This is a genomic window from Streptomyces sp. NPDC042002, from assembly GCF_055588305.1.
In genome coordinates this window covers 1-56929 of the sequence record NZ_JBVJCT010000043.1, presented here as the reverse complement: position 1 = coordinate 56929, position 56929 = coordinate 1, and the positions used below count along the sequence as shown (strand labels likewise).

General features: G+C 68.5%; 48 protein-coding genes and 8 pseudogenes (1 of these 56 cut by a window edge). 31 read left to right on the top strand and 25 right to left on the bottom strand.

What is annotated here, in order from left to right; translation table 11 throughout:
* The 11 genes and pseudogenes from ACZ6KY_RS36680 to ACZ6KY_RS36630 form a co-directional block, all read left to right on the top strand.
* A protein-coding gene (locus tag ACZ6KY_RS36680) for an FkbM family methyltransferase (protein WP_469314590.1) crosses the window boundary here: on the top strand, positions 1–281 show its 3' end. It extends 487 nt beyond the left edge of the window; 281 of the gene's 768 nt are visible here — the last part of the coding sequence; its start codon lies off the left edge, out of view; the stop codon is at positions 279–281.
* 3 nt (positions 282–284) lie between these two features.
* Positions 285–1499, top strand: coding sequence for a cytochrome P450 (locus ACZ6KY_RS36675; protein WP_469314589.1), 1215 nt, complete (start codon positions 285–287; stop codon positions 1497–1499).
* The gene (locus ACZ6KY_RS36670) at positions 1496–1738 is read left to right on the top strand and encodes a phosphopantetheine-binding protein (protein WP_469314588.1); all 243 of its coding nucleotides are present in this window, start codon (positions 1496–1498) and stop codon (positions 1736–1738) included. The genes ACZ6KY_RS36675 and ACZ6KY_RS36670 overlap by 4 nt, the downstream gene beginning before the upstream one ends.
* Positions 1735–3000: an ATP-grasp domain-containing protein gene (locus ACZ6KY_RS36665; RefSeq protein ID WP_469314587.1), complete on the top strand. Its 1266-nt coding sequence runs from the start codon at positions 1735–1737 to the stop codon at positions 2998–3000. Before ACZ6KY_RS36670 ends, ACZ6KY_RS36665 begins: the two co-directional genes overlap by 4 nt.
* A 28-nt stretch (positions 3001–3028) precedes the next feature.
* A complete protein-coding gene (locus ACZ6KY_RS36660) occupies positions 3029–4243 on the top strand; it encodes a cytochrome P450 (protein WP_469314586.1) in 1215 nt (404 codons plus the stop codon).
* 12 nt (positions 4244–4255) lie between these two features.
* Positions 4256–5788 (top strand): condensation domain-containing protein, encoded by a 1533-nt coding sequence (locus ACZ6KY_RS36655; protein ID WP_469314585.1) that lies wholly within the window; start codon positions 4256–4258, stop codon positions 5786–5788.
* 411 nt (positions 5789–6199) lie between these two features.
* The gene (locus ACZ6KY_RS36650; protein ID WP_469314584.1) at positions 6200–7087 is read left to right on the top strand and encodes a hypothetical protein; all 888 of its coding nucleotides are present in this window, start codon (positions 6200–6202) and stop codon (positions 7085–7087) included.
* Positions 7088–7090: 3 nt separating this feature from the next.
* Entirely contained in the window at positions 7091–7321 is a 231-nt protein-coding gene (locus ACZ6KY_RS36645) for an MbtH family protein (RefSeq protein ID WP_469314583.1), read from the top strand.
* Between the two features lie 82 nt (positions 7322–7403).
* Positions 7404–8780 carry a hypothetical protein gene (locus ACZ6KY_RS36640; RefSeq protein WP_469314582.1) on the top strand — a complete coding sequence of 459 codons (1377 nt, stop codon included), beginning with the start codon at positions 7404–7406 and terminating at the stop codon, positions 8778–8780.
* A gap of 65 nt (positions 8781–8845) precedes the next feature.
* The gene (locus tag ACZ6KY_RS36635; RefSeq protein WP_469314581.1) at positions 8846–11509 is read left to right on the top strand and encodes a non-ribosomal peptide synthetase; all 2664 of its coding nucleotides are present in this window, start codon (positions 8846–8848) and stop codon (positions 11507–11509) included.
* A 70-nt stretch (positions 11510–11579) separates the two neighbouring features.
* A pseudogene (locus ACZ6KY_RS36630) lies at positions 11580–11762 on the top strand (IS701 family transposase); the annotation flags it as partial.
* A 98-nt stretch (positions 11763–11860) separates the two neighbouring features.
* Here the strand turns inward: ACZ6KY_RS36630 and ACZ6KY_RS36625 are convergent.
* Positions 11861–11983: pseudogene (locus tag ACZ6KY_RS36625) on the bottom strand (DUF5958 family protein); the annotation flags it as partial.
* A 344-nt stretch (positions 11984–12327) separates the two neighbouring features.
* A complete protein-coding gene (locus tag ACZ6KY_RS36620; RefSeq protein WP_469314580.1) occupies positions 12328–12798 on the bottom strand; it encodes a DIP1984 family protein in 471 nt (156 codons plus the stop codon).
* A gap of 532 nt (positions 12799–13330) precedes the next feature.
* On the opposite strand from ACZ6KY_RS36620, the gene ACZ6KY_RS36615 reads away from it, so the two are divergent.
* Positions 13331–14122, top strand: a complete 792-nt coding sequence (locus ACZ6KY_RS36615) for an alpha/beta fold hydrolase (RefSeq protein ID WP_469314579.1) — start codon at positions 13331–13333, stop codon at positions 14120–14122.
* A gap of 422 nt (positions 14123–14544) precedes the next feature.
* A complete protein-coding gene (locus ACZ6KY_RS36610; RefSeq protein ID WP_469314578.1) occupies positions 14545–15693 on the top strand; it encodes a lactonase family protein in 1149 nt (382 codons plus the stop codon).
* 227 nt (positions 15694–15920) lie between these two features.
* On the opposite strand, the gene ACZ6KY_RS36605 is transcribed toward ACZ6KY_RS36610, so the two are convergent.
* Both ACZ6KY_RS36605 and ACZ6KY_RS36600 read right to left on the bottom strand, forming a co-directional pair.
* The gene (locus ACZ6KY_RS36605) at positions 15921–17126 is read right to left on the bottom strand and encodes a lactonase family protein (protein WP_469314577.1); all 1206 of its coding nucleotides are present in this window, start codon (positions 17124–17126) and stop codon (positions 15921–15923) included.
* Positions 17127–17564: 438 nt separating this feature from the next.
* A complete protein-coding gene (locus tag ACZ6KY_RS36600; protein ID WP_469314576.1) occupies positions 17565–17954 on the bottom strand; it encodes a hypothetical protein in 390 nt (129 codons plus the stop codon).
* A 248-nt stretch (positions 17955–18202) separates the two neighbouring features.
* Between ACZ6KY_RS36600 and ACZ6KY_RS36595 the strand changes: the two genes are divergently transcribed.
* Complete coding sequence (locus tag ACZ6KY_RS36595) at positions 18203–18439, top strand: DUF5302 domain-containing protein (RefSeq protein WP_469314575.1); 237 nt, start codon at positions 18203–18205, stop codon at positions 18437–18439.
* Positions 18440–19187: 748 nt separating this feature from the next.
* Positions 19188–19985: a DUF6461 domain-containing protein gene (locus ACZ6KY_RS36590; protein WP_469314574.1), complete on the top strand. Its 798-nt coding sequence runs from the start codon at positions 19188–19190 to the stop codon at positions 19983–19985.
* Positions 19986–20699: 714 nt separating this feature from the next.
* Here ACZ6KY_RS36590 and ACZ6KY_RS36585 read toward each other — a convergent pair.
* Positions 20700–22322 (bottom strand): glycoside hydrolase family 76 protein, encoded by a 1623-nt coding sequence (locus ACZ6KY_RS36585; protein ID WP_469314600.1) that lies wholly within the window; start codon positions 22320–22322, stop codon positions 20700–20702.
* 566 nt (positions 22323–22888) lie between these two features.
* Between ACZ6KY_RS36585 and ACZ6KY_RS36580 the strand changes: the two genes are divergently transcribed.
* Positions 22889–25789 (top strand): alpha-L-rhamnosidase-related protein, encoded by a 2901-nt coding sequence (locus tag ACZ6KY_RS36580; protein ID WP_469314573.1) that lies wholly within the window; start codon positions 22889–22891, stop codon positions 25787–25789.
* A gap of 47 nt (positions 25790–25836) precedes the next feature.
* Here ACZ6KY_RS36580 and ACZ6KY_RS36575 read toward each other — a convergent pair.
* Together ACZ6KY_RS36575 and ACZ6KY_RS36570 are read right to left on the bottom strand one after the other, a co-directional pair.
* A pseudogene (locus ACZ6KY_RS36575) lies at positions 25837–26087 on the bottom strand (hypothetical protein); the annotation flags it as partial.
* 342 nt (positions 26088–26429) lie between these two features.
* Positions 26430–27134 (bottom strand): SDR family oxidoreductase, encoded by a 705-nt coding sequence (locus ACZ6KY_RS36570; RefSeq protein WP_469314572.1) that lies wholly within the window; start codon positions 27132–27134, stop codon positions 26430–26432.
* Between the two features lie 80 nt (positions 27135–27214).
* Here ACZ6KY_RS36570 and ACZ6KY_RS36565 point away from each other — a divergent pair, with 80 nt between their 5' ends.
* Entirely contained in the window at positions 27215–27574 is a 360-nt protein-coding gene (locus ACZ6KY_RS36565) for a winged helix-turn-helix transcriptional regulator (protein ID WP_469314571.1), read from the top strand.
* A gap of 370 nt (positions 27575–27944) precedes the next feature.
* On the opposite strand, the gene ACZ6KY_RS36560 is transcribed toward ACZ6KY_RS36565, so the two are convergent.
* Complete coding sequence (locus ACZ6KY_RS36560; protein WP_469314599.1) at positions 27945–28673, bottom strand: DsbA family protein; 729 nt, start codon at positions 28671–28673, stop codon at positions 27945–27947.
* A 325-nt stretch (positions 28674–28998) separates the two neighbouring features.
* Here ACZ6KY_RS36560 and ACZ6KY_RS36555 point away from each other — a divergent pair, with 325 nt between their 5' ends.
* Together ACZ6KY_RS36555 and ACZ6KY_RS36550 are read left to right on the top strand one after the other, a co-directional pair.
* Positions 28999–30192: an NAD(P)/FAD-dependent oxidoreductase gene (locus tag ACZ6KY_RS36555; protein WP_469314570.1), complete on the top strand. Its 1194-nt coding sequence runs from the start codon at positions 28999–29001 to the stop codon at positions 30190–30192.
* Positions 30189–31106: an RNA polymerase sigma-70 factor gene (locus ACZ6KY_RS36550; protein WP_469314569.1), complete on the top strand. Its 918-nt coding sequence runs from the start codon at positions 30189–30191 to the stop codon at positions 31104–31106. The genes ACZ6KY_RS36555 and ACZ6KY_RS36550 overlap by 4 nt, the downstream gene beginning before the upstream one ends.
* A gap of 42 nt (positions 31107–31148) precedes the next feature.
* On the opposite strand, the gene ACZ6KY_RS36545 is transcribed toward ACZ6KY_RS36550, so the two are convergent.
* The 4 genes from ACZ6KY_RS36545 to ACZ6KY_RS36530 are packed head-to-tail and all read right to left on the bottom strand — an operon-like array spanning position 31149 to position 35429.
* The gene (locus ACZ6KY_RS36545) at positions 31149–32348 is read right to left on the bottom strand and encodes an ABC transporter ATP-binding protein (protein WP_469314568.1); all 1200 of its coding nucleotides are present in this window, start codon (positions 32346–32348) and stop codon (positions 31149–31151) included.
* A gap of 38 nt (positions 32349–32386) precedes the next feature.
* On the bottom strand, positions 32387–33220 hold the full coding sequence (locus ACZ6KY_RS36540) for a carbohydrate ABC transporter permease (protein ID WP_469314567.1): 834 nt from the start codon (positions 33218–33220) through the stop codon (positions 32387–32389).
* Positions 33220–34161 (bottom strand): carbohydrate ABC transporter permease, encoded by a 942-nt coding sequence (locus tag ACZ6KY_RS36535; RefSeq protein WP_469314566.1) that lies wholly within the window; start codon positions 34159–34161, stop codon positions 33220–33222. Before ACZ6KY_RS36535 ends, ACZ6KY_RS36540 begins: the two co-directional genes overlap by 1 nt.
* Positions 34158–35429 (bottom strand): ABC transporter substrate-binding protein, encoded by a 1272-nt coding sequence (locus tag ACZ6KY_RS36530; protein WP_469314565.1) that lies wholly within the window; start codon positions 35427–35429, stop codon positions 34158–34160. The genes ACZ6KY_RS36535 and ACZ6KY_RS36530 overlap by 4 nt, the downstream gene beginning before the upstream one ends.
* A gap of 640 nt (positions 35430–36069) precedes the next feature.
* Between ACZ6KY_RS36530 and ACZ6KY_RS36525 the strand changes: the two genes are divergently transcribed.
* On the top strand, positions 36070–36903 hold the full coding sequence (locus ACZ6KY_RS36525; RefSeq protein ID WP_469314564.1) for a serine hydrolase domain-containing protein: 834 nt from the start codon (positions 36070–36072) through the stop codon (positions 36901–36903).
* Here the strand turns inward: ACZ6KY_RS36525 and ACZ6KY_RS36520 are convergent.
* Positions 36822–37757: a hypothetical protein gene (locus tag ACZ6KY_RS36520; protein WP_469314563.1), complete on the bottom strand. Its 936-nt coding sequence runs from the start codon at positions 37755–37757 to the stop codon at positions 36822–36824. The genes ACZ6KY_RS36525 and ACZ6KY_RS36520 overlap by 82 nt on opposite strands.
* Between ACZ6KY_RS36520 and ACZ6KY_RS36515 the strand changes: the two genes are divergently transcribed.
* Positions 37747–37878: a hypothetical protein gene (locus tag ACZ6KY_RS36515; RefSeq protein WP_469314562.1), complete on the top strand. Its 132-nt coding sequence runs from the start codon at positions 37747–37749 to the stop codon at positions 37876–37878. The genes ACZ6KY_RS36520 and ACZ6KY_RS36515 overlap by 11 nt on opposite strands.
* A gap of 60 nt (positions 37879–37938) precedes the next feature.
* Here the strand turns inward: ACZ6KY_RS36515 and ACZ6KY_RS36510 are convergent, their stop codons facing one another.
* Positions 37939–38868, bottom strand: a complete 930-nt coding sequence (locus ACZ6KY_RS36510; protein ID WP_469314561.1) for an alpha/beta hydrolase — start codon at positions 38866–38868, stop codon at positions 37939–37941.
* 109 nt (positions 38869–38977) lie between these two features.
* Here ACZ6KY_RS36510 and ACZ6KY_RS36505 point away from each other — a divergent pair, with 109 nt between their 5' ends.
* The 4 genes and pseudogenes from ACZ6KY_RS36505 to ACZ6KY_RS36490 all read left to right on the top strand — a co-directional run.
* Positions 38978–39424, top strand: a complete 447-nt coding sequence (locus tag ACZ6KY_RS36505) for a MarR family winged helix-turn-helix transcriptional regulator (protein ID WP_469314560.1) — start codon at positions 38978–38980, stop codon at positions 39422–39424.
* A 277-nt stretch (positions 39425–39701) separates the two neighbouring features.
* Positions 39702–40594: pseudogene (locus ACZ6KY_RS36500) on the top strand (IS701 family transposase); the annotation flags it as partial.
* A gap of 448 nt (positions 40595–41042) precedes the next feature.
* On the top strand, positions 41043–41684 hold the full coding sequence (locus ACZ6KY_RS36495; RefSeq protein WP_469314559.1) for a hypothetical protein: 642 nt from the start codon (positions 41043–41045) through the stop codon (positions 41682–41684).
* Positions 41685–41801: 117 nt separating this feature from the next.
* A pseudogene (locus tag ACZ6KY_RS36490) lies at positions 41802–42521 on the top strand (YqjF family protein); the annotation flags it as partial.
* A 61-nt stretch (positions 42522–42582) separates the two neighbouring features.
* On the opposite strand, the gene ACZ6KY_RS36485 reads toward ACZ6KY_RS36490, so the two are convergent.
* The gene (locus tag ACZ6KY_RS36485) at positions 42583–43299 is read right to left on the bottom strand and encodes a DUF6215 domain-containing protein (protein WP_469314558.1); all 717 of its coding nucleotides are present in this window, start codon (positions 43297–43299) and stop codon (positions 42583–42585) included.
* A gap of 153 nt (positions 43300–43452) precedes the next feature.
* Here ACZ6KY_RS36485 and ACZ6KY_RS36480 point away from each other — a divergent pair, with 153 nt between their 5' ends.
* Positions 43453–43767 (top strand): hypothetical protein, encoded by a 315-nt coding sequence (locus ACZ6KY_RS36480; protein ID WP_469314557.1) that lies wholly within the window; start codon positions 43453–43455, stop codon positions 43765–43767.
* On the opposite strand, the gene ACZ6KY_RS36475 is transcribed toward ACZ6KY_RS36480, so the two are convergent.
* The 3 genes and pseudogenes from ACZ6KY_RS36475 to ACZ6KY_RS36465 form a co-directional block, all read right to left on the bottom strand.
* Positions 43746–44666, bottom strand: a complete 921-nt coding sequence (locus tag ACZ6KY_RS36475) for a zinc metalloprotease (protein WP_469314556.1) — start codon at positions 44664–44666, stop codon at positions 43746–43748. The genes ACZ6KY_RS36480 and ACZ6KY_RS36475 overlap by 22 nt on opposite strands.
* 182 nt (positions 44667–44848) lie before the next feature.
* Entirely contained in the window at positions 44849–45718 is an 870-nt protein-coding gene (locus ACZ6KY_RS36470; protein ID WP_469314555.1) for a hypothetical protein, read from the bottom strand.
* A gap of 512 nt (positions 45719–46230) precedes the next feature.
* Positions 46231–46317, bottom strand: a pseudogene (locus tag ACZ6KY_RS36465) (IS5/IS1182 family transposase); the annotation flags it as partial.
* 117 nt (positions 46318–46434) lie between these two features.
* Here ACZ6KY_RS36465 and ACZ6KY_RS36460 point away from each other — a divergent pair.
* Positions 46435–46569, top strand: coding sequence for a hypothetical protein (locus ACZ6KY_RS36460; RefSeq protein ID WP_469314554.1), 135 nt, complete (start codon positions 46435–46437; stop codon positions 46567–46569).
* A 415-nt stretch (positions 46570–46984) separates the two neighbouring features.
* On the opposite strand, the gene ACZ6KY_RS36455 is transcribed toward ACZ6KY_RS36460, so the two are convergent.
* Positions 46985–48967: a hypothetical protein gene (locus tag ACZ6KY_RS36455; RefSeq protein ID WP_469314553.1), complete on the bottom strand. Its 1983-nt coding sequence runs from the start codon at positions 48965–48967 to the stop codon at positions 46985–46987.
* Between the two features lie 437 nt (positions 48968–49404).
* Positions 49405–49854 (bottom strand): spore-associated protein, encoded by a 450-nt coding sequence (locus ACZ6KY_RS36450; RefSeq protein ID WP_469314552.1) that lies wholly within the window; start codon positions 49852–49854, stop codon positions 49405–49407.
* Positions 49855–50587: 733 nt separating this feature from the next.
* Here ACZ6KY_RS36450 and ACZ6KY_RS36445 point away from each other — a divergent pair.
* The 3 genes from ACZ6KY_RS36445 to ACZ6KY_RS36435 all read left to right on the top strand — a co-directional run bounded on the left by ACZ6KY_RS36445 (position 50588) and on the right by ACZ6KY_RS36435 (position 52948).
* Positions 50588–50953: a peptidoglycan-binding domain-containing protein gene (locus tag ACZ6KY_RS36445; RefSeq protein WP_469314551.1), complete on the top strand. Its 366-nt coding sequence runs from the start codon at positions 50588–50590 to the stop codon at positions 50951–50953.
* A 139-nt stretch (positions 50954–51092) separates the two neighbouring features.
* On the top strand, positions 51093–51806 hold the full coding sequence (locus tag ACZ6KY_RS36440) for an N-acetylmuramoyl-L-alanine amidase (protein WP_469314550.1): 714 nt from the start codon (positions 51093–51095) through the stop codon (positions 51804–51806).
* A gap of 125 nt (positions 51807–51931) precedes the next feature.
* Positions 51932–52948 (top strand): ArsR/SmtB family transcription factor, encoded by a 1017-nt coding sequence (locus tag ACZ6KY_RS36435; protein WP_469314549.1) that lies wholly within the window; start codon positions 51932–51934, stop codon positions 52946–52948.
* A 9-nt stretch (positions 52949–52957) separates the two neighbouring features.
* Here the strand turns inward: ACZ6KY_RS36435 and ACZ6KY_RS36430 are convergent.
* The 5 genes and pseudogenes from ACZ6KY_RS36430 to ACZ6KY_RS36410 form a co-directional block, all read right to left on the bottom strand.
* A pseudogene (locus tag ACZ6KY_RS36430) lies at positions 52958–53257 on the bottom strand (NUDIX hydrolase); the annotation flags it as partial.
* Positions 53258–53376: 119 nt separating this feature from the next.
* A complete protein-coding gene (locus ACZ6KY_RS36425; RefSeq protein WP_469314548.1) occupies positions 53377–54291 on the bottom strand; it encodes a PIG-L deacetylase family protein in 915 nt (304 codons plus the stop codon).
* Between the two features lie 207 nt (positions 54292–54498).
* Entirely contained in the window at positions 54499–54810 is a 312-nt protein-coding gene (locus ACZ6KY_RS36420; RefSeq protein WP_469314547.1) for a hypothetical protein, read from the bottom strand.
* Positions 54811–55626: 816 nt separating this feature from the next.
* Positions 55627–55698, bottom strand: a pseudogene (locus ACZ6KY_RS36415) (hypothetical protein); the annotation flags it as partial.
* The gene (locus tag ACZ6KY_RS36410; protein WP_469314546.1) at positions 55695–56006 is read right to left on the bottom strand and encodes a hypothetical protein; all 312 of its coding nucleotides are present in this window, start codon (positions 56004–56006) and stop codon (positions 55695–55697) included. The gene ACZ6KY_RS36410 and the pseudogene ACZ6KY_RS36415, both read right to left, overlap by 4 nt.
* Before the next feature lie 205 nt (positions 56007–56211).
* Here ACZ6KY_RS36410 and ACZ6KY_RS36405 point away from each other — a divergent pair, with 205 nt between their 5' ends.
* Positions 56212–56640: a hypothetical protein gene (locus tag ACZ6KY_RS36405; protein ID WP_469314545.1), complete on the top strand. Its 429-nt coding sequence runs from the start codon at positions 56212–56214 to the stop codon at positions 56638–56640.
* Positions 56641–56929: the final 289 nt, after the last annotated feature.

Below are 56929 nucleotides of genomic sequence, written 5' to 3'. Positions count from 1 at the left end.
TGCGAACCCTGTCCGAGGTGATCGCCGAGCGCGGCATCACCTCGATCGATCTCCTGAAGATCGACGTCGAGAAGAGCGAGCTGGAGGTGCTGCACGGCCTGGCGGACGAGGACTGGCCGAAGGTGCGCCAAGTCGTCGCCGAAGTCCACGACATCGACGGTGCGCTCGAAAGGTTCACCTCACTGCTGCGGAAGCACGGGTTCGCGGTCGCTCTCGAGCAGGACGCGCTGTTGGAAGGCACCGAAATCTACGAGGCCTTCGCTGTCCGGAAAGAAGTCTGAGCTGTGTCCGACATCATCGACGTCGCGGACCCCGGCCTTTACGAGTCCGGCGATCCGATCGCCGTTTGGGCACAACTGCGTGCCACGACACCTGTCGTCTGGACCGAGCACCCACCCGGCCCCGGATTCTGGTCCGTCATGTCGTACGAGCCAGCCCTCCAGGTCTACCGCAACACCACTGCTTTCACCTCCGAGCTGGGCATGCGCCTTGACTCCGACCCAGCCGCGGTCAAGGCGGCGGCCGGCAAGATGCTCATTGTCAGCGACCCACCCGTCCACCCTCGCCTGCGCAAGCTGATGAACTCCGCATTCGTGCCCCGGGTGGTGGCTACGCTCGAGGAATCCATGCGCCGGGTGATCGAGCCGCTGGTGGAGCAGGCGTTGGAGAAGGACAGCGTCGACTTCGTCGACGAGATCGCAGCAGTCCTGCCCGCGGCGATCATCTGCGACATCATGAACGTGCCGCAGGCGGAACGCTCGACGATGATCGAGCTGACCAGCCAGGCGTTCGGCGCATCCGTAGGAGCCTCCAGCGGGTGCCCCATGGACCAGCTGCGGAAAACCGAAGCCCACGCGGAGATCTTCCTCTACTACACGGATCTAGTGGAAGAGCGCCGACGCAACCCCGGGGACGATGTGGTCAGCGCGCTGATCCGGGGCGACATGGGCGGACGTGAGCTCACCAACGAGGAAGTCCTGCTCAATTGTGACGGACTCGTCACCGGAGCGAACGAGACGACCCGTCACGGCTCGTCCGCCGGGCTGATCGCGCTCATCGAGAACCCAGAGGAGTGGCAGCGTCTGAAGGCGGGCGAGGTCGACATCGAGTCCGCAGTCGACGAAGTGCTCCGCTACACCAGTCCCGCCCTGCACGTCATGCGCGTCGCCACGCAGGACGTGGAACTCGGCGGGCAGCACGTTCGTGCCGGCGAAGCCGTGGTGCTGTGGAACGCCTCGGCGAACCGGGACGAGAGCGTCTTCCCCGACCCGGACCGATTCGACCTCGGACGTACACCCAACCGGCACCTCACGTTCGGGATAGGGCCGCATTTCTGCCTGGGAGCGCCTCTGGCACGGGTCGAGCTGAAGGTGCTGCTGCAGGTGCTGGCGGAACGGGTGGGGCATATGGAGATCACCGGCCCGGTGGAGCGTATGAGGTCCAATTTCATGTGGGGTATCGACCGCCTGCCGGTTGCCCTGTCGAGGGAGACACGTTGACCGACGACATCGTCAGCCGCACCCGGGAACACGCGGTTACCGCATGGACGCAGATCCTGAACGGAACCGTCCCGGCGGAGACCGACAACTTCTTCCAGACGGGCGGCACCAGTCTGAAGGCGCTGCGCCTCTGCGCACGCCTCAGCAGCCTCCTCGGCCGCAAGGTGCCGGTGAAGATGCTGCTCAAGAACAGCACCTTCGGCGCATTCGTGAGCGCTCTGGAGTCCGCGGACACATGAAGAAGCTGATCGTCGTCTATGACAAAGGCGCGGTGGACCCACTCGAGGCTTACGCCGGGCTGTCCGCCATCGCGCGGCCTGTGTTCGCCGTGGCCTCGTCGGAACATGGTGAGCGGGCCCTCAAGGTGGTGGAGAGGCTGGGCGAGTCGGTGGTTCTCGGCTCCTCGGCGAGTCGGTCCGCGGATCGCTTGCGGACGTTCGCACCCGCGGGCATCGTGACGTTCAGCGAGGACATGGTGGAACCCACCGCCGAGCTCGCGAGGCATCTGGGTCTTTCCTACCATCAGGAACCGACCTTGGGATGCCTCAAGGACAAGCATCTGCAGCGGCTGCGCCTGCGCGAACACGGTGTGGACAAGACCGTGAACCGGCGCATTCGGACCCGCGCTGACTTCGCCGCGGCAATGACGGAATTCGACGCGCCGGTCATCCTGAAGCCGGCTCGAGGCGGGGCGAGTCGGGATACGCATGTGATCACTCACCCGGACCGGGGCGCGCAGCTCGTCGACGCGATCCTCGACAGGTATCTCCCGGCGGGGCTGGTCATCGAAGAACTGCTGGTCGGTCGTCAGATGCCCTCCGGGGTCGGGGACTACATCTCGATCGAGAGTGCCGTCGTGGACGGGCGCATCACCCATCTGGCGGTGACCGGCAAGTTCGCCCTCGCGGCGCCGTTCCGAGAGGTCGGACAGTTCTGGCCCGCCTTGCTGGACGAGGACGTCCGGCGCGCGTCATTGAACCTCGCGACCGCCGGCCTTACCGCGCTGGACGTGCGTCGGGGCGTGACGCATACCGAGATCAAATTGACACCCGACGGACCTCGCATCATCGAGATCAACGGTCGGATCGGCGGCCACATCCACGAGCTCGCGCGACGCACCGGCGTCCCATCGCCGATCGAGATCGCCGGGACCATCGCGCTCGGAGGGGATCCGGCGCCGTCGATGTTCAGTCCCCCTCCCGGGGTGTATTGGCAGTACAACACGCCGGCCCCGCGGAAGCCGGCCCGGTTGGTGGCGAACGCCAATGCGGCCACGGTCACCGCTCTCGAGGGCATCTCGAAATACACGCCCTACTACCAGAAGGGCGATCCGCTGGACCTGGACGTCATGACCAATCCGCTCGATGTCATCTCTGGGTACTCGAAGACCCACGAAGAGATGCTGAAGCAGGTCGACAGACTCCTCGACCACGTCGTCTATCGACTTGACATGGACGGCACCGAATCCGCCGTGGCAGCGCGGGAATTGGCTGACATATGAATAGCCACGCAGATATGGCGGGAGCGACATGACCTTCACCATGCCCGTAGAGCCGACAGCGGACCTTGCCGATCCAGGATTCCACGCGGGTACAGCCGCGCACGACCACCTTCGGCAGCTCCGGCGGCATGACCCGGTGGCGTGGCAGCCTGCCCGCGATGGCGTTCCGGGGTTCTGGAACGTGACCCGGTACACCGACGTCGTGCAGGTGTGCAGATCGGCCGATGTGTTCGCGTCCGGCCGGGGAAACGTGCTGAACACGCTGCTCGCGGGTGGTGATACGGCGGCCCAGCAGATGCTCGCCGTCTCGGACGGTCCGCGCCATGCCGCGATTCGTAAGCTGCTGTGGAGGGCCCTCACGCCCGAGGCCCTGAGTCACACGGCCGACCGCGTCCGAGCCAACACCCGCGACCTGATCCGCCGCGCGGTCGCCGACGGGTCGTGCGAGTTCGCGCATGACGTGGCGGCCCATATCCCGCTCATGGCCATCTGTGACCTGTTCGGCATTCCGGCATCGGACCGGGCGTTCATCCTGCGCCACGCGAGTTCGGCCCTCAGCTCGGATACCGAGGAGCACACGGCCGAGGAAACCATGCGTTCCAAGAGCGAGATCCTGCTCTACTTCACCCGCTTCGTCGCTGACTGCTCCCGTCAGCCGTCGTCCTCAAGGTCTCCGCTGATGGATGTGCTTATCGACGGGACCATCGACGGCCAGAAACTGCGGTCCGAGGAGATCATCTACAACTGCTACAGCCTGATCCTCGGCGGCGACGAGACGACGCGACTCGCCATGATCAGCGGGGTTCTGGAGCTCGTCCGTCGTCCCGATCAGTGGACGCTGCTGAGGTCAGGGACACCCATCGACGCGGCGGTCAACGAAGTACTCCGGTGGAGCACACCGGTGATGCACGTGGGGCGCACGGCCTGCGCGTCGGTGACTCTGGGCGCGCGGGACATCGCCGAGGGCGATCTCATCATCGCCTGGCTGTCATCGGCCAATTTCGATGAGGAGGAGTTCAGCGATCCCGCGAGCTTCGACGTGACGCGGGCTCCCAACCGCCACGTGACGTTGTCCCATGGTCCGCACTTCTGTATCGGTGCGTATCTGGCGAAGATCGAGGTGGCGGCCCTGCTGCAGACGATGCGAGAGGAAGTGCGCGAGATGGAACTGACCGGCGAACCGCTCCCCATTTACTCGAACCTGCTCAGTGGGTATTCGAAGCTTCCCCTGCGGATGCAGTGACGAAGGACGGATATGAACCTTGAATCCAATGGCGCCGTCGACCTCGGTCTGACGGACATTCAGCGTGTCTTGTCCCAGGTTTGGGCCGACGTCCTGGAGGCGGAGTCGATCGGGCTCGACGACAACTTTTTTGCTCTGGGCGGTAACTCCATGCTCGCGGTTCGAGCCATCGTCGATGCCGAGTCGCGCGGGATCGTCACCACCCTCGTCGACATCCTCGGGAGCCCGACGATCAGGGAGCTCAGTCAGGTGGTGTCAGCGGTCGAGGATGCGCCCGACGGAGATGCGGCCCCCTCGGCACAGGCCATGGCGGCCGAGCCGGTGGCGGAGGGCCCGCAGATCGGTCCGGCCAGCCTCTTGCAGCAGGGCCTCCTCTTCGAGTCCGAATTACGACCGGGTGCGGTGTACCTGGACGTGGTGTCCCATCGCGTCCGGCTTCCGTTCGACGAGACCGCTCTGCGCTCCGCGCTCGACATCCTCACGGCCCGGCACGAAACGTTGCGGACCGGATTCAATCTGACCGACTACGACGAGGTGATGCGCGTGACGGAGGCGTCGACGTCGATCCCCGTCCACGTGCACGACGCACGGACCGGCCAGGACGCAGCCGATCTCACCGACGATGTCGCGTGCGCCGGCCAGGAATTCGCGTTGACCACGGCGCCGCTTCTCCGAGTCTGCGTCTCAGTGCCGGATGACAGCTCGTTCTGGCTCACCTACGGATTCCACCACGCCATCATGGACGGCTGGAGCGAGACGGTGTTCGCCTCGGAGCTCATGTCCGCCTATGCGTCGACACTCCGGGGAGCGGTCCCGGACCTGCCGCCCGCCGTGGCCGGCATGGATGAACTGGTCCGACGCGAACGGGAGGTACTGACCTCGCCCGATGCTCAACAGTTCTGGTCGGCTTATGCCGAGTCCCTGCCCCGGGCCCGCCCGCGGCCCGTCGGCGGCCAAACGCTGCGCATTCGCGCTGACGTCGACCCCGAGGTTGTGGTCGACCTCGCGCGCGCCGCGGCACGCACGGGACTTCCCGTCAAGAGCTTCACACTGGCCGCCCACCTCGTGGCGTGGGCTGAGGTCCATGCCGTGGATGCCCCGTCGACGGGGGTGGTCATCAACGGGCGCCCACCCGTGCTCGGTGCGGAGAGGATGACAGGACTCTTCCTGAACCTGCTTCCGCTGCACTGTCGTGTGGACGCCACGGGTGCGGAACTGGTGCGGCGGGTCTTCGAGGCCGAACGCCAGGTCACCGCCTTCGGGAACTTCCCGTATCTGAAGATCAGGGAAATGGCCGGGCATGCGCTTTTCGATGTCGCCTTCAATTATGTGGAGTTTGAGAAGCGCCCTGAGGCCTGGATCGATGAATCGCACATTGTGGACACAACGAGTCTGCCCTTCCTGATCGAAGTCGTTCACGAGTCGAGCCGCGGTGCGATTCGAGTGGAAGGCTCGGCCAGCGGTGAACTGTGGACGAACGAAGACCTCGAGGCGATGACGAGTGCTTACATCACGGCGTTGACCCGGCTCGTCAGTGACGCCTAGGGCCGTCGGTGGCGCCGATGAACGAAGACCAGGACGCGCAGTCACCGGTACGGAGCGACTCGGTCGACAAGTCCCGGTCCGGATGATGTCCGAGCACGACGGTCTTGAGCGCTTGGCGACGGCTTTGGTCGATGCGCTCGATGCCTTGCCGGCACTGCCTCATGGGTGAGGGTACGAACCGTCGAGAGGCCGGCCGATTTCCCTTGTGCAGGCCGGCGCTTCGTGCCTAGTAATTTCTTCCTCGGCGCGATTCTTCGTTGTCCGAACCGTGGAATTGGGCTCGTGGTGAGCGTTGACAGCCGGACCGTGGTGGCATAGCGTTTTCCCTAGTGAAAGGGGGTTAATGGCGTTGACGGATCGTCTGCAATAGCAGGTCTCGATGAGTTTGACGGCGCCAGAATCTTTTTGAACGTGAATGCTGCGGATTCGCTCGCTGATATACCGGAAGTGGCGCAGCACGGTCGCGCCGGCGGCCGGGATTCGGTGCGCCGCATGGCCGCCGAATCAAAGCGCTCGTCACACGAGGCGGAGCATCGACGGACCATTGTGGTCGTCGACTATGTGGGCCTGAGGTCCGAGCCGCCATTGACGGCGCTTCGCTTGGAGGACCACGGGTTCCGGATGGTCGAGGTCCTGCGACCGCCCTATGTCCGTGCCTTCGACGCCGCAGGCTACGCATCCGCGCTACTCGAACCGCACACATACTTGGGTTCTGAGGCGGCAGCGGTCGTGACCTACTGCATGGCCGGCTCGATCGCGCAGGAGGTGGCGGCAAAGCTTTCGTCACCCCACTACGACGTGCCCCTCGTGGTCCTGGACGGTGAGCCGTCGACGGGCAAGGCTCTCCGAGAGCAGTGGGGGATAGCCCTGCGACGTATCGCCCACATGGTGGGTGCCGATGTCGTCGACGATGTGACACGTGCATTCTCCGACAACGAACTGCTCGCCCGCCCCCGCGAGATCGCTGGGGAGATCCACGACTCGATGACGTCGATCGGTGTGCAACAGAGCCCCGATATTAAGCGCCCCAGTACGGCCAGGGATGTCGAGATCTTCGCTGACTGGTTCTCTGACTGGCTGGTCTATTTGATTGCCGCTCATAATGCTCAGTGGCCGCATTGGGGCGGGGATGTACTCCAATTGGTTTCGGAATCGCATTCGGTGACGGATTGGGTGGGAAGTCGCTCGGAGGAAGTCGTCGAGATCTCGACAGACCGAGACGGCTTGGTGCTCGATCCAGGCGCGAAAGCGGCCGTTCTATCGTTCTTGGCCGAGAGGATCAGCGGTGGCAGGGTGTAGACGATGAGCAACAATCCGTTCGAAGACGACGAGGCGCAGTTCCTTGTCCTGGTCAACGACGAAGGGCAACACTCGCTATGGCCGGCCTTCGCCGATGGTCTGGCGGGATGGAAGCGCGTCTTCGGGCCGGACGAGAGGGAGTCGTGCCTGGCCTTCATCGAACGTGAGTGGATGGATATGAGGCCATTGTCGCTTCGCGATTTCATGGATGAGACACCCGTGCGCCGGGCGTGACGCGCCGTCAAACAAGTTCTGAACCCTGCGAAGCGCGGTCTTCTCGTGCATTGCAGTTCGTCGTGTATGAGGAGGATGACAGATGCCGGATGATCTGATGGAGCCGGGCAAGATTCAAAATGACCGCGGCGTCATAGCGGAGAATTATCACGAGCTGCAGAGCCTTGGTGCCATCGAGGCGGCTCGTGCGAGCATGACGGTTCCGGCCGCCACACCCGAGGCGTTACTCATCGGGATCTACCAATCGTCGGAGATCGCCATCTACAACCTGGTTGATCTTCTCACGCGCGCCGGCACCGATCTGGCATCGGGTGATGTCGATGCGTGTTCGAGCAAGCTGCTGTGGATCCGGAGTTTCCATCGGCTGCTGGTGCGGTTGAGTAGCGATGCCTTGCGAATCAGCAGCGACTGGCCGGCGACCGCGCCGCGATGGCCGCTCCAAGACACCCCTGCGTTCACCGAGTTCCAGACGGCACTGGAGTCGTTTGACGGCTCTTTGGCCGAGCTCGTCGACCGGGGGGAGCTGGACGTCAGGACCACCATCTCCGAGGCATCGTTGGCCGACAGCGCGTATACGATTCTTCACTGCGTGCGCATCGTGAATCACGACGCGCGCATATGGGCCACGAATCTTGCTCGCGCCGTTCATCCCCAGCCCACAGTTGCGCTGGAGGTCGCGCTCGCCTCCTCCCATCTGCGTCATGCCGTCCATGAACATCATCTGGCCGGCGACACCTACTTCACGCAGTTCCGCGCATTGCATCAGATTCCCGAACTCTTGGTCAGGGAGATCAACGATCGGCTCGAGCTGGCGACCAAGGCGGTGCGCGACGGCGATGAAGCGCGCGCGATCGAGCTGCTCGACGGCGCCGCGTCCTTGTATCCCGCGATCGAGGCATCATTGCCACCGATCGTGGACAATCTGAGCACGTTCGAGTACCACCAGATCCGCGAGAATCTGGGGCTGACGAGTGGCAGCCATTCCGTCGCCATGCGATTCCACCTGTTCACGGATCTGTACGAACAGTTCGCGCGGGAGGTCATGACCCTGGAGGACACCGCCCCCGACGGGAGCGGCCTTGCTCGGCTGAAGCGTCACGTCGCCGATCTGCGCACGTTCATATTCTCGTGGCGAGACATGCACCTGCACCTTCCGCGGAACAATCTCGGCGGGACGGAGACGAAGTCCTTGACGGGGGCACCCGACGCGGTCAAGACCGTGCGGAAGATGCGGGACAGCGCGGCGTCTTCGGATCCGATGCGCTCGAAGACAAGCGATCGTCCTGCGGCGGTCGCGGGACCTCTCGATGGCTATCTGGACGGCCCGAAGTCCTCGGACCAGCTACTCCTCGCGATCACCGGCGAAGTGACGCAAGCGAACTTCCGTGATGTTCAGGAGCGGCTGAACTTCTTTTCCCAACGGTCGCCCTTTTCGCGCCCGCCGCGACGTGAAGTCTGACCATCGGTGTCCTCTCAGGTTGCCGTGCCCGAGGAGTGGCCGCGGCGTGAAGGGTTGGTTCTATCGTGAGCGCCAGTGAGGCACTTAGGCCCGAGCCGCCGAAGCGAGGGTCCGCCGGGCACGCCGCTTACTGGGCGCAGGAGTTGGCCGACGTGCCCCAGCCCCTACCCTTGCCGATGGATCGACCGCGCCCGTCGCATCGGAGCCTCGACGTCGGGGTCGTCGGCGTGGAACTCGCCTCCGACGTTCGGGGCCGAGTCGAGGCCCTGGCCGCTGCGCAGGGCGTGTCCTCGGCCGTCGTCCTGCTGTCCGCATGGGCGGTGACGCTTCGGCGCCTGACCGGGCAGACGACGGTGACGATCGGCGCGCTGAACGTGGGCGGTGCCGAGGCGTTTTCGGGCACGGAGGCCGGATCGAGTGATGACCGCTGGATCCTGCGCGCCGACATGCCCGGCGACATCTCGTTCGGGGAGTTGCTTCGCGCGGTGCACGACCGGGCCCGGGCGGCCCAACAGCACCGGGGTATGGCGCTGGACGACGTGGTTTCGGTTCTGGTCATCGATCCACCGACGGCCCATCACCCGCTGACCCAGGTGGGGTTCGATTGGCACGACGAGGCCGACCACGGTCGCGACGGCCGTTCGGCAGGACCCGCTCCGGAGCGCCTGGGAACCGCGCCGTTCGACGCGCGGATCGTCGTCTCGCCTCGCGACGGGGCGAGCCTGCGCATTGACATCGTCTACGCCACGGACGTGTTCGACGCGGACACCGCGCGCCGACTGGTGCGGTGTCTCGTGAGCGCGGCCACGATCGCGGCCGGCGACCCGACCGTGGCCGTGAACTCCGTCGACATCATCGACCCGGCCGAGCGACATCAGTTGCTCGATCTTGTGAATAACACGCGCGCGGAGGTGAACCCCGGCACGATTCCCGAACTCTTCGGACGACGCGTCATGACGAGGCCGGACGCTCCCGCCATCGTGTTCCGTGACGAGACGATCAGCTATCGCGACCTCGACGCCCGGTCCAACCGACTGGCCCGTCTCTTGATCGACCACGGTGTGCGAACCGAAGTGGTCGTCGCCGTGTTGGTGACGCGCTCTCCAGACCTCTGGACAGCGGCGCTGGCGGTCACGAAGGCGGGTGGCGTCTATATGCCCGTGGATCCTGCGTATCCGGCGGAGCGCATCGAATTCATGCTGAAGGATTCGGGCGCGCACATCATCATCGCTGAATCCGCGACGGCTTCACATGGGGCCGGTCGATCGACACCCGTCCTGCGGCTGGACGACCCCGCGCTGATCGCCACGCTCACGCACCATGAGACGACCGCTGTGACGGACACCGATCGGCTGGCGCCACTGGCGATGGCACATACCGCCTACCTCATCTACACGTCGGGGTCGACCGGTACGCCCAAGGGAGTGGCGGTCACTCACAGGGGACTGGCCAGCCTGCTGGCCGCGCAAATCGATGGATTGAACGTCACGTCAGAGTCCAGAGTGCTGCAGTTCAATTCGCCGAGTTTCGATTCGTCGATATGGGAACTGTGCATGGCGCTGTTCTCCGGGGCCGCCTTCGTCGTCGACACGCAGGAACGGCTCGAGCCCGGACAGCCGTTGGTCGAGACGATCAATGCGGCCGCGGTCACCCACGTCCTGCTCACGCCCTCCGTGCTCGCGGCGCTGCCGCTCGGGTCGCTACCGAGCGTCTCGTGTCTTATCGTCGCGGGCGAACCGATCTCGCCGGAGCTGGTCAAGGCGTGGGCTCCGCATCGCCAGATGGCCAACGCGTACGGTCCGACAGAGACCACGGTAATGCCGACCCTGTGCGCGCATCTGGCCACGGACGGCCGCCCGCCGTCTATTGGCCGTCCGATTCAGAACAGCCGCGTGTACGTTCTGGACGAGCGGATCCAGCCGGTTCCCGTCGGCGTCGTCGGCGAGTTGTACGTAGCGGGAGCAGGTCTGGCCCGGGGCTATCTGGGACGTCCCGCCATGACGGCGAGCCGTTTCGTTGCCTGTCCGTTCGGAGCGCCGGGCGAGCGGATGTATCGCACGGGAGACCTGGTCCGTTGGAACGCCGGAGGAGATCTCGAGTTCATCGGTCGCGTGGACACGCAGGAGAAGGTCCGCGGATATCGGATCGAGCTGGGCGAGATCGAATCGGCTCTCATGCAGCATCCCGCGGTACTCCACGCCGTGGTCGTGGTGCGCGATGTCGCCGGGTCGGTGAGGAGCAGGCAATTGGTCGCGTATGTGGTCGGTGCCGGCCCCACGGTCGAGCCGCATGCGGACGGGACGTCGACCGGTGGCGAACGGCGCGACGCGTGGGCCAGTGAGCTGCGCCAGTTCCTGGGTCAGCGCCTTCCGGAATTCATGGTGCCGCCGCTGTACGTGAGGCTCGACCGGTTGCCGATGACCCCGAACGGGAAACTCGACCGATCGGCCCTCCCCGATCCTGGATCGGTCGACAGCGGCTACCGCGCCCCGCGGACTCCCATTGAGCAGATCCTGTGCACGGTGTTCGCGGAGGTTCTCGACCGACCGTTGGTGGGGATCGACGACGACTTCTTCGCCTCCGGAGGAGACAGCATTATGTCGATCAAGGTGGTGTCCAGGGTTCGTGGTCACGGGCTCGACCTTTCCCCTCGCGACATCATGGAGCAGCGGACTGCGGCGAAGCTGGCGCTCGTGGTGAGTGACTCCGCGCTACCGGTAGTTCGTTGAACTGGGCCTGACGGTCGGTCTGGCTCGCCGTACGACGGCGGTAGAAGGTTCGCCGAGCCTGGGGGCGGTCATGACTGCGCGTCGTCCGAGTCCGGCCGCATCGGGGCCGTTGGAGGAGTACGCGGCCCGGTTCGACGACCTGTTCACCAGCCTGGCTCAGCGGCGGGGGTTTCGTGAGTATCCGACCGGGCTGCCGGCGGCCCGTAGCAGAGCCGTTGCTCGACGAGACCCGCTCCCGGGGGGACTCAAGGGGCCGGCGGCCACCGCCGTCGCCGGATACGGCGACGCCGTCGCGTTCCGGCACGGACTGGCGGCAGGTCCGCCGGCCGTGGCGGCGGACCTGCGCGCGGGGCGAAGTCCGGCGCGGCGGATACCTTCCGGGCCGTCCTCGGTGGTGGCGCGGGCCTGAATGCAGAAAAGGGACAGGAGCCGCAGGGTGGTGGACCGCTCCTCGGCGGAGAGGTTCTCGAACACTCGACGCCCTGTGGCATCGGCGGAAGCTCCTGGGCGAGCTCGTTGAGAATGACGTACGGATCAGCCATTCTGACGCCCCCGTTGCGCTCGGATCGCCGTTCTCCATGGTGTTGCGATGTGGAAAGCCCCGAACCCGCCCTCGCCGCCTCGGATCTGCACGTGGTGATGTGCTGTGCGATGTGCACCTTTACCTGTACGCGGTGCTGAGCTGCACTGTTGATGGGGAGTCGAACCCCGCGTTGCTCTTCACGCGCCAGGAGTGGGCTGGAAAACCGCCGGCCCTCGGTGTGTGCACGCTTCCGACGCCGCTACCTGCTCCACATCGTCCCAGGTTGCTGGACTGGTCAGTCCAGCAGATCGACCTCCCAGTTCGTACGCTGGATCCGCACGTCGACCTCGCGGATCTCCCGGGCGAGTACATCCGCCTGACCGCGCAGTTCCGCGACCGGAAGCGCGGAAAGCATCATCAGCTCGGACCGGAGCTGCCGACCGTGTCCCCGCTCGCCGTTACCCGCCGCCGCGTCCGCCGCCGCGGTGACTACGGAGTGACGCAACCGCAGGACGTCCCGGCGTGCGAGGGCATCGGTGAGCGTGCCGTCGGGACCCATCTCCACGGTGGCATTGGTCCGGTTGATCCGTCGGATCAACGTTTCCAGAGCGCCCAGCACTTCACCGGTCTCAGCCAACAGCTCACCCGCATCCTCGGCGGGTGTCTCCCCTTCCTGGTACCGCGCACTGCTGACGACGCGCGCTCGCAGCTGTTCTACACGGCGCGTCGCCTCTGCACGTTCTGCCAGGGCCTCAGCAAGCTTCACTGTCTCCACCTCCCCCTCGATGAGCTCGCACGAGTATACGAGTGCGAACCGGCTCATACGCACCTGGATTTCGCTTCCCAAGAGCCCTGACCAGCCACGGGAGCGAAAGTGGACAGCCGCCCAGAGCGCCGCGAAAGAGAATCCGACGCCACGAACGAGGGCGAGTGGGAATCCGCCGATTTCGGCGAGGCGGGACAACCTGCCTGCCGCCTTCGCCGGGACTCCTCCAGGCGCGCGGCAGCAACCGCATGCAGCGTTGCAGTTCGCCGGCTGCGGTGCTCCCTCCGCCCGGGCGTTCGGCGCCACCGGGTGGAGGCGAGGGTGAACTCGATCATTCGGGGGACCTCCCGCTCGGTCGGCTTCCCCGCGGGTATGTCTTCGGGTGTTCCATTCGGGTGTCCTATGCGGGGCGCTCAAGCACGAGCCGGGCCGTTGGAGGGCGGGGCCACGACAGCAATGCACGGAGCCTCTGGGAGACCACTGCCGGTCTCATGAACGGTCTTCCGACCCGCGACAAGAAGGCAGGGCAATCGTGACTGACCGGACCGAGGCCGTGAAGGATCACGTCATCGCAGGCGGCCTGCGCACCTACTACGAGGCCCAGGGCGCCGGTGATCCACTGGTCATGCTGCATGGCGGGTTCGCAACCGTCGACGTCTTCGGCGGAGGGTTCACTCCGCTGATCGCCGAGCGGTACCGCGTCTACAGCCCGGAGCGGCGTGGACACGGGCGGATGCCGGACGTCGAGGGGCCGATCACGTACGAGATCATGGCCGACGACACCATCGCCTTCATCGAGGCGCTGGGCATCGGACCGGCGCACGTGGTGGGCTGGAGCGATGGCGCCAACGTCGGCCTGATCGCCGCCATGCGCCGCCCGGACCTGGTCCGGAAACTGGTGCTCATCGGCACCGCGGTGAATATCGGCGGCGGCCGCCCCTGGGCGCAGGCGATGATGGACAACCTTTCGGTCGATCACCTGCCACCGATGCTCATCGAGGCGTACGCGGCTCTGTCGCCGGACGGTCGGGACCACTTCCCGGTCGTCTTCGACAAGATCGCTCCCGCGCTGCTCGTGACCGAGGCGAAACTCAGCGACCTCGCGACGATCAGCGCGCCGACACTGATCATGGCCGGGGATGACGACCTGGTGACGGTCGAACACCTTGAGGCGATGCGCACGACGGTGCCAGACGGACAGCTCGCGATTGTGCCGGGCACCTCGCATGGCCTCCCGCTGGAGAAGCCCAAGCTGGTCAGCCTTCTGATCTTCGATTTTCTGTCAGCGGAGCAGGCGGAGAAGTTGATGCCCGGCCCGACGTAACCAGCGAGTCGCCTCGTGCTCTGACCGAGACGGTTCACCGGGCTGCCCGCTCACGCAACGGTCGCATACCTGCGCGTCTGCTCGGAGAGAACCAGCTACGTCGCTGTGTGGCCATACCTCTCGGGTGACGCCTCGCGAAGCCGGCCCGCTGACAGGCTTTCCGGACGCCCTCCACTCCGGCGAACTGCGCGGCGGCGCCGAACCGCAGCACCTCCACGATTTATGACAAAACATCACATATCTTGTCGGTGAGGAACAGTGGTGGCTCACGCACGGGGACGCTGTCGGCGTTGCGTACGCGCCCACCACAGCCCTCGTCCATGTCGTCTCCGCTCGCGGCCACGGTGCCCGAATCTGGCTCGACCAGAGACGCAGGCCTCCAGCGAGACGTCGATCCCGGTCCCTCATGGAGGCAGAACATCGTGCAGAAGATCACTCGTCTCGGCATGGCCGTCGCGACCGCGCTCGCCACAGCAGCCGTATGCACTCCGTCCGTGTCCGCTGCGGCGGGCGGCGGCGACGGGCACGACCGCGGCGGTCGCCATGCGGTCTTCGTCCAGACCGACAACCCGGCGGGTAATCAGATCGTCGCCTACCGGCGTGCGGAGAACGGGCGGCTGACCCAGGCCGGGACGTACGACACCGACGGTCTCGGGGGCGTGCTGGCCGGGTCGGTCGCCGACCACCTCGCCTCGCAGGGTTCCCTCACCTACGACGCGCGCCACGCCCTGCTGTATGCCGTCAACGCCGGCAGCGACACCGTCTCCGTGTTCTCGGTGGACGGCGACCGCCTGGCGCTGCGGCAGGTCATCGGCTCCGGTGGCCGTTTCCCGGTGAGCGTCGCCGTGCATGACGACGACGTGTACGTGCTCAACGCACTGGACGGCGGTTCGATCCAGGGCTACACGATCCACCACGGCCGCCTGCACGAGGAGGCCGGACGGAACCGCGGCCTGGGGCTCGACCCGAACGCCACGCCCCAGTTCACCAACACCCCGGGGCAGGTGGGCTTCACCGGCGACGGTTCCCAGCTCGTCGTCACCACCAAGGCGAACGGCAGCAGCCTCCTGGTGTTCAACCTGGACCGCTCCGGCGCGCCCGCCGATTCCCCTGTCGCCACGAACCTGCCGGGCGCCGTGCCCTTCGCCTTCGTCCCCAACGGCCGGCACGGCCTGTTCCTGGCCGAGGCAGGGACGAACGCCGTCGCGACGTTCACCATCCACCGCGACGGCACCGCGTCGCAGGAGGCATACGCGGCCACGGGCCAGTCGGCCACCTGCTGGATCGTCGCCGCCCGCAGCCTGCTCTACGCCTCCAACGCGGGCAGCTCGACCCTCAGCGGCTTCCGTACCTCCGACCACGGCCGCCGGCTGACCCCCCTGGGCAACACGCCCACCAACCCCGGCACCGTCGACGCCGCAACCTCCCCGGACGGGCACTACCTCTACGTCCAGACAGGGGTCAACGGCATCGTCGACGAGTTCGCGGTCAAGGCGGACGGCTCACTCACCCGGCTGGGCTCCCGGACCGTGCCGGGCGGCGTCGGCGGCGAAGGCATCGTCGCTCTCTGACGGCCACGCGCACGCCACAAGGCCGCGGCCCCGCCCACCAGGCGGGGCCGAGGCCGCCTCATTCCGCACGTGCCCCGTCACAAGAGCTGTACGCCGACTTCACCCGCTCCGGCACCGTCAACTTCAACAGCCGCTCCCCGGCGTCCAGACGCACCGCTGCTCGAGGACGTGCCCTGCGCGCCCCGGGCAGGTGTCGCCCGGGGCACGCCGCTGCGGTGGCCGCTTCTTCACACCGCAGCAATGCCCTCCATGCCGGATTCGGCGAAGGAGGGCAGTCCGGTGACCGTCGTGACCTTGGTGAGGGCGCCGTCGTGCCCGATTCGGAATCCGTCGACGGTGCCTGAGGTGGCGTTCTGGACGTAGACGAAGCGGTCGGCGGCGATGGCTATGTCGATGACGCCCTGGGACTTCCTCGATGGTGCGGCCGCGATGCCCGCCTCGTTGGTCAGCGTGAGCCTGCCGTCAGGGTTCATCCGGTATCCGGTCACGGTGGAGTTGCCGGTGTTTGCTCCGTAGAAGAAGTCGCCGGCGCGTTCCAGCCAGCACAAGGTGTCCTGCCCGTTGGGCAACGGTTTCTGGACGATCTTCAACTCGCCGTTGTGCCGCACCTTGTAGACGCTGACGGTGGACTTGGCGGCCTCGGCGACCAGCATGCGCCCATGGGAGTCGAAGGCGATGGCGAACGGCACCATGCCCGCTGACTTGCTGACCACTGGATTGCGCGCCGGGCGGCCGTCCCGGTTCAGGGGGAAGACCTCTATGGTGTTGGCCGACTTGGTTGTGACGACCAGATTTCTGCCGTCCGGGGTGAACGCGACCTGCCCGGGCGAGCTGCTGAAGAGCGGCACTCTTTCGTTCTTCAGTCCCAGAGTGCGCATCGAGCCGCTGAGCGGCTTCAGGCCCGCGGAAGTGATCTTGAAGCCTTGGATGCTCCCCGCACCGCCCGCGTTCATGACATAGGCCAGGTTGCCCGAGACGGTCACGCCGACCGGGAACTCACCTCCCGTGGGAACGATTTGGCGGTCGGTGAGCTTCTGTCCGCGCACGGCGAAGGACGTCAGAGTGCGGCTGCCCGCGTTGACCGCCAGCAGTCGCCCGGACCGTCGGTCGTAGACCAAGGATCCCTGAGAGGCCAGCGAATCGGTCGGCGCGTCGACCTGGTCCCCGCCTTTGCCGCCTGTGCTGTACGCGTGAGCGGCAGTGAGCTTGCCGTCGTCGCTTCGGCGGAAGACGTGGATCCTGTTCCCGGCCAGTTCATTGCCCTGCACGAACACGGCGTGGTCCGCCTTCGGTGCAGCGCGGGGTGTGGGGGAGACCTGGCCGGCCGAGGCGACGTTGACGGTGGCGACCACCGCCGCGATCGCCACCGTGCCACCGCCGAAGAGAGTGGCCTTCTTCTGCAGCCTAGACCTGCGCCTGTTGTGCCTGCTCACTGCGGCTCCTCACGTCCGGGGGATGTGTGAACACAGTGACTGCTGGGGTCCGAACAGCACAGGCTGACAAGTGCCGCGTCAGAATCTCGTAATAAGGAGCACCGCCCGTCCCACGGCCACCGATTCCCGGCGGGTGATCTGTGCGGCTGGTGGGGCAGAACAAGTTCCGGGTGTCCTCCGACGGTCGGTGCAGCCGCGGTACCTCGTGGGAGGGGCTGTCTCGCGTATCAGCGGATCCGTGCCCGAACTCCGATGTGGCCTCCACCATGGGTGAGCACACACGCGGGAACGCGAGGTGCCGCCATGGAGCCGGATACCGGGCCTGAGGCGATCAAGCCGTGCCCCGACCACCGTCGAAGACTCCTCCGCCTCCGAAGAAGCCGCCGTCACGGTCGCGGACGCGGCTGGAATCGTCGTCCGTTCCCGTGCCCCAGTGATTCAGGCCCGCAGTCGCTCGGACCTTGTAGCGGCCCCAGGCGCTGGGAACCCTCCCTGTGATCTCAGAAGGGGCGGGTACCGGCCGGAGCGCAGACTCGCGGGTCGGCGATGCACGGAGTGGGCGGGCGCGCGGGGGGCGCGCCCGCCGCGGTGTCGGCAGGTCGCGCTGCTGGAGATCTTCACGCCGTTGATGGTGAGGCCGGGGCTCATCACGGTCGTCGTGTTCGGCTCGACGCAGAGCGTGCCCGCGTTGCTGCGCAGGTAGGCCACGTCGTCGTTGCCGGTGTTGAGGATGATGTAGCCGTCGCGGGACGTGACGCTTTGGAATCCGCTGGTGATGACCTGGAACCTGGCGGCGGGGTGGCCGGCTGTGACGGCGGCCTGGTTCACGTAGAAGCAGACGTACGGGTACGCGCAGCGGTGCTGGACGAGCTGTCCGTGACTCGCATGCCACCCGCCGAGAAGAGGTTCTCGATGAAGGTGGAGCGGCCCGGCTCGCTGATCGGCGGCGGGGAGTGCTCATCCATGTTCAGCGTCAACGGCCCGCGATGGCGGTTGGCGGTGCGGGAAGCGGGTGTCTCGAGCGGCGCCCGCCATGACAAGCTGTGCTTCCCACTGCCCAGTCCCAGGAGGTCACCATGGCTACAGAGTCTCCAACGCCGGAAGAGGCGGTTGACGGCGAGAGCGAGTCCCTCTCGCCCGACGACAACGGCCAGGACGAGTTGAAGCGCAAGTTCCGGGAGGCTCTGGCGCGCAAGCGTGGTATGCAGGCGGACGCCAATGATCTTGCTGCCAGCACCAACACGTCGAAGGTCCACGGCGCGCACGGCCCGGCCGCGAGTCAGCGGTCGTTCCGTCGAAAGAGCGGCGGCTGAGAGCCCCACTAACGGGCTCAAGACGGGACTCGGCAGCGTCAGGCGAAGTCTGACGGTCCGCACCACCTCACCGGCGGCCTCGTCCGCCGGTGAGGTGGTCCAGGGATCGAGACCGGGTCATCGTCGGCGAAGCGTCGGGCCGAGACGGCCAGCCCCAGCGCCTGATCGGCTCTGCCGGAGCTCAGGGCGGTGGCCAGCTTGACCGCGAGGGCCATCTTGGCGTGGATACGGACCGCGCCGGCGGGTCCGGCCTTCTTGAGCCGGCGCCCAGCTCCCGGGCCGAGTCCACGAACGCGATCTCGGCTTCCGAGCGCGGTTGGAGTCTCGGCTGGTGGACGCCGCGGCCGTCGGAGTGGTCGGGGTAGTGCGCATCGATCCTCCGCGGAACCGCTGGGATCGACAACTGGTGGCGCCAGATCTCTGACAGGTCGCCGGAGTCGGTGCGGGCGGTGATGGACGATTCCTCGCCCACCAACCGGCACACGTCGAGGACCTGGACGGCTGGACCTTGCACCGGCTCCGGCACAGCGCGCTGACTCACGACGCCGAGGCCGGCACCTCCACCCCGATGCTTCTGCCGCATCCGCCATGCTTCCGTCTGTTCCCTGGAGCGGTACGCGCGACCAGGGGTTGACGTGGCCGCCCGGCACGTTGCCGAGTGCGACCCGGCTGCACGCCCACGCGGTGAGCGGGAGGGAGCCGCGCGGAGTCAAAGGGGGTGTCAGTGGTGGCGGGCAGACCGTGGGGCATGACGTTGGCGACCGCACAGGATTACGCCTGGATACGTTCCTCCACGGTGTTCCGTAACGCGATAGCGGACGGATACGGCCTGACCCTGGTGCGAGGTGTCGCCCCCCAGCGACGTGCTGCGTGTGATGGGGCAGAGCCGCAGGGCACGTGCAGGGGCATGGACGCGCTCATCGAGCGGATTATGGACCAGCGTGACGCGACGGACTACTGGGACGACTCCTTCATCGCAGGCACCTTCACCGTGCCGGGCAAGGACGGCGATTGGACGCTCGTCCTGCAGTTTGGCGGCGGCGTCGGGATGCGGCCGCGCTTCCTGGAGGCCCTGTCAGCGGCTGGGCGAGCCGTGACGCATTCCAGCAACGGGGGCGCGCCCATCGACCTGTTCCACTGGTATGAGGCCGGTGAGCTTCGGACCAGCTTTGAGGGGCCCATCGGCAGGTACGGCAGCACCCCGGACGAGCTGGTCCCCTTGATGCGTGAGACCGGTTTCGGCCTGACCGAGGACGGCACCGGCCCGAGCACCGACACCAAGGCGGCGGTCCTGGCCCTCGCCGAGCGGCTGACCGGTGTACGGCTCACGGAGGAGCTACTCAAGGACGCCGAGTACTACTTCGGGCATGTGCCGGAGGAGCCCGCCGAGGAGTGGATCAAGTTCGTCATCGACATCACCGACGCTCACGGGGAACGGTTCTACAGGGAAGTTACCCGTGAGGAGGTGGAGGCCGCTTCGGCACGTGCCCGGGCCGCAGCGGAGGCGCCGATCGTCATCCTCGGGCCCTCGTCGCCCGCTCCCTGACTCTCACGTTGGTCAAGGCCGGAGCGCAACCGCGGCCCTATGACCCTGCTTCGAGCCCTGGGCAGGGGCCGTTTCGCACGCTGGTAACACCCCCGGACAGGATCCGAGGACGTAAACCGGCAAGCCCGATCCAGGCAGCGACACCACATCGTAGGCGAAGCCCCCACACCGCCCTGGCCGACCGGTGCGCCCGTCCCCGGAGCACCGCCCAGCCCCCTTCTTCTTCATCCAGCGCACCGGGAGGATGACCGTGACCACACTGAACAGCCGCGAGGTCTACACCCGCCGTGACCTGATGACCAGGTACGGCATGGCGCTGTCCCCGCTGGAAGGCTGGTACCGGCTTCGCCGGTGGACCGGCCACCCCGAAGCAGTCGGCAGGACGGGCCGCCGCCTGTACCGGCGCGCCGACATCTGGACCTACGCCGCACCCGCACCGCCGCCGGACCTCACCGCGTCAAACACCTCAGCGGGAAGCCCCGCCCCGAGAGCAACGGACCGGACCACAGCCCCGGTGAGCGCCGGTAGACCCCGACGTGAAGCCCGTCCACCGGGCGGGCCGAAACCTCTGCCGATGCAGCACATGCGCCAGACTTGCAGGCGCCGGCGCTTTGAGGGAAAACCCCAACTCCGGCTGGGCGTCCTCCTCGCCTTGCCCGCACTCCGCGCCACCACCACGCTGATTGCCCCTGTCCGCTCCCGGCCCCCCGTCCGTCAGCCCGCGCCGGCGGTGAGGGCTCCGAGGGCGCTGGCCTGGGTGCGCCAGTCGGTCTGCTGGGGGGTGGTGCCGGCCCAGCGTTCGCCGAGGGCGTTGAGGGAGTTGCGGTCCTGCGCCCACAGGGTGTCCGTCTGCTTTTGAACGTAACTCTGGTAGGTACTGGAGCCAGTGGCTTTCGCGAGGTCGGCGAAGTTCCGCATGAAGATGCCCTTGAACTGCTTCTGGTTGTCGTCGCATGACGCGGAGCCGACGTCGCAGGACTCGGTGAGGACTCCGTCCCGGGTCAGCGCCGGGCTGCTGATCGCGGCGTCGGCAAGGGTCCTCGCCGTGGTCAGCAGTGCACCGTCCCCGGTCGCCTTCCACAGTTCGGTGAAGCCGCCGATGGCCAGTCCCTGGTTGTAACTCCACACGGTGCCGCCGTTGTTGGCGCAGGCCGAGGTGAGCCCGTCGTTCACCAGCCCCGAGGAGTTGATCAACCCGCTGGACCGGTACCAGTTGGCGGCGGTCCTGGCCCGCTGGAGCCATACGGTGTCGCCCGTGATGCGTTGGTGCAGCGCCGTGGTCAGCCAGAGGTACTGCCCGTTCGTCACGGCGTTCTTGTAGGTGCGCTCGCGGTCCCACCACGCGCCGCCGCCGCAGGTGCCGGGGTCCCAGTACTGCTGGACGTAGTTGGCGATGGTGACGGCCTCGTTCAGATAGCGGGCGTCGCCGGTGTAGTCGTACGCGTCGAGCCAGGCGATGGCCCACCAGCCCGAGTCGTCGATGGAACGGCTGATGAAGTGGCCCTCGATCGCGTCCGAGCTGCGCGCACCTGCGGCGAAGACCCCCTTGTTCTGGTCGAAGGTGCGCGCGATGACCCAGTCGTAGTCGTGCCTGCCGGTGGTCTTCGCGAAGTCGATGAGGGAGGTGAGGGTGGCGGCGGAGTTCCACCAACTGCTGGGCCACCAGCCGTTGTAGGGGTCGTACGCGGTCATCAGCGAGTCCGCCGCAGCGCGTGCCCTGGTCGGCGCGGGCCTGACCCACGCGGTGCAGCTGCCCTCCTGGTGGGCGGCCTCCCGGCCGCAGGCGCGGACCGCGCCGCCGTGGAGGAGGCCGCGCGGGTCGCGGGTGGCGTACATCGCGGTACGGGTGCCGGTGGCGCCGGACGGGGTGCTGGTACGGCCGAGGGAGGAGCCGTCCGGCCAGGTCGCGCCGCCGTCCCAGGAGCGGTCGAGCCAGATCTCGTCGCCGGCGCCGCCGGTGTCGATGCTTGCCCAGGCCATGGAGTTCTTCTGGTCGACGTGCAGGCGGATCGTGCGGCCGTAGAGGGCGGTGGACGGCACCGGCTGGTCGTCACCGGCCGCCTGGCCGGCGGCGGTGCCGTCGCAGAGCACGTCGCAGACGGTGGGGTAGGCCCAGTTCGTGCAGCCCACGCCGCCGGCGTCGCCGCAGGCCCGCACGAGCCCGCGTCGGTGGTTGCGGGGATCGGTGATGTTGTACATCAGCGTCCTGGTACCGGTCCAGGCCCCGGGGATGCTCGCCTTGCCGAGCAGTCCCTCCCAGGTGGCGCCGCCGTCCCAGGAGCGGTCCAGCCACACCGAGTCGCCGGTCACGCCGTCGTCGATGCTGGCCCAGGCCATGTCGTCCGCGTCGGACACGTGCAGTTCGAGGCGGCGGCCGTTGAGGTTCTTGTTCGGCACCGGGAAGCTCTCCTGCCGGGCCTGCGACGGGTCCAGCGTGTCACAGGCCAGTACGCACACCTGCGTGGCGGCGGCCGCGGGCGTCGCGGCCGGGACCAAGGCCGCGAACGCGAGCACGGTCGTGAGCAGGAAGCTGAGGAGCCGTGATCTGACAACGATGTCTGGGCTTCGTGAGAACACCGGAACTCGCCTCGATTTCACGACGGGGGCCGACGGCTCACATCGAGCCGGGGCGGGAATCGAGCACTGGTCCATACCTTTCTCGGAGGCAGTGAACCGGCTTGGCGGGGTCCTGTCAATGCATCAAGTCATGCTTTTTTGCAGGGGAGTTCGGGGGTGTCGTGATGGGTTGACACTCCGATTTCGTGCGCCCATCATCGGTGCAACTTCGGCGAGGTGCCGCGCACGCCCACTGGTCCATCGGTCCCAGGCATTCATGGGCGATCAATTTGAATCGATTCAAACACGTCGGTCGTTTTCGAACGCGATCCGGGAGGTACGTACTTATGCGCCGTCGCCGTCCCCTGCTGAACCGAACGCCCTCTCCAGGGCGCGTACTCGGCCTCGCCACGGTGGTGGCCGCCGCGCTGGTGGCGGCTCCCGCTCCGTCCGTCTCCGCGTCCGTATCCGCGGCGACCTCGTTGACCGCTTCGGGCGTCCGTGAGGCGGCCGTCGACCCCCTGAACTACTCGCCGACCTCCCGCACCCTCAAGCCGACTGCCGTCTACCGGACTTCGGGCAGCGTCGCGAACCCGCAGAACGTCCTCAGCGGGCAGTCGACGCGGATCTCCGGCTCGCAGTCGGCCATCACCCTCGACTTCGGCAAGGAGGTCGGCGGCCTGGCAACGTTGTCCTTCGGCAGTGCCAGCGACAGCGGCCAACGGGTCGGCCTGGCCTTCAGCGAGTCGTCCCTGTACGTCGGCAACAACAGCGACCGCAGCAGCGGCCGCGACGGCGAGGACGGAGCCCTCTACGCCACTGCCTCCGCCAACGGCACCTACACGATGCCCACGGCGCAGCTGCGTGGCGGCTTCCGCTACCTCACCGTCTTCCTCGACACCTCGGGCTGGGTGGACCTCAACGGCGTCAGCCTCGGCTTCACCGCGGCCCCGGGAAAGGCCAACCCGGCCGACTACGCCAACTACTTCTCCTCCAGCGACGATCTGCTCAACCGCATCTGGTACGCCGGGGCGTACACCGTGCAGCTCGACACGATCGCCTCCGGCCAGGGCCGCGCCTGGCCCCCGCCCGCCTCGGCGTGGGACAACGGCGCCACCGTCGGTGCCGGTGACTCCGTCCTGGTCGACGGGGCCAAGCGCGACCGCACGGTGTGGCCCGGCGACATGGGCATCGCCGTACCCACGCAGTACGCGTACTCGGGCGACCTGACCTCGACCCGCAACGCGCTCACCACGATGTACGACGCGCAGTCGGCGCAGGGTGAGATCCCCTGGTCGGGACCGCCGTTCAACCTCACCGGCTCGGACACTTACCACACCTGGACGCTGCTGGGTACGTCCACGTACTACGCCTACTCGGCCGACCGGACGTGGCTCGACTCCGAATGGGCCAACTACAAGCGCGGGATGGCCTTCATCACCAACAAGATCGACGGCAACAACCTCCTCGACGTGACCCGCACCCAGGACTGGGCCCGGGTCGGTCAGGGCGGCGAGAACGTCTCCGCCAACGCGTTGCTGTACGCGGCGCTCAGGGGCGGCGCCACCCTGGCCACGGCCGAGGGCGACAGCGCGCTCGCCGCGAGCTGGAACGCCAAGGCGGCCGTCATCAAGACCGCGGCCAACTCGCTGCTGTGGGACGCCTCGAAGGGCATGTACAAGGACAACCCGACCAGCGGGCTCTACCCGCAGGACGGCAACTCCCTTGCCGTCTGGTACGGGTTGACCGACTCCACGGCCAAGTCGAAGAGCGTCATCGCCGGGCTCGGGAAGAACTGGGGCGTCTACGGCCCCACCACCCCTGAATGGGGCGGCAACGTGTCACCCTTCGCGGGCGGCATGGAGCTGAACGCCCGCTTCACCGCCAACGACGACTACACCGCCCTGGCGCAGATCCGCCGCACCTGGGGTCACATGCTGACCAGCGACATCGGCACGAAGAGCACCTTCTGGGAGGGCGTCAGGGCCGACGGCGGCCTCGCCTACGGGGGTTCGTTCATGAGCCTGGCCCACGGCTGGTCCACCGCGCCCACCTCCACGCTCACCTTCGACGTGCTCGGCACCGCGCCGGAGTCGGCGACCGGCGCGTACCGTTTCGTGCCGCACCCCGGCGACCTGACCAGCGCCGAGGGCCGTATCACTCTGCCCCAGGGCGCAGTCAACGCGTCCTGGTCCCGCGACCCCGCCGCCGGCGGCTACTCGGCGCATCTCACCAGTCCGGCCGGCACCACCGGTCGTATCGGCGTACCGAAACTGGGTGGCGGCGCCGTCTCGGTGTCCGTGAACGGCTCCGTCGTCTGGCGCGACGGGACCTTCACGCCCACGTCGGGAATCACCGGCGCGAGCCAGGACGACACCTACGTCTACCTCACCGGCGTCGCCCCGGGCAGCTACACCGTGAGCGCCACCGGACTGGGCAATCCGCCCACCCCCGGCGATCCCGGTACCGGTGCGCTGCGGGCGGGCTTCACCCGGTGCGCGGGCGAGGGCGGAACGTGCTCCTTCAGCGGCACCCGCTCGGTGGCCTACGGCGCGGGGACGTACGTATACAAGACGGCGACCGGCAGCACCGCCTGCACCAACGCCTCCTTCGGCGGCGACCCGGCGTCGAACCTCGTCAAGTCCTGCTACGTCGCCGACGTGGGCGGTCCGCCCGGATACACCGTCTGCGCGGCCGAGGGCGGCACCTGCGCCGTGCCCGGCTACAACCGTGACGTCGCCTACGGGGCCAACGGCAACTTCACCCACCAGGTCACCAAGGGCTCCGTCGCCTGCACGAACGCCCACTTCGGCGATCCCATCGACGGTGTCGCCAAGTCCTGTTACCTGCCACCCGACGGCGCCCCGGCCGGCGGCTGGACCAAGTGCGCTTCCCAGGTGGGCACTTGCCCGGCGGCCGCAGGACAGCCGGTGATGTACGGCGCCTTCGGCGCGTTCGCCACGATCACGGCGACCGGCGACACGCCGTGCACCGACGCCGTGTTCGGCGACCCGATCCCCGGCGAGTCGAAGGCCTGCTACACCGCGACCGGCGGCCCGCCCGGCTACGCCACGGCCTGCTCGGACGAAGGCGGGACGTGCGCCTTCAGCGGGCAGCGGACCGTCGCGTACGGTGCGCGGGGCACCTTCGTGTACAAGGCGTTCACCGGCGGCGCCAGTTGCACGACGTCGGCGTTCGGTACCGATCCGCTGGCCGGCGTGCGGAAGGCCTGCTACCTCACCTCCTGAGGAGCGCCACACCTGTGGCAGCCCCCGCGTGTCCGGGGGCTGCCGGCTCACTCCGGACTGGCCACGGCCTCCCGCTGTAGTTGCACAGCGGCCACCAGTCTCAGTTTCGGTTCCGCCTGGCGCAGCGCCTTCACCGCCGCGACCGAGGTGATGTCCCCGGTGAAGCCGACGGCGGCCAGCCGGGAGCGACCCAGCGGGCGCGCAGCTGGGTCTCGGTGTCGGCGGCGGTGGACTCGACGAGAGCGGCCGCGCGTTCCAGGCCCGGGCGGTCCTCCGGCGAGGACCCGGCCAGCGCCCGGTCAGGTGAACTTCGTGGTGGGCGTCTTCACCACACTGTCGGCCCACAGTGCCGACGCGGTGACGGTGGCCGAGCCGTACGTCGGGGTCCGGACGCCCGCCGGTGGCGAAGTATCCCGACAAGCCGCGGCCGGTGAAGGAGTTGGTCGTCGCGGGCGGGCGGAAGGCGGGCAGGCCGGTGCGGTGGCGGGACGGCTCCCCGCCCGGCACCGGCCTCTCGGGCCGCAGGCGGAAGTACTCCCGCTTCGCGGCCCTGCGCATCCGGCCCGCCGGACGGGCAGTCAGCCAGCACGTAGACGGCCCGGAGCTGCCCGTGGGCCGGCTGCTGGCCCCATGTCGCCGATCAGGCGGACTTGTGGCGGGCGCCGCCCTCGATGTGGATCGTCTCGCCGGAGACGAAGCCCGCACGCAGGAGCCACATCACCGTGTCGACGACGTCGTCGGCCTCCCCGTGGCGTCCGACGAAGGTCCCGTCCGCGCTCTTGCCCAACAAGGCGGTCTTCTTGTCACCAAGGCGATCCCATGCGCCCGAGTCCACGACACCGGGTGAGACGGCATTGACCCGTACCGGCGCCAGATCCGCCGCCAGGTGGCGTGCGGCGTACTCGACCGCACCGTTCGTGACGCCCTTGACGAGTGATCCCGGCCCAGGGCGCCAGCCGACCACACCGGAGAACAGCACCATCGACCCGGTCGGCCGCAGGACCGACGCGAAGTGCTTGGCCACCAGCATCGGACCGACCACCTTCGCCGTGAACGCGGCCAGCAGCTTGTCGCGGTCCAGCTCGGTCGCGCGAACGTCGTGCGGCGCCGAACCGGTCGTCACGATGTGGTCGACTCCGTCCTTCAGCCGTTCTGCCGCGGCCGCGAGCGTCGACTCGTCCTGCAGGTCGACCCGCACCGCTGTGGCGCCGATCTCGCGTGCCAGAGCGTCGGCCGCAGCCAGATCGCGGGCACCGACGACAACGTCGTACCCGTCCTTCGCCGCACGCCTCGCGACGGCCGCGCCGAGCGCCCGTGCACCACCGATGACCAGGATCCGTTCCATGTGTCTCGACTCCCTTTCGTAGGATCGAGCACCACGGTATGGTTTTGATACCGGTATCTTCAACGAAACTGGGAGCAGCGATGGGCAAGGCGTACAACGTGATGGCGGCGACCTGCCCGAGCCGCACGGTGCTGCACCGTATCGGCGCCCGCTGGACCGTGTTCGTCGTCAACGCCCTCGACGACGGACCTCGCCGCTTCAGCGAACTGAAGGGGCATATCCGGGGCATCACCCCGAAGGTCCTCACCGAGACCCTGCGCTCCCTGGAAGCCGACGGTCTGGTCAGCCGCCACGCCTACGACGAGAACCCGCCCCGCGTCGAGTACGCCCTGACACCGCTGGGCCGCTCTCTGCTCGTCCCGCTCCGCGCCGTACGACTCTGGGCCGAAGAGCATGTCCCGGACATCGAGGCGGCCCGATCCCGCCGGCCGATTCTCTGACCTCTGAGTCGACTGCCGGCATGAACCCCGGTCGCGGCCGGCGGCCCTTGCGCGCGAACGGCCGGACACCTCCGCCGCAAACGCCTCCAACTCACCACGCGCCACAGCAAGCTCGTCCGGACCCACACCCTCAACGCCACACCAAGCCCCACGGGGCAAGCCAGTTGACATGTCACTCGATCGCGCATCAGACCCGTTGGGCAGCCGCCGGCTGCACACCCTGCCCGGTTCGATGGCCCGGTCGTTGCCGCGGAGCGACCTCTCGCTGGTGGCGAGCACGTTGCCTTTCGGTGTGCGTGCCCCGGTACCCGCTGGCCTCCGGAAGAGCCGACACGCGGGCCAAACAGCCGCGCCTCGCTGATGACGCGGCTCACAGAACGGTCTGTTCCCACTCCCAGGGTCTGGCGTGGATCTCCTTGAGCAGTTCGGCGAAGGTATCGCTGTCGAAGAGCACGCCGTTGGATTCCGCCGGGATCTGCTTGTTGTTGATCACAGCGGTGGGCGTCCCTGGCCCTTTGGGGTCCTTCGCACCCCCGGCCCGCTCGTACGCTTCCTCGGAGGCGGTGACGAAGGAGCGGTACTTCATGGTCTTGACGGACGCGTCGAACTCCGGACCGCGCAACCCCTCCACTTGGGTGGCCAGTTCCAGTAGATGGGCATCGGTGAACCCGTCGAAGCTCTCCTCGGGCTGGTTGGCGTAGAGCACTTCGTGATACTCCACGAATTTGCCCTTCTCCAGCGCTGCCCGCAGTGCGTTGACCGCCTTCTTCGAGCCGCTGCCGCCGAGCCTGGCGTCCAGGAAGGAGGCCAGGGTGTATTCGGTTATCGTCTGACGTTCGAGCGTCGCTTCCCGCAGCTCCGGGGAACCCCCGGTGGTCTCGAATTCCTCGCAGACCGGACAGCGCGGATCCTCGTACAGGTGCACGGTCACCTCGGCGTCAGGATCACCCACCAGGATGGTGGTGCCGTCCTTTCCGAGTTTCTCCGGCAGCTTTTCCGCGCTCTCGAACACCGGTCCGGCCTCGGCCGACCGGTGACCGCACCCCGCCAGCATCAGCACCGCGGCCGCGCACAGCACAGCCCACCGTCCCCCACGCATCATGCGTCATCCCCTCCCCGAAGATCAGCGCGACCTTAGATCATCCGCATGACATGCGCACAGTTCATTTCGCCGGGGAGACTGCTGTGCGACGTGTCTCTCGCCGGGCCGTCCGAGGGTGCTCGACGACGAGCGACAGCCGGCGACAGCCAAGTGGTCGGCTACAGCGGCGCTTCGCCTCGCTCGGAGTGCTGGTGCCGCGCACGCCCTCTGCTCTCGATATGACGCGGCTCACATCGGCCCCATGTCACGAACCGGAGGGAAGCTTGCGTCTGGTGGTCGCCCGCACGGCGGGAACGACCGACGCGAAAGAGACGGCAGAGCGATGAACGCGACAGCAGCGCAACAGCACGAGGTCCTGGTCCTGGGCGCCGGCTACGCTGGGCTTTCCGCCGCGATCCAGCTCGCGGCCCGCACCAGGAAACGCGGAAGCCTGCGAGTGACGCTGGTCAACCCCTACGACACCTTCAGCGAGCGGCTCCGCCTGCACATGACCGCCACCGGTCAGGAGACGGCCGAGATGAACATCCCGGGGCTGTTGGAAGGCACCGGCGCCGGCTTCGTCCGTGGCTGGGTCACCGCCGTGGACGCAGAGACGAAAACCGTCCGGATCGACGACGGCCGGGTCCTGCGCTACGACACCCTGGTCTACGGCCTGGGCGGCATCGCGAACACCGTCGCCGTCCCCGGCGCGGACGACCACGCCTGCACCCTCAACAGCCCGGAGGACGCCGCTGTCCTCGCCGACCGGCTGACCCGGCTCGACGGCGGGACCGTCGTGGTCGGTGGCAGCGGCCTCACCGGCGTCGAGGCCGCCGCGGAGATCGCCGAGCGGCACCCGGAGCTCGAGGTGCTGCTGCTGGGCCGCCAGGAGCCGGGCGCGAGCATGCATCCGAAGGCCAAGGCCCACATGGACGCGGCGCTCGCCCGGCTCGGTGTGCGGGTACGCAGCGGCGTCGAGGTGGCCAAGGTGCTGGCGGACAGCGTCGAGCTCGCGGACGGCTCCAGCATCCCGGCGGACGCGGTGCTGTGGACCAGCGGCACCCGTGTCTCGCCGCTGGCGGCCGCCGCGGGTCTGACCGTCGACGAGCGCGGACGTGTGGTCACCGACAGCGCCCTGCGCTCGGTCTCCCACCCGGAGGTCTATGCCGTGGGCGATGCGGCGGCGATCCGGCAGGGCTACGGCGTGATGCACGGGACCTGTCAGGGGGGTATGCCCACCGGCGTGCACGCGGCCCTCTCGATCCTGCGGGTGCTGGCCGGCAAGGAGCCCAAGCCCTTCCGCTTCGGCTACTACCACACACCTGTCAGTCTGGGCCGGAACGACGCCGTCGTGCAGTTCACCCACCCCGACGACAGCCCGCGCCGCATCGTGCTGACCGGCAAGCGAGCCGCAAAGTACAAGGAGACGGTCACCGCCGCGCCGTGGCCCACCTTCGGCCGCATGAAGAAGATGCCCGCCTCGGGCGCGTTCTGGCCGCACGGCGGCCGCTACACCCGGATTCGGAGCGCCAAGTGACCCAGCCGCGGCAGGCCGGACCCGACCAGCTCGCCTTCCAGCAGTACCGCACCCTGCTCTTCTCGGTCGCCTACCGCATCCTCGGCACCGCCGCCGACGCCGAGGACGTGGTCCAGGACGCCTGGCTCAAGTGGTCGGCGGCCGACCGTTCCCAGATCGCCGACCCCAAGGCCTACCTGACCCGGATCGTCTCCAACCTGGCGATGGAGCGGCTTCGTTCGACTCGCCACCAGCGCGAGACCTACGTCGGGCCATGGCTCCCCGAGCCGGTCCTCACCGGCCCGGACACAGCTGACGGCGTTGCCACGACGGACTCGGTCTCCATGGCCCTGCTGGTTGTGCTGGAGACACTGAGTCCCCTGGAGCGCGCGGTCTTCGTGCTGAAGGAGGTCTTCGCCTTCAGCTACGCGGAGATCGCGGAGGCGGTGGAACGCTCGGAGGCGGCGGTCCGGCAGGCCGCGCACCGCGCCCGCGAGCACGTCCAGGCCCGGCGGCCCCGTTTCACCGCCGACCGCGCCCGCCAACGCGACGTCACCGAGCGCTTCTTCGCGGCGACGTCGGGCGGCGACATCAACACCCTCATGGAGCTGCTCTCCCCGGACGTGACCCTGTGGACCGATGGCGGTGGCAAGGTCCGCCAGGCCCTCAAACCGGTCGTCGGCGCGGACACCGTGGCCCGTTGGTTCGCCGCGCTCGGCACCGCGACCTACCAGGGCATCGAGCCCGGGCGGATGCGGGCAGAGCTCACCTCGATCAACGGCGGCCCGGGAGTGGTCTTCCGCGGCCCGGACCGCGTGGTCGCCACTCTGACCTTCGACTTCGATCCGCTAGGCCGCATCTCGACCATCCACAACGTGGCCAACCCCGACAAGCTCCACGCCGTCGCCGACGGAACGCGGCACGAACTCTCCTGAGCCGCCTGATCGTTGTCGACGCCCTCCGGAGGCGGAGAGTGGTCACGCGTCAGGCTCGTCGGTCGTCAGTGTGAGGTTGGCCCCGGAGGACGGGTCGAAGACGTGCATCTTGGCGGTGTCCACCCAGAGTTCGGCCCGGCTGCCCTCGCGTACCTGCGTGGAGGCGTTGAGACGGGTGACGATCTGGTGCCCGCCCGCGCCGGTGTCGGTCAGCCCCGAGTCGGCGGCGAGCTCGGCGAGTTCGGAGGTGGCGGTGGGCTGCCACTCGTCCTCGGTGAAGTAGGCGTACACATCGGACCCCAGGGACTCGACCACGTCGATGTCCACGCTGAAGGCCGTACCCGATCCGGCCCTGCTCCGGTCCACCAGGGCGGCGTCCTCGAAGGCCTCCGGGCGCAGCCCCACGATCAGGTCTCGGGGGGCGTTGTGCCGCTCGAGGGTTCGGCGCAGTCGGTCGCTGAGGTCGAGGTCGCCGACCGACGTGTGCAGGCGGTTGTCCTCAACGGTGGCGTGCAGGAAGTTCATCGCGGGTGAACCGATGAACCCGGCGACGAAGAGGTTCTTCGGCTGCTCGTACAGGCGTTGCGGGGTCCCGATCTGCTGCACCAGTCCGCCGCGCATCACCACCACCCGGTCGCCCAGTGTCATGGCTTCGGTCTGGTCGTGGGTGACGTAGACCGTGGTGCTGCCGAGGCGTTGCTGGAGGCGGGAGATCTGGGTGCGCATCTGGACGCGGAGCTTGGCGTCCAGGTTGGAGAGCGGCTCGTCCATCAAGAACGCCTTCGGGTCGCGCACGATGGCCCGTCCCATCGCCACCCGTTGGCGCTGACCGCCGGAGAGGTTGGCGGGCTTGCGGTCCAGATGCTCCGTCAGGTCGAGGATGCGGGCGGCCTCTTCGACCTTCTCGCGGATGGTCGCCTTGTCCACCTTGGCCAGCCGGAGCGCGAAACCCATGTTGTCGCGCACGCTCATGTGCGGGTAGAGGGCGTAGCTCTGGAAGACCATGGCGATGTCACGGTCTTTCGGGGTCCTGTCGTTGACGACCTGTCCGTCGATCAGGAGGGTTCCCTCGGTGATGTCCTCCAGCCCGGCGATCATGTTGAGGGTGGTGGACTTACCGCAGCCGGAGGGACCGACGAGGATGACGAACTCACCGTCCCCGACACGGAGGTTGACGTCCTTCACCGCCACCGCACCATCGGGGTAGCGCTTGGTGATGCCTTCGAGAACGATCTCTGCCACGGTCGGTCCTTCTTGTCCTGACGAACGGCTGCCGCCGGTCAGCCCTTGACGGCTCCGGAGGTGAGCCCGGCCACGATGCGCCGCTGGAAGAGCAGCACGAAGATGATGATGGGGATGGTGATCACCACGGCGGCGGCGGCGATCGAACCGGTGGGCTGGGCGAACTGACTGCTCCCGGTGAAGAAGGCGATGGCCGCCGGCACGGTCCGGGCCGCCGAGGTCGAGGTCAGCGAGATCGCGAAGAGGAAGTCGTTCCAGCAGAAGATGAACACCAGGATCGCCGTGGTGAACACTCCCGGCGCCGCGAGCGGAGCGATCACCAGCCGGAACGCCTGCGCCGGGGTGGCACCGTCCACCTTGGCCGCCTTCTCCAAGTCCCAGGGGATCTCCCGGAAGAAGGCCGACAGGGTGTAGATGGCGAGCGGCAGGGAGAAGGTCATGTACGGGATGATCAAACCGGTCCACGTGTCGAAGATGCCGATGATCCGCTCGATGTTGAACAGCGGCGAGACCAGCGAGATGGGCGGGAACATGGCGATCAGCAGCGACATGCCGATCAGCAGGCTCTTGCCGGGAAACCGGAGCCGGGCGACGGCATAGGCCGCCATGGTGCCCAGCACCACCGCGATCACCGTGGAGATCAGGGCGATGCCGATGGAATTGATCAGCGAGCGCGTGAACTCGGAGGTCTGGAAGATCCCGCGGTAGTTCTCCCACGTCCACTTGGTCGGGATGAAACTGCCGTCGGTGAGGGTGCTGGGGTCCTTGAAGGACAGGGCGATGATCCACCAGACCGGGAACAGCGCGTAGACGATCACGACGATGTTGACGACTGCCCACCCCGACGTCCGGCGTAGTCCGGTGGCGGACATCAGCGTCCCCCTTCCTGAGAGCCGGGGGCGGCTGCCCCGAACAGTTTGATGAAGGCGAAGGCGATCACTGCCACGCACAGGAAGATGAGTACGGAGATGGCCGAGCCGATGCCGAGGTTGAGCGCGGTGAAGAGGTTGTCGTAGCCCAGGATGGACACCGAGCCGGTGTTGTGCGCGCCGGACGTGAGGATGTAGATGTTGTCGAAGATCCGGAAGGCGTCCAGGGTCCGGAAGAGCAGGGCGACCAGGATGGCCGGCTTCATCAGGGGGACGGTCACCAGGAAGAAGCGCTGCCAGGCTCCGGCGCCGTCCACCTGTGCCGCGCGCAGCGTCTCCTCCGGCACCAGGGCGAGGCCGGCGAGCAGCAGCAGGGCCATGAAGGGGGTGGTCTTCCACACCTCGGCCAGGATGATCAGGCCGATGGCCGGCCACTGTTCGGTGAGGGGAGCGGAACCGGAGGGCAGGAGATCGGCCAGGTAGCCGGTTTCCGGGGTCCAGGCGTACTGCCAGGAGTAGGCGGCGACCACAGTGACGATGCCGTACGGGATCAGGATGGCGGTGCGAACCGTCCCGCGGCCGAAGATGGTGCGGTGCATCACCAGCGCCAGGGCGAATCCGAGGACGAGTTCCACGACCACGGAGACCACGGTGATGAGCACCGTCACCCACAGGGCCTGCCACCAGAACTCGGAGGACAGGACGGCGCCGTAGTTGCTGAAGCCGACGAAGTGTGCCTGTTGCGGGAAGCGCAGATCGTATCGCTGGAGCGAGAGATAGATCGCGTAGACGATGGGGTAGGCGGTGACGGCGAGCATGACGATCACGGCAGGTGCGCACAACAGCCAGCCCAACCGGCGCTCCTGCCGGGCCCCTTCGGACAGAGCGCGGCCGTCTTTGGGCGCCGGTGCGTCCTGAGAGGTGGTCGGAGCCGACGGGGTCACGGGATCAGCCCCTTCGAGTCGAGGGCGTCCTTGATCTGGCCGCTGATCTTCTGCACGTCCGGTCTCGGTTCGATCCCGTTCGGCGGCGACAGGGTGTGCGAGATCGCGATGGACACGTTCTGGTAGGCGGGGGTCTTGGGCCGGATGCTGGCGTTCTCCAGGGCCGCCAGAACGGTGGAGGCGAAGGGGTAGTTCTTGACGAGAGCGGGGTCCGAGTAGAGCGGGCGGAGCGTGGGCGGCAGCCCGCCCTCCAGTGCCGCGGTCATCTGGTTCTGCCGGTTCCGCAGGCACAGTGCCGCGTCGAAGGCGAACTCGGAGTGACGGGAGTAGGCGCCGACGGCCAGGTCGATGCCGCCGATGGTGGGCTTGGCCGGCCGCCCCTTTTCGACCCCCGGGTAGGGAGCCCATCGGAACTGCTTGAAGAGCGAGGGGTTGTTGGCCTTCATCGAGGGATAGACGAAGGGGTAGTTGATCTCGAAGGCCGCGCTGCCGGACTCCATGGCCAGCCGGTTCTGGTCCTCCATCTGATTGGACAGAGAAGGGTCGGCCGCGGCAGAGGTGGCGAGGGTCTTCATGATGGAGGCCGCGCGCACGGCGGGCGGGCCCAGCCTGGGAGCCGTGGCCGTCGCGTTCAGGATGGAGCCGCCGGCGCTCTCCACCAGCGTGTTGAACCAGACCGTGAGTCCTTCGTACTGCGCGCCCTGGATCTCCACGTAGTGCGGCTTGCCCTGCTTCGCCAGGCGGCCGGCCATCAGGAGCATCTCGGCCCAGGTCTCGGGCGGCGTGGGGACCAGGTCCTTGCGATACCAGAGCAGTTGGGTGTTCGTGTTGTACGGGACGGCGTACAACCGGCCCTTCCACGTGGCCGTCCGCAGCGGGACCTCCAGGGTGTCCCGGGTGGCCGCGGTGCGGTTGCCCCCGGTCCACGGCAGGATCCATTTGGCTTCCGCGAACTCGGCGGGCCAGGTGACGTCCAGCCCGATGATGTCGACCGTGTCGTCCTTGGCGGCCAGCCGGCGCACCAGTTGCTGGCGCTGCCCGTCCGCCGTACGGGGCAGTTTGTTGTAACTGATCCGGTAGCGCCCACCGGACTGCTTGGAACAGGCACTGGCCGCACTGGCCAGCGCACCGGAGTCATCGGGGAAGTTGTACCAGTTGAGCGTCACCGGCCCGCCGCTGCCGCTCCCGCAGCCGGCGAGCAGAGCCGCCGACAGGCACAGAGCGAGCAGAACCCGCAGAAGGCAACGGATACCGGACAAGGGCGCCACCCTCACACTCCTTCCGGACCCGTTACGGGAAATCCGGACAGAACACAGGAAAGCCCGGACACGCGACAGGCTAGGTCCGCACTCGGCTTCACCTCACACGCCGCACCGACCGGTCATCCGATCGGCCGCGCAGAACAGGGCACACGCCGCACGGAGGCGCTCTCCGGGTGCACCCCCTGTGCACCCCGGTTTGCCGACATGGTGTCGGTATCTACTCGGGGGGTGACGACTCCCCTGAACTCCCTTTACCGGCGGCGCGGTTGGGAATTCGCGGTTTGATCCCGGTCCGCTCCACTCTGCGACGCTGGGCGATCCACGCCGTGAGCTTCGCAGCGGCAGCCCTGGACGGCTGGGTACCGAGCGGTCCCGCCGGGACGACCGTATCCAGACCCCGCCCGCACCGTCACACGTGCTGACGTCTTTGAGGAGCTGGCCCACCACCCGGCCAACTCCAAACGGACCGGGGCTCATTGCGGTTCACCTCGTTCAACAGACTGCGATCATTGGTCTGTTCCAGCGAGCGGCCGTCATCAGGTGGACCGCTCGACTCGTTCATCGCCGGACAGCCAGACACCGGCATCGCACGCCCCGTCGGCACGGCGGCACGCGCGCTGCCCCGAACACACGACAGAAGATCATCATGATCCGAGTTCCCACCTGCATACTCAGCAGCTTTCAGGCACCCCAGATCTCTCACGGCCACAGCCCCGACCTGTTCGTGCAGATCGGTTCGTTGACCAAGCCGCTCACCGCGACCGTCCTGACCGCCTTGGCCGACGACGGAGTCCTGAGCCTCGACGACCCGCTGGAGCTGTTCCTGCCGGTGCCCAGCGGCACGGGAATCACCCTGCGCCGGCTTGCCGAGCACACCTCGGGCCTTCCTCGGTTGCCTCCCGGCATCAGGGGGCGCGATCCCTACGTGGCTTTCGACGCCGACAACCTGGACTCGGTCGTACGGCACCTCGACACCTTGGTCACCGCTCCCGCGGGGACGGCCGAGGAGTATTCCAACCTCGGATACGCGCTCCTGGGTGCCGCTCTGGTCGCGGCCACCCGCACCCCGTACGAGGAGTTGCTGCACCGCCACGTCCTGGACCCGCTCGGCATCGCCGACGTCGCCGGCGATCCGCCGTCCGGCAGACGACTGCGCCGCAGGGGGCTGTTCGGCCGGCCTCGGCAGGACTGGACCATGGACGGCGCGATTCTTCCCGCCGGCGGCCTGTGGGCCACTCCCCGGGCCGCCGCCCGCCTCCTCACCGACCTGCTTGTCGACCGCAGGCTGGGTGAACCGGCACCGGCCTGGCAGAAGGCGGGGAGCCTTCTGTGGCACAACGGCGCGACAGGCGGCGCGTCCGTTTTCGCGGGAGCCTCACCGCAGGGCTGGATTCTTGTTCACCGTCTGTCCGGTCGAAGTGCCGTGACGGACAAGATGGCCCTGGACACGCTCAGACTCTTCATCGGGCCCCGAGCTTGATGCTGGGGCCGGGCATGGAACGCTCCCGGCCGCCCGGCGCTACGGCGTGATCCGGCCCGGCGCCTTCCGCCTCCGCGCTCCGTGGTCCAGTAGAGGAGGGGCAGGAGCGGCAGCGCGGCGCCGAGCGGGGCGAGCGCGGTCCAGCCTCCGGCGCGGAGGACGGCCGATCCGAGTTGGGATCCGGCCGCGCCGCCCACGAAGAGTGTCGCGATGAAGGCGCTGTTGAGCCGGGCGAGGACGCGGTCCATCCAGGCGGGCGGCAGGTCGACACGCAGATCACGCATCATGTCGGCGAAGTCGCGGACGTGCCGCGCGACGGCGTCGAGGTGCGGGCAGGCGGCTCTGATCTCTTCGAGTTCTGCCGTGCCGGCGTCGGCGAGGTGCCCGGGGGTCGGCATGATCCAGCGCACGATTCGGCGAGGCTGGGGTGCCGGCCGCGGTGTGGGAAGAAGTGCTGGCGGCTGCCTCGGCCTGGGGCTATGGGGCTTCTTGAAGGGGCGGAAGTAACGGCGGACGCACTGGATGTCGCCACTGAAGCCCTGCTCGCGCAGTTCGCGGTGGAGCTGGGGAATGTCGTGGCAGCCCTTGTTCCACCGTCGGTGCAGGTAGGGCTTGTAGGCGTCCAGGATCGAGTTCCGGTCGACCGCCTTGACCAGGAGTTCGTCGAGGCTCTGGGCGCGGGCGAAGCGCCGTACGGTCGAGTGGTCCAGCCGTAGCTCGCGGCGGATCGCGGCCAGCGGCATCCCTGCGGACAGCCTCTGCCGGATCGCCTCGTACCGCTCGGTCGTGCGGGCGGCCGGCCGCCGCGGTTTCCCCGTGACGTCGAGCGTGCTGTCGGGCGGGATGAACGGCACGACCTCCACCGGTGGCGCCGGGGTGACCCGGGTCTCCTCGGATGCTTCCTCGGTGACCGGGGACAAGGCGAACGCGGCCCGGATGCAGGCGTGGTGGGCGCTACTGAAGTTGAACCCGTGATGGCGGCGACGGTGCTCCTGTGGCCGTCGCCGCCATCACGGGGAGGCAGCCGGGTCGGTGTCAGCGGACCGGTTCGAGATGGTCGGCGCCCGGGCGGCCGGCGCTCAGGTGGGCTGTGAGGAAGCGGGCGGCGCGGTCGAGTGCGGCGTCCGCCTCGTCGAGGCGGCCGTAGTGGTGCTGGAAGACGTGGGGGAGGCCGGGGCCGACTTCGAGCGTGACCTCGACGTCGTCGGCGCCCGCGCGGCCGGCCAGTCGGACCGCGTCGTCGAGGAGTACCTCGTTCGCCCCGACCTGTACAAGGAGTGGCGGCAGTCCGGTGAGGTCGGCGAACACCGGGCTGGCCAGGGGATGCGCCCGGTCGCCTGCGCCGACGTAGAGATCGGCGCAGGCGCGCACGTCGGCCGCTGTGAAAATGGGATCGGCGCTCTCCTTGGAACGGATGCTTCCCCCAGCGAGGGTGAGGTCGGCGAAGGGGGAGAAGACGACCACGGCGGCTGGTTGCGGCAGCCCGGCCTCCCGGGCGGCGAGCAGCGTGGCGATGCTCAAGCCGCCTCCGGCGGAGTCACCGGCCATGACGAGGTCCCGTGGGTCGGTGCCCGACGCCAGCAGCTCGCGGTAGGCCGCGAGCCCGTCGTCGACAGCCGCGGGGAACGGGTGCTCGGGCGCCAGCCGGTAGTCCACCGACGTCGCGCGCAGCCCGGTGCGGCGGGCCAGTTCACCGACCAGCCCTGCGTGGGTGTCCGGTGAGCCGATGACGTAGCCACCGCCGTGCAGGTAGAGCAGCCGGCCGCGGCCGGAGGCTCCGGCCGGCTCCAGCTCCAGGGCCGGCCGCCCGCCCAGGACGGTCCTGCGGGTGACCACGCCCTCCGGCGCGGGGCGGGTGAGGGCCGCGGCGAAACCGCTGCGCTGCTCCTCGGGAGTGGGCCGCTTCTCACTGCGAGGGGCGGAACGGAGTATGGCGTCCAGGGCGTCGCGCTGCTGTCGGGACATGTGGGGCCTCCATGGGTCGGGGTGCGAGGATGGATTCCTGGGAATCCACCTGCCCGCCTCAACCGGATTCCAAGGAAGATGATTCCCTGGAATCTACTGGAAGGCCAATGTGAGCCACATCACCCCGATCTTCATCGACCTGGTCCGCGTCGAGACCCGGCTCTACAACGCGGTGAGCGCCCGGCTGCGCGCCGAACAAGGGCTGGGACTGGGACAGTTCGAGTTTTTGGAGATCATCGACCGCGTGCCCGGGTGCCGCGTGCTCGACATCGTCGGCGAACTGGCGATCACTGTCGGGGCCGTCAGCAAGGCGGTCGACCGGCTGGTGGCTGCGGGCTGGTGCCTGCGGGTCGCGCACCCCCAGGACCGTCGCTCGTCCGTCCTCCGCCTCACATCCGAGGGTGAGGAGCGGTTGTCCGCATCCCGCCCCATTGTCGAAAGCGAGCTCATCTCGCTGACCGGAGCGGTTCCCCCCGACGATCTGGCCCGCATCGGCTCAACCCTGGCCGGCCTTCGCGCAACCCTCGAGGCGGGCCCCCACGGCCGTGCGGAATGACGGGACATGACCCGCGAATGACAGCCGACCTCCCAGAGTTGAGTGACACCGCTTGGCCCCGCAAGGCCGACATCACGAATTCAACTTCCGTAACCGTCTTCTCCACGGCCTCGGCGAGGTTGTCGGGTCGGGTCCGGGCGCGGTTCCTGGATCACTCCAGGACCGTTTCCCGGATCCGCCCGCCGAACCCGGCGTGCGACTTTCACCGCACCGGGCTCTCCACGAGATCATGCCGTCAGGATCGGTTCGGTCGGAGCTCCGGCCATGGTGTTGGGATGCTGTTGCCTCGGTGGCGGTGAGCGTGCACGCGGTCACCGACGCCGCGTCCTGTCCGCTGCAGTGGCGGCTGTTCGTGCCCCAGGAGCGGGCGGACGATCCCGTACACCGGCGCAAGACGGGGATCCCCGAAGAGACCGGGCATCGCGAGAAGTGGCGCCTGGCGCTGGACATCATCGATGAGCTGGCCGGATGGGGTCTGGCCCCGCCGGTGGTGGTGGCCGATGCCGGCTACGGGCAGAACGCCGACTTCCGCGACGGCCTGAGCAAGCGCGGCATCGGATATGTCGCGGCGATCCGGTCGGACGTGACCGTCCACCCGCAGGACGCGCGGCCCACCGCCCCGGCGTGGTCGGGCAACGGCCGCCAAGCCCCGGCCCCGCTACCGCGACAAGCCCTCCCGGTGGCCGCACTGACGGCCCGCCACGGGCGGCAGGCTTTCACCGAGGTGACCTGGCGTGAGGACTCCCGCGGACCGATGCGCTCGCGCTTTCTGATGCTGCGGGTACGGCCCGCCGCTTGGCCCAGGCCGCCGCCACCGCCGAACACGGCCACTGGGACGGAGTCCTGCCCGAGGCCACGCTGCTGGCCGAATGGCCCGAAGGCGCCGAAGCACCCACCGACCGCTGGCTGTCCAGCCTGCCCGCCACCACCCCGATCGCCGAACTGGTCCGCCTGGCGAAGATCCGCTGGCGCATCGAGCACGACTACCGGGAACTCAAGCACGGCCTGGGCCTGGACCACTTCGAGGGATGTTCCTGGACCGGCTGGCATCACCACGTCACCCTGGTCACCGCCGCCCACGCGTTCCTCACCGAACAGCGCCTGGCCCCCAAAGCCGGTACAGCGGACTCACCCTCTACCAGACCCTCGACGCCCTCCAGGACCTGCTGAACTGCTGGACCGGCACCTGCACCACCTGCCACCGCCCTCTGCCCAGAACAGCCGTCACCAGCCAGAACCCAAGAGCCAGAGCAACCTAACGGAGTCCTACTGGCAGAACGCGCCGCCACCACGGATCCTGAGAAGAGGGGCCCCGGGTTCCTCGGCTTCTCATGCGACAGCAGCCCGATGGGATCCTCATGTCCGATGCTGCCTTCCGAGCCGAGCGGCGGATCGCGCTGGTCCGCGACGACGTGGCCGCACGCCTGGCGCTGGCGCAGGAGTTCTACACGCACTCCTCCGAGCCCCTGCGCCGCTACGGTCACGCCGAGCTGAGCTTTCTGCGGTGGTCCGCCGCACGCGGAGTGCACGCCCCGGAGTCCGGTGCGCACCCGGGCAGCCCATGGTGGCGTTCCGTGAACGAGGGGCTCCTCCGCGACAAGGTGGAGGCGGGCCTGCTGTGCGCCGCTCCCCGGGAGAGGCGAGCGGCAGAAGCGTCGAGTACTGGATCGACTGCATCCGCAAGCCGTCGCCCGCCTCCTGGTACGGCGCCCACAACGCCAGCATCGTCGCCGGCTACCTGCGCCACGAGGACCTGGCCGCGCCGGAATCGCAGGTGGAGCGGTTCATGATGAACGTCGCCCTCCTCCGCGTCCTGTTCACCCACGCCATGCTCGTGCGGCCGCGGCTCATGCTGGGGAGGCTGGCCCCGCTCGGGCCCCGGCTGGTGGACCCCCGGTACGGGACCGTGAAATGGTTCCTCGACCTCGGCCGGTCCTTCCCGTCGGTGTACCCCGTCACGCTGACCACCGAGGACACCATCCTCGACGAACACGCCCTGGCCCGGATGCTCGACTACGGCGTGATCGCCCCCAGACTGCCGGCGCTGTACGCGTTCGCGGCCGCGACGCTCGAAGAACCCCGCCTGATGACCCTCCTGGACGCAGGCGTGCCGGCGTACGTCTGGACCAGGGCCGAGCGCCCGCTCTGGTACGTCGGCAACACGGGCGCCCATCTGCGCCTCATCGCCCGCATGACAGGCGCACACCTGCGATGGCCACCCTCACGGGCAGGCCGCCACTGGGTCCCGCTGCACGGCTGAAGCGCGCTCCCGCAGTTCACCGGACGGCGCGGTCGAGCCGGGCGAAGCGGGGACGGCCACCACCGGCGCCCCATCCGACCCACCCGCCTCCTGCGTGCGATCTGGCACCCTGGTGGGGTGCACCCCACGCCCATCACGCCACAGGCGCCGGCCGCGGTGCGCAGTCCGCTCCTCACCCAGCGATGGCTCGACCTCACCTTCGTCCACTGGGCCGTCGATCCCGCGGACGTCGCCCCGCTGCTGCCGCGCGGGCTCACCGCGGACACGTACGACGGGGTCACCTACGCCGGCCTCGTCGCCTTCCGGATGGAAAGGGTGGGCTGGCTCCGGCTTCCCGGGGTGCCGTACTTCGGCTCCTTCCCGGAGACCAACGTGCGCCTCTACTCGGTCGACGCGTACGGCCGCCGCGGGGTCGTCTTCCGGTCCATGGAAGCGTCAAGGCTCGTGCCGGTGCTCCTGGGACGCCTCGGCTTCCGGCTGCCGTACCGGTGGTCCCGCATGGAGGTACGAGCGGACGGCGACACCGTCACGTACAACAGTTCCCGGCACCGGCCCCGAACCTCCCGGGCGCGGAGCCGCATCGTCGTCAGAGTCGGCCGACCCATCCCGGAACCGACAGAGTTGGAGCATTTCCTCACGGCCCGCTGGGGCATGCACAACGCGTTCTCGCGCAGCACCGGCTACCTCGCCAACGACCATCCGCGCTGGCCGCTCCACCGCGCGGAGCTGATCACCTGCGAGGAGAACCTCCTCGCGGCGGCCGGGCTCCCGGCTCCCGACGGGCCACCGGTCAGCGTCCTGTATTCGCCCGGAGTCCCGGTACGCCTCGGCAGACCCACCGGCCTGACGCCACCGGCCTGGCACCGTCGAGCCATGACCCGCCGATGGAGCCGTCGGATCATCGGACAGATCGTTCGGGGATCTTCGGAAGCACCTTCTCGGCGATGGCGAGGAGAGCGCTGTCGCTCGGGAGGGCTCCGGACTGGCTCCACACGGTGATGTCGCAGGAGCCGCCGTGGTCCTTACGGTCCAGGGCCACGGTCAGTGTCCTGGCCAGGGGGCCTTGCCCGACCGGTCCGCCGGATCCGCCGCTCCCGAGGTCGATCTTGATTTGCATGGTGTGATCCGAGGAGAGGACCGCGGGCCGGCCGAGAACCGTCAGCGTCCTGATGTCCCTCTCGTCCCCGTACTTCATCAGCTTCACGTACTGGTCGGTCGTCAGCTCGTTGTAGGTGGCCGAGACGTTCACGGTGTACGTGTCGAACGCGATCTCGGCCTCCGGTGCGGCGACCTTTCCGTCCGTCAGAAGGGCGGTGTTGTTGCTGCCGGAAGCGGTGGTCGCGGTCTCTCCCGGCGTTCCCAGGAGCTCGGCCAGGTCCGGCCGGTCGAGCGCCTTGCACAGTTCCTCGCCGGTCACGGGCCGGGGCGTCTGCTTGTAGGCCTTCGGCAGCTTTTCGTGTGCCCCGTCCGAACACGACGCGGGCTGCGGGGTGTTGTCGTCAGACGGCATGAAGCGTGGACCCAACCACACCGTGGCCGCGAGCGCCCCGAACAAGGCCAAGGCCGCGAAGGCCTGGCCCCATGCGTTGTGCTTCTCGGGCTCCTTCTTCTCCATCTTCGCAGTGCCTGGACCGGGACGCGGCCCGGCTACGGCCTGGGCCCGGGGGAGGGGTTGGGGGAGGGGCGAGGCGACTGCCGCCCCTGCCGTCCCGCTCGGGGAGGTTGCCGGATCCGGGTTCCGGCGTGCGCGCAGAGTCCGTACCACCGTGTGAACACGTATCGCGGTGAACACGAGAAACACCATGCCCAGACCGGCCGCGATCCGATCGTGGTCGCGGACGGCGAGATACATGATGCGGACGCCGAAAACGGACCCGACCACGATGAGCAGGGGCTCACGGACCCAGAACGGCAGAAGACGGAGGAGGAAACCGAGCATCCGGCGATCTCATCAGGACAAGATCATATTCGCCATGACGGAAGCCATAATTCCGGTCATGTGCAGGATTTGCCGCTGTTGGGAGGCGCCCCGAAGCGGGGCGACGCGGCTGCGCGGCGGAGTCAGACCTCGATGCCCCGGTAGACGCGGAGCATCTGCTGGAGGCGCGTGATCTGACCGGGGGTGAATTCGGTCGCGCAGGAGTCGATGCCCATGTCCATGTAGTTGTGGATCGGGTCCTTGCCCTCACTCGGGCAGGTGTCACGGTCCTCGGGGCAGCCGGTCGACGCGGATGCCTCGGCCGGGGTGTCGCTCACGTAGTCGCCGTCGGGGTCGGTGCAGCCGCCCTGGAAGGTGTGGAACAGACCCACCCAGTGCCCGACCATGCGCACCGCGGTCTTCCCCAGGTTGCGGTCGCTCTGGTCACCGCCGGGGAGTGTTCCAGGGCGCACGATGATGCCGTCCGCGATCGGATTCTGGGCGTAGTCCCACGGGAAGGCCGCGTCGCCGAACGGTCCCCTGCCGTCGGGGCTGGTCGCCCCCAGGGAGTAGACGTTCAGGTCCGCCGGGCCGCCCTGCCGGAGCGCGCGGGCCATGTCCGAACGGGCCGGGGAGCCGGCCTGCGCGTCGAACCATCCCGGGTTCATGGTGCGGTCGATGCCGGCCAGGGCGAACGACAGACCCGTGCCGGAGAACGCCTGGTTGAGAACGCCGATCTGCTCCTGGACGGCGGAGTCCGGGATGGAGCCGCCCTGCACCGTGGTGTCCTTGCCGATCGCATGCCAGTACACGGGAATGCTCACCGGGACTCGCTTCGTCGCGGGAGCGGAGCCGGCCATGCGCCTGGACAGGTCCTTCTCCACGGCCGCCGCGGCGGCCGGGCCGAGGACGTTCGCCGAGTCGGCCGTCCCCACTCGCTCCGGGCGGACACAGGGCGCGCCCACCGCCCCGGCCGTCGAGACGGGCACGGCGGTCGAACAGGTCATCGTCACCACGAAGGCCAACGCCGTGCGGGACCACCACCGGCCGGAAGAACCAGGCATGCCACCACTCCTCGCGTCTGCACGGACAATCCAGGATCACGAACAGTGGACAGGCCCGGACCCCCTGCGGCCAAGCCACACGGCGGGACCACGTACTCCCGGCAACCAAGATCACTCGCTCGGCCCCGACGGTCGCTCGACCGATCCGGCACCCGCCTGGTCGGAGAGGGCGAACGGCGTGCTCAGGCGGAGGGCTGGGCGGTGGCGGCGTTGTCCTGTGGTGGGAAGCCGCCCCACTGGGGGGAGGGGGAGGGAGCGGGGGTGGTGATGGGTTGTCCCTCGGCCCAGTCGCGGTACTTCACGGAGAAGGGGTCGGAGGTGAACCGGGACGGATGGTCCGGTTCGTCGTGGTGGAAGGGAATGGTCATCTTCACGGACACCGGCAGGTAGTCGTGGCCGGTGACGAGGGTGAAGGTGAGTTCCTTGCCCGGGCTTGCCTGGGCATAGGGGCGGTAGAAGAAGCCTCCGGCCGGGTCGGACTCCAGGGCCGCGAGGGAGACCCGGCCGGTGATGACCCGTTCGGTGCGATCGGTCTCGCGGTAGTGATCGGCGTGCTCCAGCAGCGCCGCGAGATGTTCCGGCGATGCCAGCCAGCGTGTCTGAAGGGCGTTGCTGACGTCGGAGTTGTCCGTCGTGGCGCCGGCGTCGGCGATGTAGGCGGTACGCCCGTAGGTGGCCGTGCCGGTGGCGGGAGAGTTGTCCGGGGTCACCCAGGCGTGGTTTCCGATCACTACGACGTCCGGGGGGAACCACGGGTCTTCGCCCGGGTCGTACAGGACATGCGTCGCGACGGCCTTCGTGCCGCCGGAGGACATGCCGATGCGGCCTTGGCCGTAGAACTGAGCGGGGTCGCTCAGATTGCGTGCCGAGATGTCGAAGGCGGCCACGGAACGGCTGACCATGGCCTGGCCGATGGCGCGTGCGGCCTGTTGCCGGCGGGTCAGGCCCGGCGAGCCGGCTGCTGTGCCCGCGCCGGGAGCCGATGACGCCGTCGGGGCGCTCCTCTGCGCGGCAGGACTTCCCGCCGCGCATCCGGCCGCTGTGGTGGCCACGGCCACAAGGCCGATCCATACCCCTCGTGCACGCACCGGTATTCCCCCCGTTGTCCCATGCCCTGACAGCCTGCCTGCGCACCGGACAATGCCGGTGATACGCGGCCGGGACGTGAATCTATAGCCCAGATCCGTTGTTGAGATGGATATAGCCGAATATGCGTCGTGACGCGGGCGAAAGTGCAGTCCCTTCTCCGGCAGCCGGCGTCTGGACACCCCGAACCCCACGATCGGGAAGTGCGCGGCCGGCCGGCGCCCTGCCGGGCAGCGGTCGAGAACCCCGTCACGCCGCGGGGAAGGTCACCGCCGGGCCCCCGTCACCGCCGACCTCCCGCGCCCGTCCGAACGGTGCCCGCTGCCGTTCGCGGTGACCACGGACTCATGAACGCCTTTGCGTCGCCGTTCGGCGACGACGCGATCGTCGAGCCGAGGAGCGGCCCGTGACCGAGCAGGTGCTGGCGAGCTGGAACGAGGGGCCCGGTCCGGCAGGTGATCCTGGACCACGTCGACCGAGCAGCGCGATCATTTCGGGTGTGGCCGCAGCGCAGGTGGGCCAGAACCGGCAGGGCCTGACGGCCCGCGGGGAGCCGGCGCCTCCGCCTGGGCGCAGCGGCTGGAGCAGCAGAACCGGGTCTGCTTCCCGGACGTCCGCTGGGTGCCCAAGCGGCACTTCCTGATGCTCATGCACGAGTCGATGGGCGAGTTTCTGGCCGACGATGTCCGCGTCGAGTTCCACCCCCAGCGCGCTCCGCGCCGGCGACTACGACCGCATCGCACACCAGGTTTTGCAGCAGGCGCTGGACGAGACCGTGCCGACCATGCTGCCCCACCACCAGATCGACCGGCTCTGACGTCAACGTGCGGTCGCATGCGGTCGGCAGCCCCGGTGCCACTCGATGGCAAAACCCAACCATCCGGGGCTCCAGCGCTCTGCGCAGCCCGGCCGCCCCCGCCGGGCCTGAGGTTGGAAAGGGCTCACCGGGTGGCGCCACTTCTTCCTCGTTTCCTTGTTCAGGACAACCCTATTGGGTGCCTGTCCGGAAACTTCGTGGCCCCTCAGTCACATAGGCAGCTTGCTGTTGCTGCCGGGGCTGCGGCCCTTGCCGATCGTTCCGGCGAAGCGGTTTGGTGTGTGCGACGAGCAGCGGCCCGAGTCTCTCCGGCTGGAGCCGCCGAACTCGATCTGCCCGTTCGTCGTCGCCCGTGGCAGTTCGCGGGCAGCGGGCCCGTTTTCGGCGTCTCTCGGTATCGTCCGGCGACCGGTCGTCACGACAGGGCGAGGACGTCGTCGATTGCGGTCCGGATCTCCTCGTCCTGCAGGAAGGCTCGGTAGTCGCGGTACGTCGACAGTCGCCGGTCGGATGCCCGCACCGTACGCAGGGTCGCCCGCGCCGGCGCAGAGACCGTGCCGATGCGGGCGAGGGCCCGCAGCGCGTCGAGGAAGTGGCCGTAGGAGTCATCACCGTCGGCGACGGGAGAGAGGAACTCCTCCAGGACGGCCGCACTCGGCTCAGGCTCGTCCGTGATCGACCACAGCGCGACCGCCGCCGGCAGTCGCGGCCAGTCGCCACCGTGGTTCATGACGCGCCGCACGCGGTCGGCGTAGTGAGCGGCCGCCGGCCCGAAATCACCGAGGAGGTCGACAGGACCGTAATACGGCCCCTCCGCGGTCAGCACCGCTTCGCCGATGAGCCGCAGCGCCGTGTCACGGTCGCCGCCGAGGCGCCAGAGGGCCCAGGCCACCTTGCGATGGCCAGGGAAGTCGCGCGACGCGCACCTGCGTATGGCGGACTCGGCGGATGCCGCGGCCGGTCCCATCGCCACCAGAGCGTCGACTGCGTACAGGGAGTACCGGGTGTCGCCCAGCAGGGACACCACCTCCGGCAGCGCCGGTGCCGCGACCGGCCCCCACGCTTCGAGGACTTCGAGGAAGCAGCGGGTCAGCGAGCTGTCCACGTCGGCGTCCCGGAGCAGCTTCCGTACTGCGGGCAGCAGAATCTCCGCGTGCGCCCGCAGCGGGGTCAGGACTTCCTCGACCTCCGGCAGCCGCGGGTCACCCATGACGTACGCGCGGGAGTACTGACCCCGGTAGGGCGCGTACAGCCGCTCGACCAGGTCCGGCAGGGCGCGCCGGTCGCCCATGCGGGTCAGCGCCCATCGGGCGTGGTCACCGACGGTGCCCTCGAGGAAATCGGCCTCGCCCGGGTCGTCGAGGAGCGCGGCCAACTCGTCGGCGTACGACGCCGCTCGCGAACCGAGGACCGCGAGCAGGTGGGCCGCCCGGTACCGCACGCCGTCGTCCGGGTCCGCGAGCAGCCTGCCCGCGAGCGGCAGCAGCGTGGATTCCGCGGACGGCATCTCCATCAGCAACTGCCACGCCTCGTCGAGCGTGGCCCGGCACAGCGGGGCGTCCCCGTTGCAACGCGCCGTGTCGAGGAGGCGGGCGACGAAGGAGAGCGCCGTCCGCGGAGCGCCCTCGAGCAGGTGGGCAGTCCAGGAGACGACGTCCTCGCGGGTGAGGGCGCCATCGACGTCCGGCACGTACCAGGTCGCTTCGAACTGCGGACGCACGGCCGGGTCGGACAAAACCTCCACCAGCAGCTCCAGTTCACGGAACGGCGCCCGGGGATCGAACGCGGCCCAGGCGTGCACGGCCGCGACCCACATGACGGGTGCGTCGGTGCGCAGCACCTCAGCCACTACCGCTCGTACCCGCTCCACCGTCCCGGCGTCGGCCGAGCCCGCCGCGGCGGCCCCCAGCGCGAGCAGCACGGGCAGCCGTACCGTCGGATCCGTCTCGGTGCTCCAGCGCTCCAGCAGCACGTCGACCCCGTCCGCGAGGGGCAGGGCTTCCCTGCGGACGTCGGGCCGGGGGTCTGCGAGCAGTGCCCGGATCCGGGGGCGTTGGCGACGCCATGTCTCGTGCCAGTCAGCGTCCACCAGGCCCGGATCGGCTTTGGCCGCCGCGTTGGCCAGGACCACCAGTAGCTCCACGAGCGTGGTCCTGGCACCCATGTCCGGATCGCCGGCGAGGGCAACGACGAACGGCACCGCCGCGGTCGCAACGGAGACCACGCGTCCGGTGCCCGTGACGAAGCAGCGGAACAGGGGCCAGCAGTCTTCCTCGGTCGCCGCCCCACCCTTGAGTGCCAGGTGCCGCAGGGCGCACGACACCTCCTCGGCCGGGTGGTGCTCGTGCGCCGACTCCAGCCGCTCCCACGGCACTTCGTCCAGTGCCTCCAGAGTCATCCCCGCCACTCACGCCCCCCACGACCTCGCGAATCGGTTCTTCACCGGACATCCTGCCATCGAAAGCCCGGCGCGTGCGGGATCGCCTGACCGGGTGCACAGCCGCCCCGGCGCCGTCCGCGGAAGCCGGCACTGCGTTCTGCGATTCCGGGTGGCGGCAACTGCCCCGCATCGCGCCGGCCGGTGACAACTGGGTTGTCTCGCCACCACCGTTGACCGGACAGTCCCGATCGGCAGGTAGGACCCGGGTCCCGTGGCACCGGCTGGGACATGCGCTCGCCCCGGCAGGACGCGGTGAGTCTGCCGGGGCGAGTCGGGCCAGTGCGTTCCCGCGCGGTGATCGGGTTGTGGGCGTCGGCCCGATCGCCGTCGGCTCTCTGTACCCGGGCGGGGGGAGAGGGCGGCGCGGGAGCGGGGTGGCCGGGAGGAGCGGCGGGTCAGCGGGTGAAGGTGACCCGGTGCTCCTTGAAGGCGGCGCAGTTGGAGCCGCTCACCTGGGTGTAGACGTTGCTGATGTTGCCGCCCCAGTCGACGCAGTGGCCCTTGCCGTACACGTAGGCCGGTCCGGCGTAGGAGGTGTACTGGCCGTAGTCCTGGGCGCCCTGGTCGGTGTCGGAGACGTAGATCCATGTGGACATGTCCACGGCGGTGCCCGGGTTCTGGCGGATGGTCGCGACGCAGTTCTTGCCGTTCGACGCGTTGTACGTCAGGTAGATGGTGCCCAGTGAGCCGACGGGGGCCGAGTTCACGGTCTTGTAGGCGCTTCCGCAGACCTTCTGCGGTGTGGTGTTGGGTGCGGCCGAGGCGGGCGCTGCGAGGGCGGTCGTGGCCCCCACCGCCAGGGCGGCGAAGGCGGCCGCCGTCAGGACGGAACGGTTGAATCGCATATTTCCCCCTTGTGATCTTTGGAGATGTTTGCTCCTGCCTTATGTGACCCACGGGACGTCGGAACGGTTGTACGTCGGCGCAAAAGACGTGCGGCCCGCACGGCAGCCGTACAGGGTTGTCCGGTTGCTGTTGCGCGCAGCCTCGAAGCGACGGTCCGCATACCGGAGAGCCGGGGAGCCGGGGAGCCCTCCGAGCTGGTTCGCCTCCCCGGTACGGCTGTTCCCCTCGCACGGGATGACCCGCGGGCCCGAGCAGTCGCACCGCGCGCCGCCTCCCGGGCGGCCGGACCGCGCACCGGTACGGGGGTACGCGGGCTGGGTCCACTCCACCGCCGGACTCCCCGCCGCCGAACTCCCCGCCACCGCAGGGAGCGTCCGGCCGCGCTCCTGCCCGGATCCCCTGGAACCGGCCCTGTTCGACGGCGTCCGGGATCCCGCGTCATGACCGCCACCCGAACTCCCCGCCTGACGCCCGGCCGTCCGGCTCGCGGCCCCAACTCCCGCCCCGCCGACCGAACCACCGGTTCTGCATCCGTACTTCCCGCCTCGCCCCCGCCCGCCGGCCGAACGCGCTGCTCGGCCCGGCGAACGGTGCCTGATGCCTGATGCCTGATGCCTGCTCCACGGTGCCTGAGCTGCCTATTTTCGGCCCAGTCGAATCTCCTCGACGGGGGTCGTGTTCACACGCACGCTTACTTTCGTCACGACCACCACACACCTCGGGAGCGACGTCATGCGCATCCATCGCCTAGCTGTTCTGTGTAGCACCGCCGTGCTGGCCGTCACCGGCCTGCTCGTCGGCGCGCCCTCCGCGAGCGCTTCGGCCGCCGAGACCAACTGCAACTACATCGCCGACTCCGCGCGTCCCACGGTCCACCCCAACGACAAGGGCAACGCGGTCCGCCAGGTGCAGTGCCTCATCGACTACTACAGCAAGTACCAGGACTGGCTCGACGTCGACGGCGACTACGGCCAGGCGACCGCACAGGGCGTCTACTACGTGCAGACGTGCAACGGCACCACGGGCGGCGCCGACGGCGTCGTGGGCCCCAGCACGTGGTCCCGCCTCTACACCCCCAAGCCCGCCTGCGCCCTGTAGCGGCGACCTCCGCTCCACTGGCCGCCCGCCTCCGTCTCCCAGGGGAGCGGGCAGGCCGGCCGCGCACACCGCCCACAGGAGGAATCACGCGATGACGGACCCGGACTCGCATTCCGCAGGCCCCCGCCAGTCGGGCCGTATGGCGTCCGCAGTACCTCGACGCGTGTTCCTCGGTGCGCTCGGAGCCGCCGCCGCGTTGAGCGTCGTGCCCCGCCCGCCCTCGGCGGCCGCAGCTTCCGACGCGTACACGCTGATGTCCCGAGCCGCATGGGGAGCGGACGAGACACTCCGGTATTCAGGCGGTACGGAGATCTGGCCGCCCGAGTACTACCCGGTCCAGACCCTCACCGTGCACCACACCGACGACGGGAGCAGCGATCCCGACCCGGCCGCGGTGGTTCGGGCGATCTACCGCAACGACACGGTCGGCAAGGGCTACGGCGACATCGGCTACAACTTCCTGATCGGCCGGAACGGCCTTGTGTACGAATGGCGTTGGTCCGGCACCGACGGCACGGCCGCACACGACTCCGATGGTCGGCTCGTGACCGGCGCGCACGTCCAGGGATACAACACGGGCAACATCGGAATCGCCCTGTTGGGAACCCTGACGACCACACCCCCGTCGCCCGCCGCACGCACCGCGCTCCTCCAGCTCCTGGCCGAACTGGCCGCACGGCACGCGCTCGTCCCCTTGGGCAAGGTGCTCTACCTCAATCCGGTCAGCGGGGTCAGCCGCGCCGCACCGGTCATCGGCGGCCACCGCCACTGGGCGGACACCGACTGCCCCGGCACGGTCTTCACCGACATGCCCGCCATACGCCAGGAGGTCGCCGCCCTCATTTCCGGATGACGGCTCGGCGCACACGGTGCCGACTGAGCCGTGTGCGCCACGAGCCGATCCGTTCTGGTTATTGCCTTCGCGGGGGCGGCGCGGCAGTGTCAGCCGCATCGGGGAAAATCACGCGTGGGGGGATCATGCTACGAATCCACTTCACTCCGGAGGATCTCGTACGAACCCGGCTTGCGGGCAGACCTGACCCCTTATGGGAGATCGCCGCCAGTCTGCACCGCTTACAGTCGCAGCTCGGACGCTGGGCCCATGCCGCCTGGCACCGCGACGCCCGTGACGCCATCGCCACGCAGCAACTGGGCGCCGAGGTACGCAGACTGCTGTTTCCGCTGTTCCCCCGCGCGACCTACTTCCCCGACTTCCTCACGCCGGCCGAGGCGAGTTGGGGGCTCGACAGCGGACTCGACGCGATCCTCGACACGCCGCCGGCCAGGGTCCGCCATGAGATCGGTCTGCTGTCCCAGGTCAGGAACGTACGGGTGGACATGTATCGCCTGGCCGACCACGACGTACGGGCGGAACTGGTCGGGGTGCTGCGCAAGTACCACAATGCCGTCATCGCTCCTTACGTCGACCGCATGCAGGCCCGCGTCGACGCCGAGTGCGCCGGCCGAGGACGCGATCTGCTGTACGGCGGAGTCGAGGCGCTGCTCGGCGGACTGGGGCCCGCCATGCGGTGGAAGGCCCCCGTCCTGGAGGTCGAGTACGGGGGAGGACTGGACCGGGACCTGTACCTGGGTGGTCGCGGACTGCTTCTGATCCCCTCGTACTTCTGCTGGCAGAAGCCGGTCTCCTTCGCCGATCCGGACCTGCCGCCCGTCCTGCTCTATCCGCTGGCGCCGTCCGGTCCCGCGCCTCAGTTCCGTCCGGACGAAGCGCCACTGTCGGCACTGCTCGGACGCACCCGCGCCGCGATACTGCGCACGGTGACACACGGAGCGACCAACTCCGAGATCGCCCGCGCCGTGTCGGTGTCCACGGCCAACGCGAGCCACCACACCACGGTCCTGCGCGACTCGGGACTCATCGCCAGCCACCGGTACGCGAACACCGTCCTGCACACCCTGACCCCGGTCGGCGCGGCACTCCTGCGCCTCCCCGACCAGGACCGCCGGAGCTCCCTGAAGAACAGCCGAGCTTGAGTCCTGACGTCACCGTGGATCGTGGGAGGGGCCAGAGCCCGACTCGCGCGTGAGTCGGGCGAGGTAGGCGTCCAGGGACTGAACACATCCCGGGAGGACTTCCCGGAGGTTCCACCAGCGGATGGCCGCGATCTCCTCGGTGGCCTGAAAGTCCCGAACTTCGGTGGTGCGGCCCGCGAACAGCGCCGCGTTCTCAGCTCGCTGGTCGGGTGCGAGAACAAAACCCGCGTAGCCGATGAACCGCAACGGTCCGTCGGGTACCTGGCCGCTCTCCTCCAGCAACTCGCACGCGGCCGCCTGACGAGCGGATTCACCTTCCTCTTGGACTCTGAGGTCAACCGCGCGATTGGACGAGCCCGATCGGGGCGCCGGTCAGCAGGTCCCGACAGGCGCGCCACCCGGCTGAGGTCACCGCGTGGTAGGTCCCGCTACCAGGACGTCATGGGCTCGGTGATCGGCCCGGTCCGGTACCCCGAGGGGATCGTGAACACGAACTCCCTGGGGTCGGCGTGCGCGCTCTCCAGCTTGTCGGGCACGCTGTGGTAGCCGAGCGCGTAGAAGTTTCGGCTCGGGTCCCAGGTGTTGTAGCAGTAGATCGAGTTGCGCTTCACGGTCATGTGGTCCGACGGGATGTTCAGTACGTACGCGGCGCCGTTGGCCCGCTGACTCGTCGGATTGTCGTACGCGTAGACGTAGTTGAACCGTACGTCCGTCAACACGCCCTCGTTCATGAGGAGGTACGCCGCGTCCGAGATGGCCTTGTGAGTGTTGGTGACCTCCAGCCAGCCCGCGGTGAACTTGTGCGAGGCTCCCGGGTACTGCTGCGCGAGGGCCTTGACCTTCGCCTTGACGGCGCTCACGAACGCGTTGTATTTGTCGGAGGTTCCCCACGCGGAGTCGCTCAACTTGAAGTTGATGACCTTGTCGACCCCGAGGTTTTTCGCCGAGGCCATGAACTCCGTGGTACGGCCCGGTACGATCATGCTCGTCCCGTCCGTCGGCCAGGACAGATTGTGGTGGCCGCCTGCCGCGCACGGGTGGCTGGACGCCCCCCAGGTGGTCAGCGGGCACGGGTCCCCGTTCATCAGCTCCGCCAGGTCGCTGTTCTCGCCCTTGGTCACGAGGACCAGGTAGACCGGCCGGCCGGCGGCCTTGTGCTCCAGGATGGACCCGGCGAGGCCCAGCGCGTCGTCGTCCTGGTGCGGCGAGTAGAAGATCGCCGGTGGCGCCGCCGCCGAGGCTTTCGGGGACCAGAGCGTGTTGCTCGCCACCGCGGCCCCGGTCAGTGCCCCCGCCGCCAGCATCTGGCGCCTCGTCATCTGCTTTCCGTCGCTCATCCCCATGATCCGTTCCTTCGGTGTGTACGGTGCCCGGCCCGGCGGCGTCACGCCCCGAGGACACCGGGTCCTGCGGGATTCCCGTGCGCACGGCCGGGAGCCCGGGGCCAGTCGATCACCGTGGCGCCCGGCAGCCCAGGCACTTCCACCGGAAGATCTGGCGCCCAGTCCACTTCTGCCGGTATCGGGAGCCTCTTTGCTCCGGCGGCGGACTCACCGGCCCCGGGCGGTCCGCATCCGGTCGAGTTCGAGCAGTTCCGCGGAGGCCTCGGCCTGCCTGGGGCTGTTGAGACCGCCGAGGGCGTCGTCGGCCGCACGCAGAAAGCCCCGGGCCCCGGCCAGATGGTTCAGGTGGCGGAGCACGCGCCCGAGGTCGAGCCGGGCGGATTCGCTCCGGGCGGCCATCCGGGCCCTCTCGAATTTTGCGACGGCCCGGCGCAGCGGTTCTTCGGCCTCGGCCCAGCGGCACAGGGCTGCCAGGTCGCGGCCGGTCTCGGCGAGTGCGACGGCGTGATAGACGGCCATCAGGTCAGGTGACTGCCCGGGCATCCCGGTACGGCAGATCGCCTCGATGCGGCGGTGGACGGCCAGTGCTTCTTCGGCACGGCCGACATCCCGCAGGTTGTTGCCGAGCGTGTTCAGGACGGTGAGTTCGGCGAGCCGTCCGCTGGCGGAGGTCTGGCCTTCGAGGCAGGCGGCGGCTTCGCGGGGCCGGCCTACGGCCTCGTCGACCCGGCCGAGGCGTTTGCAGGGCTCCGGCGGCGTATCCGAGCGCCCAGCCGGTCTGCAGGGTGTCGGTGATCTCGCGGGCGACCGTGACGGCGAGTTCGGCGGTCCGCAGAGTGGCGGTGTGGTCGTAGCGGCAGTTGTTGTGCGCCCACGACAGGTAGTTGAGGTGGATTGCTCGTCTTGCCGGTTGCCGAGTGCGTGGGCCGATTCGACGGCGTACGTGAACACCTCGCCCACAGGCCCCAGTGCTGGTTCAGGTCGGAGAACCAGTGCATGGCCTCCGCCGTGTCGACGACTTCTTGATGATGGCCGGCGGCGTGCACCGCGATGCGGTCTTGCCGAGCCCGGGTGGCCGCAGACGACGGTGACCGGCGGATGCGTGGCCTCGGCGGCCGCCACCAGGGCCCGCAGCCCGTCGAGGGAGCGCCGGCGAGCCGTGAAGTCACCAAGGTCGCGGGGCAACGCGAGCGGGTGGCGAGCCTGCCCGGCGCCTGTGCGGTCACCACGTGGCCGGCCGACGGTGGCCGCGTGCTCCAGTTCCCCGGCCGCCGACGGCTCCAGCCGCAGGGCACCGCACAGCGCCTTCAGATTGCCGCGCTGGGGGCCGCGGGCTCGGCCGCGTTCGATGTCCGCCAATGCGTGAGCGCTGAGGCCCGCGAGGTGGGCGAGCTGCTCCTGACTCAGTCCGGCGCCCCGGCGCAGTCCGACCAGCAGCCGCCCGAGTTCGTCCGGTCCCGAGGCGCCGTCCGCACCATGATGGTTCCCCCTGCCCCGCGCCGACCGGCCGTCGGCGCGGTTTTCCCTAGATCAGAAGCATGGATGACCAACGTCGCGCAGGGCCGGTGCTCTGCGAGTGCCGAACGGCCAGAAGTGAACGAAGCCACTTTCAGCTGCGTGGCAGAGCCGACAAGGCCCACGAGGTTGAGGTCGGGTGCGTAGGGCGGCAGGTGGTAGGCCGCAATCCAGTCGTGCGCGTCGATGAACTCCCGCATCCTGCGGTTCCTGTACAAGAGGATGATCGGGTTGCCGGGCTGGCCGTCGGACGTCTCCTCCCCGGCACCGCGGCGCTCCAAGGCGGCTTCGCCCTCAAACGACGCCGCGCCCGCGACCGGGCCAAGTCCGCCCCGACTATCAGAGCCTCTCCTTGACCTTGCTCAGCCGGAGCTCTTCCCGGCCCCGCCCCAGGACTGGACCCGTTTGGACACCACCAGGCCACCCGCCCTCACTACTGCGGCCGCCGACCTCACCACCTACATGCGCGGCCGCGGATGCAACACCGACTCCTTCAGCGGCAGCATCCGCACCCGCCGCATCGTGACGGGACACCTCGACGCCGATGGTGGGGATGTGCCGGCGGCCGGCCTCCGTAGTCGGCGCGGCTCTACGAACCCGGTTGTCGTCAGGTCTCCCGCAGCCTTCTGCTCACGGTCGACCGTGTCCTGCTCGACCCAGTTCCGCAGTGCTGTGCTGACCCTGATCTGCCGGGCCACCTCGATGGCGGCGTTCCCGGAAGAGCGCACGACCGCGACCGCGTCCCGCTCGAACTCCTTCGTGTACTGCCTGCTGAGGTTGCTCTTGCTTCCCCCCGACGCCCCCGATGTGCGTGCGCACCCGCTGACCTGCTAGCGTCCTCTTCGCCTCGCAAAACTTGTTGACACGGGTGGAGCGGGGAGGCAGGGTTGAGAAGTTGCCTAGAACTGGACACGTCCGGTGGCAGCGGTTAGAGTCTGCTCGCTTCTCAAAGCAATCGACACGTCGATTCAGAAGAAGCTCCTCCTGATGGTTCAGAAATGGTCGCCGGTCAATCCGGCCCACAGATTCTGATAAAGTCGGAGCCGCCGGAAAGGGAAACGCGAAAGCGGATTACCTGGAAAGCACCGAGGAAATCGGGCCCGAAAGGATCTGATAGAGTCGG

Excerpts from the sequence above, each read along its gene's own strand:
- ACZ6KY_RS36665 (WP_469314587.1), top strand. The coding sequence starts at position 1,735 with ATGAAGAAGCTGATCGTCGTCTATGACAAAGGCGCGGTGGACCCACTC.
- ACZ6KY_RS36560 (WP_469314599.1), bottom strand. The coding sequence starts at position 28,673 with ATGCGTGGGGGACGGTGGGCTGTGCTGTGCGCGGCCGCGGTGCTGATG.
- ACZ6KY_RS36450 (WP_469314552.1), bottom strand. The coding sequence starts at position 49,854 with ATGCGATTCAACCGTTCCGTCCTGACGGCGGCCGCCTTCGCCGCCCTG.
- ACZ6KY_RS36510 (WP_469314561.1), bottom strand. The coding sequence starts at position 38,868 with ATGTCCCGACAGCAGCGCGACGCCCTGGACGCCATACTCCGTTCCGCC.
- ACZ6KY_RS36655 (WP_469314585.1), top strand. The coding sequence starts at position 4,256 with ATGAACCTTGAATCCAATGGCGCCGTCGACCTCGGTCTGACGGACATT.
- ACZ6KY_RS36455 (WP_469314553.1), bottom strand. The coding sequence starts at position 48,967 with ATGACTCTGGAGGCACTGGACGAAGTGCCGTGGGAGCGGCTGGAGTCG.
- ACZ6KY_RS36475 (WP_469314556.1), bottom strand. The coding sequence starts at position 44,666 with ATGCCTGGTTCTTCCGGCCGGTGGTGGTCCCGCACGGCGTTGGCCTTC.
- ACZ6KY_RS36485 (WP_469314558.1), bottom strand. The coding sequence starts at position 43,299 with ATGGAGAAGAAGGAGCCCGAGAAGCACAACGCATGGGGCCAGGCCTTC.
- ACZ6KY_RS36565 (WP_469314571.1), top strand. The coding sequence starts at position 27,215 with ATGGGCAAGGCGTACAACGTGATGGCGGCGACCTGCCCGAGCCGCACG.
- ACZ6KY_RS36570 (WP_469314572.1), bottom strand. The coding sequence starts at position 27,134 with ATGGAACGGATCCTGGTCATCGGTGGTGCACGGGCGCTCGGCGCGGCC.
- ACZ6KY_RS36425 (WP_469314548.1), bottom strand. The coding sequence starts at position 54,291 with ATGGGGATGAGCGACGGAAAGCAGATGACGAGGCGCCAGATGCTGGCG.
- ACZ6KY_RS36540 (WP_469314567.1), bottom strand. The coding sequence starts at position 33,220 with ATGTCCGCCACCGGACTACGCCGGACGTCGGGGTGGGCAGTCGTCAAC.
- ACZ6KY_RS36660 (WP_469314586.1), top strand. The coding sequence starts at position 3,029 with ATGACCTTCACCATGCCCGTAGAGCCGACAGCGGACCTTGCCGATCCA.
- ACZ6KY_RS36460 (WP_469314554.1), top strand. The coding sequence starts at position 46,435 with ATGTCCGCGTCGAGTTCCACCCCCAGCGCGCTCCGCGCCGGCGACTAC.
- ACZ6KY_RS36445 (WP_469314551.1), top strand. The coding sequence starts at position 50,588 with ATGCGCATCCATCGCCTAGCTGTTCTGTGTAGCACCGCCGTGCTGGCC.
- ACZ6KY_RS36420 (WP_469314547.1), bottom strand. The coding sequence starts at position 54,810 with ATGGCCGTCTATCACGCCGTCGCACTCGCCGAGACCGGCCGCGACCTG.
- ACZ6KY_RS36525 (WP_469314564.1), top strand. The coding sequence starts at position 36,070 with ATGATCCGAGTTCCCACCTGCATACTCAGCAGCTTTCAGGCACCCCAG.
- ACZ6KY_RS36555 (WP_469314570.1), top strand. The coding sequence starts at position 28,999 with ATGAACGCGACAGCAGCGCAACAGCACGAGGTCCTGGTCCTGGGCGCC.
- ACZ6KY_RS36410 (WP_469314546.1), bottom strand. The coding sequence starts at position 56,006 with ATGCGGGAGTTCATCGACGCGCACGACTGGATTGCGGCCTACCACCTG.
- ACZ6KY_RS36440 (WP_469314550.1), top strand. The coding sequence starts at position 51,093 with ATGGCGTCCGCAGTACCTCGACGCGTGTTCCTCGGTGCGCTCGGAGCC.
- ACZ6KY_RS36640 (WP_469314582.1), top strand. The coding sequence starts at position 7,404 with ATGCCGGATGATCTGATGGAGCCGGGCAAGATTCAAAATGACCGCGGC.
- ACZ6KY_RS36515 (WP_469314562.1), top strand. The coding sequence starts at position 37,747 with ATGAACGGCACGACCTCCACCGGTGGCGCCGGGGTGACCCGGGTCTCC.
- ACZ6KY_RS36645 (WP_469314583.1), top strand. The coding sequence starts at position 7,091 with ATGAGCAACAATCCGTTCGAAGACGACGAGGCGCAGTTCCTTGTCCTG.
- ACZ6KY_RS36595 (WP_469314575.1), top strand. The coding sequence starts at position 18,203 with ATGGCTACAGAGTCTCCAACGCCGGAAGAGGCGGTTGACGGCGAGAGC.
- ACZ6KY_RS36585 (WP_469314600.1), bottom strand. The coding sequence starts at position 22,322 with ATGGCCTGGGCCAGCATCGACGACGGCGTGACCGGCGACTCGGTGTGG.
- ACZ6KY_RS36590 (WP_469314574.1), top strand. The coding sequence starts at position 19,188 with ATGACGTTGGCGACCGCACAGGATTACGCCTGGATACGTTCCTCCACG.
- ACZ6KY_RS36580 (WP_469314573.1), top strand. The coding sequence starts at position 22,889 with ATGCGCCGTCGCCGTCCCCTGCTGAACCGAACGCCCTCTCCAGGGCGC.
- ACZ6KY_RS36435 (WP_469314549.1), top strand. The coding sequence starts at position 51,932 with ATGCTACGAATCCACTTCACTCCGGAGGATCTCGTACGAACCCGGCTT.